This is a genomic window from Cupriavidus necator (genome assembly GCF_040578825.1).
Lineage (GTDB): Bacteria > Pseudomonadota > Gammaproteobacteria > Burkholderiales > Burkholderiaceae > Cupriavidus > Cupriavidus necator_E.
This window is the reverse complement of sequence record NZ_JBEFLI010000065.1, coordinates 1-42784: the sequence shown is the minus strand read 5'-3', so window position 1 is coordinate 42784 and position 42784 is coordinate 1. Positions and strand designations below refer to the sequence as shown.

The window sequence follows — 42784 nt, the reverse complement described above, 5'->3', positions numbered from 1 at the left end:
GCAAGGTGGTGTGTCTCGATGTTGTTGTTGTTGTTGTTGTTGTCGTGGCGGCCGGGGTCAGGCAGTCATATTAAGCGAACGTTGAAAAATTCGCAGGGGCCACTGGCAGACCGGCGGCTTGACTTCGTTGATGTACCGGCCCTCACCCCACCTCGCTCCCGCATTCCGGGGGGAACGTCCGCCAGCGGCGGCAGGCTTCCCCAGCGGCGGCAGTTTTCTCCCAACCGCGCCAGCTAGCGCTCCATCACTTCCCCGTCCACACCGGTTTGCGCTTCTCCGCAAATGCAGCCGCACCTTCACGCGCATCGGCCGAGGTGAACACCGGCGCCAGCAGCGGGCGCTGGCGCTCGAACATCTCCTCGGCGCTCCAGTCCGCGGACTCGGCCACGATCTGCTTGCTGACGCCGACCGCCAGCGGGCCGTTGGCGCCGATCTCGTCGGCCAGCGCCAGCGCGCCGGCCAGCGCCTGGCCCGGCTCCGTCAGGCGGTTGATGAGGCCGTAGGCATGGGCCTGCTCGGCGCCCAGCATATTCCCGGTCAGCGCGTATTCCATGGCGATGTGGTACGGCACCCGGCGCGGCAGTCGCATCAGGCCGCCGGCGCCGGCCACCAGCCCGCGCTTCACCTCAGGCAACCCAAACTTGGCCGCCTGCGACGCCACGATCAGGTCGCACGCCAGCGCCAGCTCGAAGCCGCCTGCCAGCGCATAGCCTTCCACCGCGGCGATGAGCACCTTGCGCGGCGGCTTCTCGGTCAGGCCGCCAAAGCCGCGGCCCGGCAGGCTGGGGCGCTTGCCTGCGAGAAAGCCCTTCAGGTCCATGCCGGAGCAGAAGGTGCCGCCCGCGCCGGTCAGGATCGCCACGCTCAGGTCGTCGCGGCTTTCGAGCTGGTCGATCGCGGCGGCCAGCGCGGTGGCGGTCTCGAAGTCCATGGCGTTTTTCGCCTGGGGCCGGTTCATGGTGATCAGCAGCGTATTGTCGCAGGTTTCAAGTTGCAGCGTGTCGCTCATTCATCGTTCCTTGTGCTCAAAGTCGGAATCGGTGCGAGTCCCGGCTCAGCGCGGCGCCATGCGGATGGCGCCGTCCAGGCGGATGGTCTCGCCATTGAGCATGGGGTTCTCCAGGATGTGCAGCGCGGTGGACGCAAACTCATCCGGCGCGCCCAGCCGCGCCGGATGCGGCACCATGGCGCCGAGCGAGGTGCGCACGTTCTCCGGCAGCCTGGCCAGCAGCGGCGTGTCGAACAGCCCCGGCGCGATGGTGCAGACGCGGATGGCGCGCTGCGCCAGGTCGCGCGCGGCCACCAGCGTCATGCCGACGATGCCGGCCTTGGCCGATGCATACGGAATCTGCCCGATCTGGCCTTCGTACGCGGCCACCGATGCGGTCAGCACGCACACGCCACGCTCGCCGTCCACCAGTTCGTTCTTGGCCATGCGCGCGGCGCCCAGCCGCAGCGCATTGAAGGTGCCGACCAGGTTGATGCGCACCACCGACTCGTACTTCTCCAGCGAGCCCGGCTGGCCGTCTTTTTCCACCACGCGCACCGGCGCGCCCAGGCCGGCGCAGTGGACCAGCGCGCGCAGCGGGGCGATGGCCTCGGCGGCGTCGTAGACGGCGTTCATCTGGTCGGTGTCGGTCACGTCGGCCTTGACGAACACGACCTTGCCGCCGAATTCATCGACGACCGCATTGCCGCGCTCCTCCGACAGGTCGGCGATCACCACGCCGACGCCGCGCTCCACCAGGCGCCGCACACAGGCCAGGCCCAGCCCGGAAGCACCGCCGGTCACGACGGCGGACATTTTGGTCAGTTTCATGTTGTGTCTCCTTGATTGGATGCGGGCGCCGCTTACAGGCGCTCGATGATGGTGGCGTTGGCCATGCCCCCGGCTTCGCACATCGACTGCAGGCCATAGCGCTGGCCGCTGTCCTCCAGCGCATGCAGCATGGTGGTCATCAGCCGTACGCCGGAGGCGCCCAGCGGATGGCCCAGCGCGATCGCACCGCCGCGCGGGTTCAGGCGTGCCGGGTCGGCGCCAAGCGCCTTCTGCCAGGCTAGCGGCACGCAGGCAAAGGCCTCGTTGATCTCGTAGTGGTCGATCTGGTCGAGGCTGAGGCCGCTCTTCCTGATGGCGCGCTGGCTGGCGGCGATCGGCGCGGTCAGCATCATCACCGGATCGTCGCCGCAGACATCGAACGCGACGAAGCGCGCGCGCGGCTTCAGGCCCAGGCGCTGCGCCGCCGATTCGCTCATCAGCAGCATCGCCGCGGCGCCGTCACTGATCTGCGAGGCGTTGCCCGCGGTCACGTTCCAGCCGATCTGCGGGAAGCGCGCGCCCAGTTCGTCGCTGCGGAACGAGGCCTGCAGCGTGCCGAGCTTTTCCACCGAGGTGCCCGGGCGGATGGTTTCGTCCTGCTCGACCACGCCATTGGGCGTGCTGATGGGCAGGATCTCGCGGCGGAAGGCGCCGCTTTCGCGCGCGGCGGCGGCCAGCTCGTGCGAGCGCGCCGAATAGCTGTCCATCTGCTGGCGCGACAGTTCATATTTCGCCGCCACCAGTTCGGCCGCCACGCCTTGCGACACCAGTCCCGGCGCGTAGCGCGCCTCCATCGACGGACCGTAGGGGTTCTGGCCGATCCGTGCCGAGCCCATCGGCACGCGGCTCATCGACTCGATGCCGCAGGCGATGACGATGTCGTAGGCCCCGGCCATGATGCCCTGCGCGGCAAAGTGCACCGCCTGCTGGCTCGAGCCGCACTTGCGGTCGATGGTGGTGGCGGGCACGTGGTCGGGAAAGCCTGCCGCCAGCCAGGCCACGCGGCCCGGGCCGGCCGACTGTTCGCCGGCCTGGGTCACGCAGCCGGTGATGACGTCGTCGACCAGGCCCGGATCGAGGTTGTTGCGCTCGACCAGGCCCTTTAGCACTTGTGCCAGCAGCTCGGTGGCATGCAGTTCGGTAAAGGCCGAACCCGGCTTGGAGCGGCCCATCGGGCTGCGGATGGCGTCGACGATGACGGCTTGTTGCATGGTTTTGTCTCCGGAAATGCCTGATTGGTGAAGCGGGTAAGTAATTATTGAGACGACGGTTCCATAAAACATCCTGCTCGACGTACTGATTCGGGATTTTGGACTCGGAATTAGACTATGTAAACCTCAAAAACCAGGTTGACGCAAGATAAATGGCGCGGCACTATGCTCGAATTCGAGACAGCCGTATCGAAAAAAGACAGCCGAGGATTAATATGACTAATGCTTCTCTTGCGACGCCTGCCGCCACTGCCGACGGCGACGGCGAGGCACGGCTGGTCAGCGCGCTGGCGCGGGGCATTTCGATCCTCAACTGCTTTTCGCCGACGGTGCAGGAGCTGAGCAGCCGCGAGCTGATGGAGCGCACCGGCCTGGCCAAGCCCACGCTGTTCCGTTTGCTCGACACGCTGTGCGAACTCGGCTTGCTGCGCTATTCCGAGCGCCTGTCGCGCTACGTGCCGGGTGTCGGCCTGGTCAACCTGGCCGCGCCGGCGCTGGCGCGGATGACCGTGCGCCAGCTTGCGCGCGCGCAGATGCAGGAGCTGGCTGACCATATGGCCGGCCAGGTAGAACTGATCGTCGGCGCCGGCAATGCGCTGACTTACGTGGAGATCGCCCAGGGCGTGGGCAGCCATGTGTTCCGGCCCGAGGTCGGCACGCGCGTGTCGGTTTCGCGCACGGCGACGGGCCGCAGCTACCTGCTTTTGATGGACATGGCCGAGCGCGAGGCCTATGTCGACCAGCTGCAGGCCGCCGACCCCCAGCGCGCAGACTGGCTGCGCGAGCGCCTGGCCGATGCCGCCCTCGACCTGGAGCAGCACGGCTTCTGCCGCGGCCACCGCGACCTGCACCGCGAGGTCGAGTCGATTGCCGTGCCCATGCGCACCCGCCGCGACGGCGAGGCGTGGATCTTTGCCGCCTCGGTGCCGGTGTTCAGCCAGCAAAGCAAGCAGATGGAGGAAGACATCGGTCCGCGGCTGGTCAGCCTGGTGCGCAATGTGGAGGGCGCGCTGGGCGTGGCCGGCTGATCAGGGCAGCGGATTGAACAAGGCCGGCATCGTTTGCAAGCCGCGTAGCAGAATTTGCCGGTTCCGCCGCGCCTGACGCCAGCCCCGGTGGCGCCGCCACGGGAATGCAATTTGCAGCAAAGGTGCTCCGACTGACCACGCCGGAGATGGCTCCGGCTTCATGTGGAGGACACCATGAAAGCAGTTGTATTCCACGGGATCGGCGATATCCGGCTCGACGACGTGCCGGAACCTGTGATCGAGCAGGATACCGATGCCATCGTGCGCCTGACCGCGAGCGCCATTTGCGGCACGGACCTGCACTTCGTGCGCGGCACCATGGAGGGCCTTGCGCCCGGGACGGTGCTGGGGCACGAGGGGGTCGGTGTTGTCGAAGCGCTCGGCAGCGGCGTGCGCAACCTCAGCGTCGGCGATCGCGTCGTGATCCCATCCACCATCGCCTGCGGCTATTGCTCCTACTGCCGCGACGGCTACTACGCGCAGTGCGACAACGCCAATCCGCACGGCAAGCAGGCCGGCACGGCCTTCTACGGCGGGCCCGAGCAGACCGGCCCGTTCCAGGGCCTGCAGGCCGAGAAAGCGCGCGTGCCGTTCGCGCACGTCAACCTGGTCAAACTGCCCGACGCCATCAGCGACGAGCAGGCCATCATGCTGTCCGACATCTTCCCCACCGGCTACTTCGGCGCGGACCTGGCCAATATTCATGCTGGCCATACCGTCGCGGTGTTCGGCTGCGGGCCGGTCGGCCAGTTCGTCATCGCCTCGGCGCGGCTGATGGGAGCGGGGCGTATCTTTGCCGTCGATGCGGTGCCTGACCGCCTCGACATGGCGCGCGCACAAGGGGCCGAGGTGGTGAACTTCGACGCCGAGGACCCGGTGCAGACCATCGTCGAGCTGACCGGCGGTATCGGCGTGGACCGCGCCATCGACGCGGTGGGCGTCGATGCGATGCACGCGCACCATGGGCCGGCGGCGCAGGACCCGTCGGTGCAGGAAGGCGAGCAACTGTCCGCGCAGCTTGCGCCGCACGCCAACCCGTCGGCACAAGGCAACTGGGTGCCGGGCGACGCGCCGGCGCAGGCGCTGGACTGGGCCATCCGCGCGCTGGCCAAGGCCGGCACGCTGTCGATCATCGGCGTGTACCCGCCCACTGACCGCAGCTTCCCGATCGGCGCGGCGATGAACAAGAACCTGACGGTGCGCATGGGCAACTGCAACCATCGCGCCTATATCCCCAAGCTGGTCGAGCTGGTGCGCGCTGGCGCGGTCGATCCGGCGGCGATCCTGACGCGGCGCGAGCCGATGACCTCTGCGATCGAGGCCTACCAGGCTTTCGACAAGCGCCAGCCGGGATGGATCAAGGTGGAGCTGATGCCCGGTACCGTGCACTGAAGCGCGGGGGCGGCCACGACGTTGGCGGCGTGAGCCGCCTTGACCGCAGGAGCGCGACGACCGTCCCGGGCCGCAGGACGGTCGGTTCCTGATAAACACCGGGCCGCGCTTCTCCGGGTAATCCCGATATGTCCAGAATCCGGCCTGTCGCCGATCATCACAACGGCCCGGCATCCCGTGCCGCACGCAGTTCAGCCAGTTCGCAGTCCTGAAAGATCCTGGCCGACCTGAAGCTCGACGGCCAGCCGCGCAAGGTCATCCTGCATGCGCCGAAGAACGGCTTTTTCTTCGTCATCGCGAGCGGCCCGAGGCGCGCGCCACCGACAAGGCCTACGACCCCATCCCGGGGCCGTACGGCGCGCATAACTGGCACCCGATGTCGTTCAACCCGCAGACCGGGCTGGTCTACCTGCCGGCGCAAAACGTACCGGTGAACCTGATGGACGACAAGAACTGGAACTTCAACGAGGGCAAGCCGGGCACGCCGCACGGCAACGTCGGCTGGAACACGGCCAAGTTCCTCAATGCCGAGCCGCCACGGAGCAAGCCGTTCGGCCGCCTGATCGCGTGGGACCCGGTGCGGCAGAAGGCCGCCTGGACGCAGGAGCATGTGTCGCCGTGGAACGGCGGCACGCTGACCACCGCGGGCAACCTGGTGTTCCAGGGCACCGCCGACGGGCGCTTCGTCGCCTATGACGCGCGCAGCGGCGACAAGCTGTGGGAATCGCCCACCGGCACCGGCGTGGTGGCCGCGCCGATCAGCTTCGAGCTCAACGGCAGGCAGTACGTGTCGGTGGCGGTGGGGTGGGGCGGCGTCTACGGCCAGGCGCAGCGCGCCACCGACCGGCAGGGGCCGGGAACGGTCTATACCTTTGCGCTGGGCGGCAAGGCGCCGCTGCCTGAGTTTGCGCAGTACCGCGCCGGCACGCTGCTGCAGGGCGTCAGGTACAACCCCGCGCTGGTCAAGGACGGCACCGCGCTCTACGTCAGCAACTGCGTACTGTGCCACGGCGTGCCGGGCGTGGACCGCGGCGGCAATATCCCGAACCTGGGCTATATCGATGCCGCCTATATCGAAAACCTCGACAAGGTGGTGTTCAAGGGCCCGGCGATGTCGCGCGGCATGCCTGACTTCACCGGCAAGCTGTCCCCGGACGATGTCGAGAAGATCAAGGCCTTTATCCAGGGCACGGCGGACGCGGTGCGGCCCAGGCCCTGACGCCAGGGCTCAGGCGGCGTGCGTGGCGTGCGCAGCATGGCGCGGCGGCGCGTATTCAGTTTCTTTTGCGGGGCGATGAATGTTGTCGTGCGGCGGGCAAAGTGCCACGGACGGGTTGCGCAATGGCTCCGGAATCCGGACAGTAGGGGCTACGCCTGCCCGCAGAGGACCTTGCCGATGATCGTCCCCGTCGCTGTCACCACAACTGACCCGGCTCGACCGCCGCCCCACATGGCCGCCGCCAGGGGGGCCGCCCGCCGGCCGCCGCCCGGCAGGCACTGAGGGCACGCCCATGGTGCTGGTGCTGCTGATCGCGCTGCCCCTCATTGCCGCGGCGCTGACGTGGATGATCGGCATGCGCGCCCCGCGGCTGGTGGCGCCGGTGATCGTGGGCTTTCCGCTGGCCGCGCTGGCGCTGCTGCTGCGGCTGCGCGGCGTGGTCTTCGACAACCCCGGCGACGCCCTGGGATGGCGCCTGGAATGGTTGCCGGCGCTGGGGCTGGAGCTGTCGCTGCGCCTCGACGGCCTTGCCTACCTGTTCGCGCTGCTGGTGATCGGCGTGGGGCTGCTGGTGATCCTGTACGCGCGCTACTACCTGGCGCGCAATGAATCGGCGGTGCGCTTCTTCTGCCTGCTGCTGCTGTTCATGACGGCCATGCTGGGCGTGGTGCTGGCCGCCAATCTGCTGTTGCTCGTGGTGTTCTGGGAACTGACCAGCATCATGTCGTTCCTGCTGATCGGCTTCTGGTCGTGGCGCGCCGATGCGCGCCAGGGCGCGCGCATGGCACTGGCGGTCACCGGCGGCGGCGGGCTGGCGCTGCTGGCCGGGGTGCTGCTGCTGGGCCATATCTGCGGCAGCTTCGAGCTGTCCGAGGTGCTGGCGCAGGCGGGCAAGGTGCAGCGCCACCCGCTCTACCTGCCGATGCTGGTGCTGATCCTGCTGGCGGTCTTTACCAAGTCCGCGCAGTTCCCGTTCAGCTTCTGGCTGCCGCATGCGATGGCCGCGCCCACGCCGGTGTCCGCCTACCTGCACTCGGCCACCATGGTCAAGGCGGGCGTCTTCCTGCTGGCGCGGCTCTATCCGGTGCTCGACGGCACCAACGGCTGGTTCTACCTGGTCAGCATGACGGGGCTGGCCACGCTGATCTTCGGCGCCGGCATGGCGCTGCTGCAGCGCGACCTGAAGGGGCTGCTGGCGTATTCGACCATCAGCCACCTGGGGCTGATCACGCTGCTGTTCGGCCTCGATACCCAGCTCAGCACGGTGGCGGCGGTCTTCCATATCATCAACCATGCGGTGTTCAAGGCGTCGCTGTTCATGGCCGCAGGCATCATCGACCATGAAACCGGCACGCGGGACCTGGACCGCCTGCACGGGCTGGCGCGCTATATGCCGCATACCGCGGTGCTGGCCATCGTGGCATCGCTGTCGATGGCGGGCGTGCCGCTGTTCAACGGCTTTCTCAGCAAGGAGATGTTCTTCGGCGAAACGCTGGCGCAGGGCCTGCTGGGCGAGTTCAACTGGGTGATTCCGGCCGCCGCGACGCTGGCCGGCGCGCTGACGATGGCGTATTCGCTGCGCTTTATCTACGGCGTGTTCTTCGGCGCCTTGCGCCCCGACGTGCCCAACTATCCGCCGCACGAGCCGCCGCGCTTCATGAAGGTGCCGGTCGAGTTCCTGGTGGTGATCTGCCTGGTGGTCGGCCTGGCGCCGGCCTATACCGTGGGGACCTTGCTGGCCGCGGCCTCTCTGGCCACGCTGCGCGCGCCGCTGCCGCCGTACAGCCTGAACCTGTGGCATGGCGTCAACCTGCCGCTGCTGATGAGCCTGATGTCGATGACGGGGGGCGCGGCGCTGTTCTTTCTGCGCCGCGATGCGCTGCGGCGCTGGCAGCAGGCGATGGAGCCCGTCAGCGCGCGCCGCACTTTCGAAAGCGGCATGCGCGCGCTGGAACGCCTGGCCCGGGTCATCACGCACCGGCTCGAAAGCGGCTCGCTGCAGGCCTATCTGGCGTGGATGCTGCTGGCGCTGCTGGGCGTGCCGGCGTACTTCCTGGCCAACCTCGAGACCCTCGCCGGCAGCGTCGGCGCCGGCGCGCTCGACCCGATGGGCGCGGCCGCGCTGGCGCTGCTCGCCCTGCTGGCCGTTGCGGTGGTGGCCACGCGTGGGCAGCGCATGCTGGCGCTGGTGCTGCTGAGCGGCTGCGGGCTGATGGTGTCGCTGGTGTTCCTGCGCTTCTCCGCGCCGGACCTGGCGCTGACGCAGATTTCGGTGGAAGTGGTGACCGTGCTGCTGTTGGTGCTGGCGCTGTTCTACCTGCCGCGCGAGACGCCCGAGCGCCCCGGGCATGCCCGCCGCGCGCGCGACCTGGTGCTGGCGGCCGGCGGCGGCACCTTGCTGGCGGTGGTGGCCTACGCTGTAATGACGCGGCCTTATGACCCGGTCTCGGCCTTCTACATCGAGCAATCGGTGCCGGGCGGCGGCGGGCACAACGTGGTCAATGTGCTGCTGGTCGATTTCCGCGGCTTCGACACCATGGGCGAGATCTGCGTGCTGCTGATCGCCGGGCTGGGGGTACAGGCGCTGCTCAGGGGCATGCGGCTGCCGACGCCATCGGCCGCGCCCGACGGCTTGCCGTGGACCAGCCAGGCGCATCCGCTGCTGCTGGCGATGCTGGCGCGGCTGATGCTGCCGCTGACGCTGCTGGTGGCGGCCTTTATCCTGCTGCGCGGGCACAACCTGCCGGGTGGCGGCTTTATCGCCGCGCTGATCACGTCGGTGGCGCTGCTGCTGCAGTACGTCGGCAACGGCGTGCGCTGGACCGAGGCACGCATCGCGCCGGACTATCGCGCCATCGCCGGCGGCGGCATCCTGCTGGCGGGCCTGACCGGGCTCGGCAGCCTGGCCTTCGGCTATCCGTTCCTGACCACCGCGTTCGGACACTTCCATGTGCCCGGCATCGGCGAGGTGGAGCTGGCCACGGCGATGATCTTCGACCTGGGCGTGTTCTGCACCGTGACCGGGACCACGCTGGTGATCGTCTCGCACCTGGGCGTGCGCAACCTGCCGCCGGCGCGCGCCGCGGAGGAAGACTGATGGCAGCCCTCTACGCCGCCACCATCGGCATCCTGACCGCGTGCGGCATCTACCTGCTGCTGCGTCCCCGCGTGTTCACCGTGGTGCTGGGGCTGACGCTGCTGTCGTATGCGGTCAGCCTGTTCCTGCTCGGGATGGGGCGTCTGACCATCGGCCGGCCGCCGGTGATCGCGCCCGGCGCAAGCTATGCCGATCCGCTGCCGCAGGCGCTGGTGCTGACCGCGATCGTGATCGCCTTCGGCATGACCGCGTTCGCGGTGGTGCTGGCGTTGCGCTCGCTGGGGCTGACCGGCAGCGACCATGTCGATGGCGCCAGCCGCCCGCCCGCCGGTCACGAGGATGGCGATGATGGCGGCGATGGCGACCGCCAGGAGCCGCGGCCATGAACCACGCCGTGCTGCTGCCGATCCTGTTGCCGATGCTCGCGGGCGCGTTGCTGACCGCGATGCCCGCCCAGCGCCTGCAGGCCCAGCGCACCGTGTGCGCCATCGCCACGCTGCTGCTGGTGCCGCTGGCCGTGCTGCTGCTGCGCCAGGCGGCCACCGGCGAGATCGCGGTCTATGCGCCCGGCAACTGGCCGGCGCCGTTCGGCATCGTGCTGCAACTGGACCGCACCGCCGCGATGATGCTGGCGCTGACCGCGGTGCTGGCGGTCGCCGCGCTGACTGCCGCGGGGGCCGGCACGGCGCGGCAGGGCCGGCATTTTCATGCGCTGTTCCAGTTCCAGCTGATGGGCCTCAATGGCGCCTTCCTGGCCGGCGACCTGTTCAACCTCTTTGTCTTTTTCGAAGTGCTGCTGATCGCGTCGTACGCGCTGCTGGTGCACGGCGCGGGCCGCGCGCGCATCGGCGCCGGACTGCATTACGTGATCCTGAACCTGGTGGCGTCGTCCTTCTTCCTGGTGGCGATCGGCGTGCTGTATGGCCTGTCCGGCACGCTCAACATGGCGCATCTTGGCCTGCGCCTGGCCGGGCTACCACCGCAGGATCTGCCGCTGGCGGTGGCCGCGGGTGCCATGCTGATGCTGGTGTTCGCGCTCAAGGCCGCGCTGTTCCCGCTGTATTTCTGGCTGCCGCGCGCCTATGCCAGCGCCACCGGGCCGGTGGCGGCGCTCTTCGCCATCATGACCAAGGTCGGCATCTACGCGATGCTGCGCTGCGACGCGCTGGTCTTCGGCGGGCCGCAGGGACTGCTGGGACCGTTCCTGCGTGACTGGGTATTCCCGCTGGCGCTGGTCACGCTGGCGATCGGCGCTGTGGGCGCGCTGGCCGCGCACGCGTTGCGGTCGATGACGGGCTATCTGGTAGTGGCCTCCGTCGGCCTGCTGTCGGCCTGCGTGGCGATGCAGACCCAGGCTGGCTGGGCCGCCGGGATGTACTACCTGCTCAGCACCACGCTGTGCACCGGTGCGCTGTTCCTGCTGGCCGATGCGCTGGAGCCGAGGCAGCGGCGCGAGGACGGCGCGCTGGTGGTTGCGTCGCGCTTCGCGGGCGTGCTGTATATGGTGGGCGTGCTGGCAGCGGTGGGCCTGCCGCCGCTGTCGGGCTTCCTGGGCAAGGCCCTGATCCTGCGCGCGACCCCGACGGCATGGATGCCGGCGCTGTGGCCCGTGGTGCTGGTGTCGGGCCTGGTGATGCTGATCGCCGTGTCGCGCACCGGCACGCGGCTGCTGTGGCGGCTGCCGCATCAGGCCGAGTTCGTGCCGGAAGGCGACGAATACCTCGATGAAGACCATCCTGCGCTGGCCCGCGCCCGCGTGCACCCGGATGCGCGCAAGCTGTCCTGCTGCGCGCTGCTGCTGGCAGGCAATGTCGCATTGACGGTGTGGGCAGGCCCGGCCAGCGATTACGTCGGCGCTGCCGCCGCACAGATGCTGGACCGCGCCGCCTATCTGCGGGCCGTGCTGCCCGGGCAGGGAGGGTAGGGCATGCTGCGCCGCCTGCTGCCGCACCCGTGGCTGAGCCTGATCCTGCTGCTGATGTGGCTGCTGCTGTCCAACAGCATCGCGCCCGGGCACTGGCTGCTGGGCGCGCTGCTGGGCTTTGCCATCGGCCGGCTGGCCGACCGCTGGCTGGTGCTGGGGGCGTTCAGGTTGTCGCGGCCTGATCTGATCCTGCGCCTCAGCGTCCATGTGCTGGTCGATATCGTGATGGCCAATATCGAAGTGGCGATCCTGGTGCTGGGCCGCACCGCGCGGCTGCGGCCGGCGTTTATCGTGGTGCCGCTGGACGTCGAGCATGAACTCGCCACCACCGCGCTGATCAGCATCGTCTCGCTGAGCCCCGGCACGCTGTGCGCGGAGCTGAGCGACGACCGCCGCGCGCTGCTGGTGCATGTGCTCGACCTGGGCGAAGAGGCCGCGCTGGTTGATCGCATCAAGTCGCGCTATGAAACCCCGCTGAAGGAGATCTTCCAATGCTTGCCGTCGTGATCCCGGTCTGCCTGGCAATCCTGGGCCTGGCCTTCATGCTGACACTGGCGCGGCTGCTGCGCGGGCCCAGCCTGCCGGACCGCATCGTAGCGCTGGATACGCTCAATATCAACGCCATCGCGCTGATCGTGGTGCTCGGCATCCGGCTGAATTCGGCACTGTTCTTCGAGGCGGCACTGCTGATCGCGGTGATGGGCTTTGTCGCCACCGTGGCGCTGTCCAAGTACTTGCAGCGCGGCGACATCATCGAATACTAAGGAGGCGCGCCATGCTGCATCCCATCGCCGAATTCGTGGTCTGTGCACTGCTGCTGGTGGGCAGCATGTTCATGCTGGTTGGCGCCATCGGCCTGTTCCGGCTGCCGGACTTCTTCATGCGGCTGCACGGGCCGACCAAGTCGACCACGCTGGGCGTGGGCGGCGTGGTGCTGGCGTCGGTGGCGTATTTCAGCTTTCGCGGCGACGGCAGCCTGCATGAGTTGCTGGTGACCGCGTTCCTGTTCCTGACCGCGCCGATCAGCGCGCATATGCTGTGCAAGGCTGCTTTGCAGCGCCAGTTGCCGGTGGATTCCCGCACCCGCGGCAGCGGCTGGCTGCCGCGGATCCGGGAGTAGGGCTACGACGCGATCCGCGCCTTCAGCCGCTTCGCGTCGAAGGGCGCCTTGACCTTCTGGTCGTTATCGAAGTAGCAGTAGATATCGCGATGCGCCGCCTTGCGCGGACGTTTCGGCGAGATCCGCTGCGCATCCGCCGGTTCATGGCCGCTGGCCCATTTCTGCAGCCGCTTCGCCCAGCGGTCCAGCGCGGCGTCGGAATACGCGCCTCCATACAGCGTTTCGGAGCCGTGCAACCGCAGGTAGAGGAAGTCGCTGGTGACATCTTCCGCGTAGGGCCACTCTGCGACCGCGTCGGAGATCACCAGCGCGACCCGGTGCCGGCGCAGCAGCGCGGGGAATTCCGGCGTGCAGAAGCTGTCATGGCGGATCTCGATCGCATGCCGGATGCGCCGCCGGCGGCTGGTCTCGTACCATGGCTCGCTGACATGGCTGTCGTGGTGGCGCGCCAGCTCGCGCGCGGCGTGGGTATCGTGCGGGATCAGCGCAAGAAAGCGCTCCAGCCGCTCGGAGTCGAAGGCAAAGTTGGGCGGGAACTGCCACAGCATCGGCCCCAGCTTCTCCTCCAGTGCCAGCACCCCGGAAGCGAGGAAATTCGCCATCGCCGGCCGCGCCGACTCGTCGCGAAAGCGCAGCATATGGGTCAGGTAGCGCGGGCCCTTGACGGCGAAGACAAAGCCCTCGGGCGCCGCCTGATACCAGGCGCGATAGCTTTTCAGCGTCTGCAGCGAATAGTGCGAGCCGTTGATCTCGATGGAATCGACCGCGCGCGAGGCAAACTCCAGCTCGCGCTTCTGCGCCAGCCCCTCGGGATAGAACACGCCACGCCAGCCCGCGTAGCGCCAGCCGGAGATGCCGATACGGATCATCGCATTGCCTCTGCCTGGTCCCTGTACTTTTTGCAAGCGCCGGCACCATACTGCAAGTCCGGCCATCCCCACCAATCCCAGGAGACGAATCCATGACATCCTCGCAAGATCCGCGCCTTGGCGCCTGTGTCTACCTGCTGCATATGCTGCTGCAGCGCACCGAGGCCACCCGTCCCGGCTTTATCGAGCAGATGATCCGCGGGGTCGCCGCCGACCGCGATGCCATGCCGGCGGACGCGCCGGGACGCGCTGAAGCGCTGCCGGTGTTCGAAGAAACCTTGCGCATCCTGACGCTGGCGAACGAACAGCTGGAGGGCACCGCGCCGCGGCCGTAATCGCGATGCCGGGGCCAGTCGGCGCCGCGTTTACATTCGCCGCAATCTGTCCTACACCCACTGAGGCGACACCGGCATCTTTCACGCCGTGGCAAGGGGAATCCCATGGGGATGCAGCAATCGGACAAGGTCTTCGCGGGCGCGATTCCGGACATCTATGAGGCCCTGATGGTGCCCATGTTCTTTGCGCCATATGCCGCCGACATGGCGCAGCGTATCGCCGCGCTGGAACCGCGCAGGGTGCTGGAGCTGGCCGCCGGCACCGGCGTGCTGACGCGGGAACTGGCGCGCCGGCTGCCGCCGGACGTGATGATCGTCGCCACCGACCTGAATCCGCCGATGCTGGAGCGTGCCCGGGCGGCCGGCACCGGCCGCCCGGTGATCTGGCGCGAAGCCGACGCGATGGCGCTGCCGTTCGCCGATGCCAGCTTCGACCTGGTGGCCTGCCAGTTCGGCGCGATGTTCTTCCCGGACAAGGCCAGGGCCTTTGCCGAGGCCCACCGCGTGCTGGTCCCGGGCGGAACGCTGGTCTTCAACGTGTGGGACCGGATCGAGTTCAACGCCTTCGCCCGCGATATCACGGCAGCACTCGCCACGTTGTTTCCCGAGTCGCTGCCGGATTTCATCGTGCGCGTGCCCCACGGATACCACCGCCAGGCAACCATCGAGCAGGATCTGCGCCAAGGCGGATTCACCGCGCCGCCGGTCTTCGAAACGGTCACTACCACCAGCCATGCGGAATCCGCCCGCATCCCCGCGGTGGCGATCTGCCAAGGTACGCCGCTGCGCAACATCCTGGAAGCACGCGGGCCGGACGCCCTGGCCCGTGCCACCGATCATTGCGAACAGGCGCTGGCCGTGGCCTATGGCACCGGGCCGCTGTCCGGGCCGATGCAGGCGCATGTGGTAGTGGTGGCCGCCTCCGAGCGCTGAAGCCCCCGCAGGCCGTGCACAAACCGCCGCCTGCGCCGATACTGGAGTCTGGTGTGAACGCCATGGGACCCCGGTATCGCGCATGGAATCAGAGATCATTTCCGCATCCGTGGCATTGGGCATCGGGCTGGCGATCGGGCTGGAGCGCGAGCGCAGCCATGCGGCCTCTGCGGCCATGGATGGCGGCAGCAGCGAGGCGCCGGCCGGCGTGCGCACCTTCGCCCTCGCCAGCCTGTCGGGCGCGGCCTGCGCGATGCTGCCGTCCGGGCTGATGCTGCCGGTGATGCTGCTGGGCGCGGCGCTGCTGGCGGCCATCAGCTACCACCGCTCGGCCGACCGCGACAGCGGCATGACCACGGAATTCGCGCTGCTGCTGACCATCCTGCTCGGGGCGCTGGCGGTGACGCACGCAGCGCTGGCGGCCGGGCTGGCCACCGCCGTGGTGCTGCTGTTGCATGGCAAGACCTTCCTGCACCATATCGCCCGCCGCGTGGTCACACGCGAAGAAATGAGCGAGGCGCTGCTGCTGGCCACTGCCGCGTTGATCGTCTGGCCGCTGCTGCCCGACCGCTACATGGGGCCGCTCGACGCCTGGAATCCGCACGCGATCTGGCTGGTGGTGCTGCTGGTGTTGCTGGCCGGCGCGGTGGGACATGTCTGCGCGCGCGTGTTCGGCGATCGGCTGGGCCTGGCGATCTCGGGCTTGTTCGGCGGTTTCGTCTCCAGCACCGCGACTATCGGCGCGATGGCGGTGCTGGCGCGCAAGGCCGAAGAGCGCGTGCACGGCCCGGTCGCGGCGGCGCTGCTGTCCACCGTGGCCACCTATGTGCAGATGATGCTGTTGCTGAGCGCAACCAGCATTTCGGCGCTGATGGCACTGGCGTTGCCGCTGGCTGCCGGACTGGCGGTCATCGCGCTGGTCGGCGGCATCTGGCTGTGGCGCTCCTGGCACGAGGCGCGCGGCGACACCGAGGGCATGCCCGGCGGCCGCATCTTCGACTGGCGCGGCGCGGCGGCCTTCGCGGTGCTGTTCGCGGTGCTGCAACTGGTTGGCGCCGCGACACAGGCATGGGCCGGCAACAAGGGGCTGCTGGCGCTGGCCGTCGGCGCGGGCTTTGCCGACGCCCATGCGGCCGCGACCTCGATCGGTTCGATGGTGGGCGCCGGCAAGCTGGAGCCGCCCGCGGCGGTATGGCCTGTGCTGGGCGCGCTCACCGCCAATACCGTCAGCAAGATCGTCGCCTCGCTGCCCGGCGGTTTGCGCTTTGTGGCGCCGGTGGCGATTGGGCTGGTGTTGTCGACCGGGGCGACATGGGCGGTGGCATGGCTGCAGCGGATCGGCATGGGCTGAAGTGATCATGTCGCTCAGCCGTTCGGTGTACTGACCGCGAACGCGTTCTTCCCTACACTGGATCAGGGCGAACCGCTGCCCGCCGCGCGCCGTTGCGCGCGGCGCAGGCGGCAGCGCCCGATAAGATACTTGGCCCACCCAATCGAAGAAAACCGCGTATGCAGCCGGAGCAGACAGGACAGAAGCTCGTGGCACTCGCCCTGCAGGGCGGCGGCATGCATGGCGCCTTCACGTGGGGCGTGCTCGACCATCTGCTGGAGGACGGCAGGCTGGCGATCGAAGGCGTCAGCGCCACCAGCGCCGGCGCCATGAATGGCGCGGTCCTGGCGTACGGGCTGCTGCAGGGCGGCAGCGACGGCGCGCGCAAGGCGCTGCATGACTTCTGGCTCGCCGTCGCGCGCTCCGCGCTGCGCTACAGCCCGTTTCGCTGGATGCCGTGGCTGAAGAGCTCCCACACGCTGGGCCTGAACCATTCGCCGATGTATGCGATGGCCGACATCGCGCTGCGCATCCTGTCGCCATACCAGTTCAATCCCAACAACCTCAATCCGCTGCGCGAAGTGCTTGGCAGCCAGGTCGATTTCGCGGCGCTGCGCGAGCATTGCCCGATCGAGCTGTATCTGTGCGCGACCAATATCGAGACGGGGCGCATACGCATCTTCCCGCCGGAAGAGCTGAGCATCGACGCCGTGCTGGCCTCGGCGTGCGTGCCGACGCTGTTCCAGGCGGTCTGCATCGACGGCCAGTACTACTGGGACGGCGGTTATGTCGGCAACCCGGCGATCTACCCGCTGATCTACCATTGCCAGACCCGCGATGTCGTGATCGTGCATATCAACCCGATCGTGCGCCCCGGCGTGCCGAGGACGGCGGCGGACATCCTGAACCGCGTCAACGAAGTCAGCTTCAACTCGTCGCTGATGCGGGAGATGCGCGCCATTGCCTTCGTCACCTCATTGATCCGGGAAGGGAAGGTCGATGGCAAAGAGATGAAGGAGATGTGGATCCACTCGATCCGCTCCGACGAGACCATGGCCCAGCTCGGTGTTTCCACCAAGTACAACGCCGACTGGGACTTCCTTTGCTCGCTGCGCGACAAGGGCAGGGCGGAGGCGGCACGGTGGCTGGCGCAGAACTACGACTGCATCGGCCAGCGCTCGAGCATCGATATCAGCGGGGAATTCCTGTGATGGCGGCATCCGCATGCGGCGGCCCCGGCTGCGCCAGCCGCCACGCCATGTTGCCGCGCGCCTGTTCTTCGTAGCGCGCGTGGAACGGCTCGGTATGGTAGATGCGGGGGCTGGCCAGCAGCGCATGCAGGAAGGCGCGCTCGGCGGCGTCATAGGCAAGGTCGTCCAGGTCGGTGCGCTCGGCCCGCAGCAGCGCGCCGTTCTCGCGGAAGCGGGCGCGGCTGCTGCCCAGTGCCGCCAGGTCGATGTCGGCGGTGAAGCGGCCCGCCAGGCTGGCCGGCACGTCGGCATGCGTGGTTTCCAGGATCAGCGCGGCGACGCGTTCGGTGGCGGCGATGGCGCCGCCTGACCAGTGCCGGATCCAGTCGGCGCTGCGTTGCTCGTTGTCCCTGGCGCCTGGCACATAGATCACGTCGTGGCACCACAGCGCCAGCTCCACCGCATCGGTATCGGGGATCTCGCTGTGCGCCCAGTCCAGGTCGCCGAGGCAGCGGCGCACGTGATCGAGCGTGTGGTAATGCCGCGTCGGCTCGCCGTAGTAGCGCGCCAGGTCGGCAAAGGCGTCCTGCGCGCGAGTGCCGCCTGATCGCGTCCACAATGCGACGAAGCGGTCTTGCAGGTGGCGGGCTTGGGTTGGCGTCATGGCATGTGGGGGTCATGCGGGTGGCGGCGCGGTGGCATCGGCAGTGTGGCCGGCCAGCGCGGCAAGCAGTGCCTCGGCCTCCAGCCAGTCAGCGGTGTCGGAGCCTTCACTGAAGCTGGCGTGGATGGGTGCCAGCGCCTGTCGTGCGGCGTCAGTCTTGCCTTGTTGCTGCCACAGCGTGGCCAGGCTCAGCGCGGCCTGCAGTTCCAGTTGCCTGGCGCCTTGTTCCTGGGCGATGGCCACGGCGCTGTGGAAACAGGCTTCGGCTTCATCCTGGTCCGCGGGTGGGACGGATCGTTCGGCCGACCGCCGCAGCAGTGTCTCTCCCTTGAGCCGGCACAACGTCGATGCATCGAGCTGCTCGCCAGTTGCCTCCACCAGTGCCTGGGCCCGGGCCAGCATGTCGAGCGCCGCCGCGGTCTGGCCCGCCTTGGCGCAGGCGTCGGCCAACAGCGCCAGCAGGTTCGGTATGCCCAGCTCTGCGCCGGTCGATTCGTAGGCGGCAAGCCCCTGGCGCATCAGCGCGACGCCTTCGTCCGGGCTGCCCAGTTCTGCCAGCGCCCAGCCTTGGAGCACGTGGCCCCATGCCAGGTAGATCGGGAAGCCCTGCTCGCCGGAAATCGCGATGGCGGCCTCGGCATACTCGCGCGCCAGTTGCGGCTCGCGCCGGCAGTGGTGCACTTCCGAGGCAAACACCAGGCACAGCGCCAGGTTGAAGACGTCCGGACGCTCCCGCGCCATCACCAGCGCCTGCTGGCAGAGCCCGCGGGCCTGGTCCGGGTAGCCCCGGTACCACTGGATCCAGGCCATCGTGCTGGTGGCGTGGACGGCGGGGTCGCGCCCGTAGCCCATCAGGAAGTCATAAGCCTGCGGTTCGGGCTGCGCCACGGCGATGACCTGCTCCATATGCGTGCGCGCGGCGTCGAGCTTGCCCAGCCGGAACAGTGTGGCGCCCAGCACGCGATGGCCTTCCGCGAGCTGCTTGGGCCGCTGCGACTTCATCGCCAGCGCATACAGCCGCTTGCCCAGCGGCAGCGACACCTGGTATTGCGCACGCAACTGGTAGAACGCCCACAGTCCGAGCTGCGCCGAAAACACGGCCGGCGTCTGCTTGCCTTGCTCGCACAGCGCCAGCGCGCGCCGGTAATTGGCTTCCACTTCGGCGGAGGCCTGGCCGCGGGCCGCCATCAGCGCCGGCCCCAGCGCCAGCAGCAGCGTCAGTTCCCGGCGCGCGCGTTCGGCGTTGTCGGGCTGGCGCTTGAGCAGTTCGATCGCCGTGCTCAGGTGCAGGATGGCCTCGGCCTGCGCGGAGCGCTGCAGCGCCTGCTGGCCGGCGCAGTGCAGGTACTCGATCGCCTTGGGGATATTGCCACTGTGGCTGTAGTGGTGCGCCAGCTCGCTGCAGTAATCCTTGAGCCGGCCGTGGAACAGCACTTCGATGGCCTGCGCGGTGCTTTCATGCAGCGCGCTGCGGCGCTCGGTCAGCAGCGAATTGCCGGCGACCTCCTGCGTCAGCGCGTGCTTGAAGGCGTATTCGACCTCGGGGAAAGCGGGGCGCTCATGGATAAAGTCCGCCGCCTGAAGATCGGCCAGCAGCGGGCGCAGCTTGTCTTCGGCCAGGCCGGTGACGCGCAGGATCAGGCTCAGCGGGAACTCCTTGCCGATCACGGCCAGCGTCTGCAGCAGCTCCTTCTGCGCCAGCGGCAGCCGGTCAATACGGGCGGCCAGCACGCCCTGCACGGTGGTGGGCATATGGAGCAGGGCGGGCGCCTTCTCGATGCGGTAGCGGCCCGGCTGGCCCAGCAGCGTCGTTTCCTCCACCAGCGTCTGCACCACCTCCTCCATGAAGAACGGGTTGCCTTCGGTCTTGTCGAGGATCAGCCGCTTCAGCGGCGCCAGGCTGGCATCGTCCCCAAGCAGCGCGGTCAGCAGCCCCTGCGCCTCGGCCGGGCCGAGCGGTTGCAGCAGCAGCTCGGAGTAATGCCCGCCGGCGTCCCAGTGGTGGGCGTACTCGGGCCGGTAATTGACCAGCAGCACGATGTGCGCGCCCGGCACATGGCCGGTCAGCATATTGAGGAAGGCCTCGGTCTCTCCGTCCAGCCATTGCAGGTCTTCAAAGATGACCTCCAGCGGCTGGTTGAGGCTCTCGCGGACCAGCAGGCTGGCGATGGCATCGAAGGTGCGCTGGCGCCGGATCGTGGGGTCCATGGTCGGCAACGGCGAGCCGGGCTCGACCGTGCCGAGCAGGTAGAGCAGGTAGGGCAGGTGCTCTTCCAGCGACCGGTCCAGTGTCAGCAGCCGGCCGGTCACCTTCTCGCGGCAGCTACGGTCGCCGTCCTGCGCGGTGATCTGGAAATAGTTTTTCAGCAGCTCGATCAGCGGCAGATAGGCAAAGGCCTTGCCGTGCGAGACCGAGAACGTCTCCAGCGCCAGGCAGCCTTGCTGCGACCTGACCTTGAACTCATGGAACAGCCGCGACTTGCCGACGCCCGCCTCGCCGACCACGGCGACGATGCGCCCGTGTCCCGCCTTGGCCTGCTCCAGCGCATCTTGCAGATGCTCCAGTTCCGGCTGGCGTCCGACGAACCGGGCCAGCCCACGGTGCGCCGCCACTTGCAGCCGCGTGCGCAAGGCACCCAGCCCAACCACCTCGTACACCGCCAGCGGCTCGCGTACGCCTTTGACATGCGTGGTGCCCAGCGCCGTGAACTCGAAATAGCCTTCGGTCAGCTTGTGCGTCGATTCGCTGACGAGAATCGAGGCCGGCGTGGCGATCCCTTCCATGCGCGAGGCGATATGGATGGTGTGCCCGACCGGGTCGTAATCCGTATGCAGGTCGTCCTTGCGGATCGATCGCACCACCACCTCGCCGGTATGGATGCCGATCCTCACCTGCAGCGGGATGCCTTGCTCCAGCCGCACGCGGTCGCTGTGCCGATGCATCGCGTCCTGCATCCGCAGTGCCGCGTACAGCGCGCGCAACGCATGGTCTTCATGGGCAATGGGCGCGCCGAACAGCGCCAGGATGCCGTCGCCGAGGAACTTGGCGACATAGCCTTCGTAGTGGTGCACCGCCTCCATCATCAGCGTCACCACCGGGTCGATCAGGCGCCGGGTTTCCTCGGGGTCGAGATCCTGCGTGAGCGCCGTCGAACCGGCCATGTCGGCAAACAGCGCGGTGATGGTCTTGCGCTCGCCGGCGGTCTCGCCGCGGGCTTCCATGGCTTCCCGCTCGGCAAGGATGCGCTCGGCCAGGTGCGGCGGCGTGTAATGGACTGGCGCGGGAGCAGCCGGCCGGTCCGGCGCAGCCGGCACGGCAGGGGAGTCGCCCAGCGCAAACCCGCAAGCCCGGCAGAATTTGGCGGCAGGAGTGGCCTCCTCGCCGCACTGCGGACAAATCCGGGCAAGCCGCGCCCCGCACTCCTCGCAGAAGTTGGCTCCCTCGAGGTTTGCGAAACCGCAACGGGTGCAGCGCATTTCGCCTCCTGGCCGCCCCGGTCACATTGACCGGTTCTTCAGACTATTAGACGCACAATCGGCTGGCGGAGCAAGGCAAGCGCGGCCCGTGGGCCGCGCACAAGACTTCGGAAGAAGCGGGTTTTGCGCCGGTAACGCTACAGCACGCTCACATCCGCCGTGCCGGCGGCTACCTCGAGCACCCTGGTGCTCTCCGTGGCGGGCAGGGCCGGGGCCACGCCGCCGGAGACCGGCTTGAGGGTGTGGAAGGTGCAACTGAGCTTGTCCGGCGTCAGCGTCACCAGCGCATAGCCCTCGGCGTTGGTCTCGACGTGGCGCAGCCAGGGATTGAAGGTGCGCAGCGTGGCGTCGAAGTTGTTCACCAGCGTGCCGCCCACATCGCTGTAGATGAGTTCGCGCAGCGCGGCGAAGGCCTGGTCGTTGTCGACGATCGTGCGGAACGAGCTGAGCAGCGTGTTGCTCGACAGCCCGGCGGTGACCAGGTCTACCATCACCGGCGCCGGCGTCGCGGCATCGTAGTCGTCCATCACCTGGCCGCCAAAGAACGAGTGGATATCGCCGCTCAGCCCCACCACGTTGCGGATGTTGTTGGCCTTCAGGAAGGCCATCAGGTTCTTGCGCTCGGCGTTGTAGCCATCCCATTGGTCGGCGTTGAGGATAAAGCGGTCGAGCAGCGAGATGGCCGGCAGGCGGCTCTCGATAAACGGCTTGATATTGGCATCGAACGACGCGGCATCGATGCCGGCCTGCGTCAGCACGTTGCGCAGCGCGGTATAGGCCAGGTTGGCGTAGGTGCCGGCAGCCTTGGCCGCGCGCAGGTCGCTGGCCAGTGCGTTGGCGATGGCCGATTGCAACGATGACAGCGCGCTGTTGGCCAGCACCAGCCCGCGCGCGATCAGGTTGGCCACCGCCTGGGTGATATCGATCTGCATGCGCAGCAGCGACAACTGGTTGCCCCACAGCGTCCACGTCGTGCCGGCGCCGCCCACGCGGTCCTGCCACCAGGCGCGCTGCGCATCGCCCAGCATCGACACCGGCGTCAGCGCACCGCCCGCGGCGGCGATCTTCGCGGCCTCGGCAGTGGCCAGTGTCGCGACCGGCACGAAGTACAGGCTGCCCACGGCACGGCCCGTGGTTTCTTCCGGGATGACGTGGTCGGCGCGGTACAGGCGCTCGTCGGTCATCAGCAGCGTGGCGAGGTTGCCGAAGGTGAAGGAGCGGTAGATCTGGATGTTCTGGAACGACGGATTGTCCGTGTCCAGGCTGACGTCCGCGGGGAGATACTCGAACCACGCCTGGTTGGCCGCGCGCCGGCGTGCGGTTTGCGGCGTCAGGTCGTCGTCCGAATCGTAGGTCTGGCGGTCCTGCCAGCAGTTGTCCGAGAACTCGTGGTCATCCCAGATCGCGATCATCGGGAATGCGGCATGCAATGCCTGCAGGCGCGGATCGCTGCGATAGCTGCGGTACAGGTAGCGGTAGTCGTCCAGCGTGGTGGCATAGACGCTGCCATCCGGCAGTACGGTGCCATTGGGAAGCTGCAGCGGCGTGTGGCGGTCCTCCACAATAGCGGCGCGCGAGCCGCCCGGCACGGCCTCGTAGATGTAATCGCCGACGTGGACGATAAAGTCCAGGTTCTGCTGCACCAGTTCTTCCATGCCGGCCCAGTGGTTGGCATTCCAGTCCTGGCAGCTGACGAAAGCGAAACGCAGCTGCGACAACGGCGTGCTGGCCGTGGCCGCCGTGCGCGTGCGGCCCACGGTGCTGGGCCGGTTGCCCAGCAGGAAGCGGTAGTAGTAACGGGTTCCGGGCGTCAGGCCGGTGATCTTGTTGCGGATCGTGTAGTCCCACTCCGGCCGGGCCATCAGAGGCTGGTTGACCAGCAGCGTGGGGGGCGGGAAATCGGGCTGCGTCGACACCTGCAACCGCACCACCACCGGCCGCTTGCCGTTGTTGCCTTCCACGCGCGTCCAGACCACCACGCTGTCGGGCTTGGGGTCGCCCGAGGCAACGCCATGGGTGAAATTGAAATTCTCGGGGTTGCCTGTGTCCGGCGGATCGTCGTCACCGCCGCCGCAGCCGGCGAGGCCGCCGGTGGCAATGGAGACGGTCAGGAAACTTCCCCACTTGAGAAACTGTCGGCGGTCCATGGCTGTTCTTCCTTTTGTGCGGGACATGGGGCGCAGCCGAGGCAGGGATGCCGTTTCCGGCACCAGGCGCGGGCGCTGGCTGCGGATTGCATCTGGATACTAGTTTCTGGCCGGAGCGCTCGCTGTCGGTGAGGCGCCGACAACGATATAGGAGGAAGTCGACTGTTGAGGGGGTAGTGGGGGACGCTTGCGCATTGCGCCTGCAGCATGACGATGGCGCGTGCATCCGTCGCTGAGGACGCGCAAGTGCAAAGCGCTGCCCGGCACGCTGTGCCGGTGCGCTAACAAGGCCTCTATCAGGCCCGCTATCAGGCCCGCTATCAGGCCCCCTGTCAGCCCGGCCGTCGGCCGTGGAACGCGTCGTCGAGCAACGCCCGGATACCCGCCGCGGCCAGCGGGCGCGGGTTAGGGTACTGCGCCTGCAGCGCCAGTTCGCAGGCGCGGTCCAGGTCTTGCTCGCGCATGCCGAGTTCGCGCAGCGCGACGGGCGCGCCCAGCGATGCGGCCAGGTCGAACACCGCCTGCGGGCCGCTGGCGCCGGCACGGCCCAGCGCGGCGGCGATCGCCGCCATGGCTTCCGGCGCGGCTGGCGCGTTGTAGGCCAGCGCATGCGGCAACACGATCGTGTGCACCTCGGCATGGGGCAGGTTGTAGCTGCCGCCGAGCGTGTGGCACAGCTTGTGATGCAGCCCCACTGAAACGCTGCCGAGCACGGCCCCGCACAGCCAGGCGCCATAGAGCGCGTCGCCACGCGCCGTGCGCACGGCCGCGCTGTCCGGCTCGCCCGGGAGGGTGGCAATGACCGGCAGCGCTCGGCCCAGCGCGGCGATGCCTTCCCGGCACATCCAGTCGCTGACCGGCGTACGGTCGGCGCCATACAACCCTTCGGCGGCATGGGCGATGGCGTTGATGCCGCTGGTCACGCTGACCGGCACCGGCAGGCCCAGCGTCAGGTCCGGGTCGTAGAGTACGGTGCGCGGCAGCACGCGCGCGTCGCGGCCCGTCCGCTTGAGGCCGCCGTCGGTCAGGCCATAGATCGGCGTCATCTCCGAGCCGGCGTAGGTGGTGGGCACGGCCAGGATCGGCAGGTCCGATTCCAGCGCGATGGCCTTGCCGAGCCCGATGGTCGACCCGCCGCCAATTGCCACTACGCCATCGGCGCCGAGTTCCGCCGCGCAGGCGCGTGCCAGCCGCGCCTGTTCCACCGGCACATGCATGACCGCGCCATCGAAGATGCCGGCGCAGCGCGCGCCCAGCACCGCGGCGGCGCGTTCGGCCAGGTCGCGTTGCGGCGCGGTGCAGAGCACCAGCAGCTTGCGGGCGCCAAGGGCAGCGGCTTCGTCGCCAAGCGACGCGAGGCCGCCGGCACGGAAGACAACACGTTGCGGATGGGTCTGGTAGATGAAGGGTCGCATGCTGTCTGGCACTTATTCCGTGGCGATGTGGCACGCCTTGATCAGCCGGCCCCAGCGCGCGGATTCTTCCTGGATCAGCTTGTTGGCCTGGGCGCTGTCGCCCGCGATGACTTCGAAGCCGCCGTCGCGCAGCGTTTTGGCAATGGCGGGATCGCGCAGCGTGGCGTTGACCTCGGCCGCGAGCTTGTTGACCACGCCGGGCGGCGTTCTGGCGGGAGCGATCATCGCGACCCAGGAGTAGGCCTCGAAGCCCTTGTAGGTTTCGGCCACGGCCGGCACGGCCGGCAGGCGCGCATCGCGTTGCCGCGCGGTCACCGCCAGCGCGCGCAGCTTGCCGGCCTGCACATACGGCATCACCAGCGGCAGGCTGGCGATCATCGAATCGACATGGCCGCCCAGCAGGTCGTTGATGGCGGGGCCGCCGCCCTTGTACGGGGTATGCGTGCCGCTGGTGCCGGCGGCTTCATGGAACAGTTCGGCCACCAGCTGGTTGGAACTGCCGGCGCCGACCGACGCGTACGACACGGTGTCCGGCTGCTTCGCCGCCGCCACGTAGTCCTGCAGGGTCTTGTAGGGCGAACTGGCGGGTACAACCAGCACCATCGGCGAGCGCACCATGTACGAGACGCCGGTCAGGTCTTTCTGTGAGGCGTACGGCAGTTTGGGATAGATATAGGACTCGGTGGCAAACGCATCGAACACCATGCCGATGGTGTAGCCGTCCGCGGCACTGCGCGCGATCTGTCCGGTGCCGATGGTGCCGCCGGCGCCGGCGCGGTTGTCGATCATCACCGGCTGCGCCAGCCGTTTGCGCAGCCCTTCCTGGATCTGGCGCGCGACCTTGTCCACGGTGCCGCCGGCGGCGTAGGGCACGATCAGCGTGACCGGCTTGGCCGGCCAGTTCTCGGCACGGGCACTGGCCGGCGCGAGCATCATTGCGCTCACCGTGACGAGCGCCGCCGCGAGGCGTTGCAGGGCGGGGCGCGTTGTCGTCATTCTGGTCTTTGCTGCGGTTGTCTCCATCGGGGTCTGCTCCGTTGTCGGTCTGGGATGCCCGGCATTCGCCGCTTTTGCTTTTTTCGCCAAGCTTGCCGGTTTGCATGGGTCAGGCGGATGTTAAACTCGCCGCCATATTGCGGGAAGCCGGTGCGCCTGCGTAACGCCTTTGCGGAGATCGCAAAAATGGAATTCACCCGATTCGCTGAAAACCTGTCGATCTTCGTCGAGGTTGCACAGTCAGGCAGCTTTTCGGCGGTGGCGCGCCAGCGTGGCCTGGTGGCGTCTTCGGTGGCGCGGCAGATCGATACGCTCGAGCGGGAGCTGGGGGTGCCGCTGTTCACCCGGTCGACCCGGGCGCTGGTCCGCACGGATGCCGGCGAACTGCTGTTCGCGCGCGCCACGCGCATCCTGCATGAACTGAGCGATACGCGCGACGCCGTGACGGCGCTGGAACAGGGCGTCAGCGGGCTGGTCCGGGTGGCGTGCCTGCCCGCCTTCGGACGGCGCCATGTGGTGCCGCACCTGGGCGCGCTGTACGCGCAGTACCCGCGCCTGACGGTCGAGCTGGCGCTGACCGAGCGCGTGGTCGATCCGGTGGTGGAGCGCTTCGATGTGGTGATCCGGGTGGGCCAGCAGGCCGACAGCTCGCTGGTGGCGCGCTGCATTGCGAGCCAGCGCTACATCGTCTGCGCCACGCCGGCCTACCTGGCCCAATACGGGCGTCCCGTGCACGCTGACGAACTCGGGCGCCACCGGCTGATCGACCGTGGCCACAGCAACAGCATGCGTGGCTGGCGCGAACTGCTGACGCCGGCGCATGCCGCCCAGGCGACGTTTGCGCTGGAGTGCGACGATTGCGATGCGCGGCGGCTGTCCGTGCTGCAGGGGCTGGGCATCGCGCTGATGCCGGACTGGTCGGTGGGCCCGGATATCGGCGCGGGCCGGCTGCTGGAACTGGCGCTCGACGGCTTGTTGCCGCAAGCGCCCGGGGGCATCTACCTGCTGCGCGCCACGCAGCATGCCAGCGCCAAGGTCAAGGCGTTCTGTACGCACCTGACCGCCAGCATCGGCAGCCCGCCGGGCTGGCAGCAGGCGATGGCGGGGGAAGTGGCGTTGGTGTAAAGGCGCTGCAGTAATGCCGGCGCGCTGCCATCGCTTCAGTAGTCGGCCAGCTTCTCGCCGTCGACTTCCACCAGCTGGTCCAGGCGCAGGGTTTCGCCGCTCTTCAGCGTCAGGTATTCGGCGCCACCCTGGCTGAACACGTCGGTAATGGCCGCGGTGCGCTGCTGTGGCGTGCCGTCGCTGTCGCGATAGCGGATCTGCGCGGGCCTGCGCACGGTGGCGAGGTCTTCGAGACGGTCGTGGAATTCGCAGCTGATCGGGTGGTATTGGGGCGTGCTGGTCATGACAGTAACTCCTGGTACTGGCTTATTCGCTGTCTTTGACTGAGTGGATCAGGTTGTTGCGCAGCGCCGCAACCGCCTTCTGCATGCGGACGAACTCATCCGGCGCCAGGCCGGTCGCGCCGGCGAGGCTGGCTTCAAGGCGCCGTTCGCGCAGCTTGCGGCCGGCCTTGGTCAGGCTCACGCGCACCTGGCGTTCGTCCTCGGGGTCGCGCTGCCGCTCCACATAACCCATCGCTTCCAGCTTTTTAAGGATCGGCGTCAGGGTATTCGACTCCAGGAACAGCTTTTCGCCCAGGCTGCCGACGGTCTGGTTGTCCTGTTCCCATAGCGCGACGATGGTGATGTATTGCGTATAGGTCAGCCCGAGCTGTTCGAGAATCGGCTTGTAGGCCTTGCCGAAGGCCAGGTTCGCGGAATAGACCGCAAAGCACAGGAAGTCCGAGAGCGTCGGGTTGGCGGCGGGCTTGTCGGTGGATTTCATGGCTACCTCTGTGGCCGTGGACGGCTGGATCGCAAGCATCGATTATAGGTCGTATGCGATTGTATCGAGGGTGCGATATTTTCTCGCCGCCGTCGAAGCGCCCCGGCGGGGGCACTTCTGACCGGCGCGAGATGTCGTGCACACCCTGATCTCCGCGGCAATGCGGTGCCTCAGGCGCGCGCCCCGTCGAGGTAAGGGTCGACCTTGCCACGCGCGCCGTCGACATACGGATTGCGCGTGCCATGCACCGAGCGGGCACCGTCCGTATAAGGGCTACGCGTGTCCTGTACAGAGCGAGCGCCGTCGGTGTAAGGATCGGCTGCGCTGGTGACTGAGCGGGCGCCATCGGTGAAGGGGTCGCGCGCAGAGCCGGCGGCTTGTGCGGTGGCAGCGGCGAGCAGGGCGGCGGCAACGAGGGCGTGGCGGGCGAGGGTGGTGATCGTGGTCATGGCGGGCATCCTTGTATCGGGTCAGTCTGGTTAGGTATCGTATGCGATTACATCGCATACGACTAATATGGGGTTAGAGAAGCTTCGCGGATTACGACGTGAACACGTTCAGCGCCACGTCGATATTGCCGCGCGTTGCCTTCGAGTAGGGGCAGATGGCGTCGGCGGCGTGAGCCAGTTCCGTGGCGACATCCTGCGGCAGGCCCGGGACCCGCACGTTCAGGCGGGCTTGCAGGAAGTATTCCGCGCCGGTCTGGCCAAGATCGACTTCGATGTCGACGGCCAGGTCCGCCGGCAGCGTCACCTTCATCTCCTTGGCGACCAGGCCAACCGCGGCGATATAGCAGGCCGACCAGGCGCCCGCGAACAGTTGTTCAGCGGTCGGGTGCGGCTGGACCGCGGGGAACACATGCGCCGGGGTGGTGCTGTTGCCCGGCGACAGCGCGATGTCCAGCGTGCCGTTATGGCCGCGCGAGGTAACGCCGGCGCTGCTGTGCGCGGTGTGGGTCTTGCCGGTGGCGAGGACTTTTTCGATCTTGCTCATGGTGATGGGTCTCTGATGGTTGGGGTTCTATGTGTATCGCATCCGTTTAGATCGCATGCGATGGAATGCATAATGGAACATGCGTCATGCCTTGTCAAGGAAAAATATCGGGCGCCCGCGGCAGGGCAGGGGAAAGCGCCCCGACGGTCGCTTGCCGCACGATGCAGAGGCTTTAGCGCGACATCCGCGCGTCAGGTCGAACCGCGTTCGACAATGCGGAGGCCGACATCGACCACTGGCTGTGCCACTGCCGCGCCGCGTCACCGCTCCAGCAGGATGCGCGCCGCCAGCTGGCCGATGTGCGCGCCCATCGACCTGCACGGTGGTCAGCGACGGTTCCATGTGCGCGGCGAAGTCCGCATCGCCGAACCCGCACACGGCCAGGTCCTGCGGGATGCGCAGGCCGCGCGCCAGCGCTTCGACGACGACGCCTTGCGCAAGCTGGTCTGAGCTGCAGTAGATCGCCTGGATCCCGGGATCTTTTGCCAGCAGCTCGGACAACGCCTGCCGGCCCAGCGCCAGGCTGCTTGGCGCCGGGACGTAAGCGGTAGGCACGTCATGGCCGATGGTGGACAGAAAGCCTTCGCGCCGCACCGCTGCCCGCTGGTCGTCACCGGTCGCGATGCCCAGTTTGGGTGTCCGCAACTTCAACCACGATGTTCAGGAACCAGTTGCCTCTCGCAGTTCAATCAGGGGGCTTGCTTAGATGCTCGACGAGCAGCGCAGCTGAGCCGGAAAGAGCGCGGGAGTCGCTCGTGGCAATGAGCAGTCTTCGCTCTGCCCAATCATCCACCAGCCGTACCGCTTTCAAGCCTAGAGGCTCCAGCTTTCGAAAGCATGCTCCGAGGGGAAGTACGCCAATCCCCAGATTCGAAGCAATCATCTCGGACATGGCATCGAAGCTTCGAACTTGAACGCGCAAGCGCAAAGGGAAGCCAATGTCATGGGCCGCAGTCGAAATGGTGTTGAGCAGTGAGCTACCGCGATTCAGACCTACGAAGTCATAAGAAAGACAGCTCCGAAAGTCGATTTCGTCGACCTCCCCCAAGGGGTGAGTCTTTGAGCAAAGGACAACCAGGCAGTCGGTGCGATAGGGAATGACGTTCAGGCCGTGCGTCGGCGCGCCTTCGACGAATATGCCTACGTCGGCCATCCCTTCCACTACCGCACGGACTATGTCACCGCTAAGTTGCTCCTCGACCTCGACACGGGTGTCGGGGTAAAGGTGCAAGAAGCTTTGCAGCGCGGAAGGCAGAAATTCGACCAGGGCGGACATGTTCGCCCAGAGCCGAACATGCCCTCGGGACCCATGCGAGTACTCGCTGAGCTCGTTGCTGAAAAGCTCGAACCCCTGGAAAAGCCGCATCGCGTGCTGAAGCGCGACATGACCTGCGGGCGTCAACCGGATACCGTGGGCAGTCCGCTCCATGAGAACGGCCTTCGAGGCAGCTTCGAAATCCGAAATCCGTCTGCTTGCGGCCGATAGCGCCAAGCTACACCGCTCCGCGCCCTTGGTGATGCTGCCCGTCTGAGCCACTGCGCAGAAAAGTCGCAGTGTGACGAAGTCAACACGCGCGGGATTGATGAGTTCCTGTGACATATCAACATCTTAGCAGCCGGGCCGGGGCGACTGCTTCGCAAAATGCGAAGACTACATGCGAAATTAGGAATTCCTGCCACGCTTTCTGTCAGCCTAAAGTCAGGCATTCGCGAAATTGCAAGAAGGAGACACCCCGGTGATTCATCATTTGGACCATCTTGTCTTGACGACCAGTAACGAGGAAGCCTGTGTGGACTTCTACGTCGGTCTGCTGGGAATGACACTCGAGACATTCGGCGAAGGCCGCAAAGCCTTCAAGTTCGGCGAGCAGAAAATCAATCTGCATGTAAAGGGCAAGGAATTCGAGCCCAAGGCCCATCTTCCCGTACCAGGCGCTCTGGACCTCTGCTTCATCGCGGCGATTCCGCTGGACGAAGTCATTGCGCGATTGAATGCCAGCGGCGCTCAAATTATCGAAGGGCCCGTCGCCCGCACCGGGGCCAACTACCGCATTCGCTCCATTTACCTGCGCGACCCCGACCTGAATCTGATTGAAATCTCCGGGAGGGCCGACGCATGAGCGTAGCAAAATCCGACCGCACCATCGTTGGCTTCGTCGGCCTCGGCCAGATGGGGAAGCCGATGGCGCTGAATCTCGTGCACGCCGATACGGACCTGCGAGTCACGTCGAAGGTGCAGAACGCCTATCCGGAATTGCAGGCGGCCGGCGCCACGACGGTCGACTCCCTGGCTGGGCTGGCCGACGCGAACATTGTGTTCCTGAGCCTGCCGGGCACCGCGGCTGTCATGGACGTGCTGTTCGGCGACGGTGGACTGACAAGCCTGCTGCGGCCTGGCTCCATCGTTGTCGATACCAGCACGATGGAGCATGGCGCCACGCTGGATATTCATTCGCGTCTGGCCACGGCCAATATCGCGTTCCTGGATGCTCCGGTGTCGGGAATGCAATCGCGCGCGGAAGCCGGCACGCTGACCGTCATGTGTGGCGGCGCGAAAGAAACGTTCGAGACGGTGAAGCCATGGCTTGAGCGCATGGGCAACAACATCCTCTTCATGGGGGACGCGGGCAGTGGACAGCTGACGAAGCTCGTGAACCAGCTGCTCTTTGACATCAACTGCGCGGCGCTTGCAGAGATTTTGCCGATGGCGCGGCGGATGGGGCTGGATGCGGAAAAGATTGCGTCGGTCATCAACAGTGGAACGGGACGCAGCTATGCGTCGGAGTTCTTCCTTCCTCGCATCCTGGCGCGCCACTTCAGCGACGGCTATCCGCTCCAGGCCGCCTACAAGGACCTGGTCAGCGCCGCCGAGCTAGGCGCTCGCCATTGCATCCCGATGCCGGTGCTTGCAGCCGCGACCGCCACTTACCAAATGAGCCTTCTGTCGGGCCACGGTACCAGCGACAAGGGCGCAATGACCCGATTCTTTGAAGACATGCTTGCCGTGCAGTTCAGCGCCGCAGCACCTCACACGGAGAAGTAACATGGCTGAACCGCTTGGCCTCGACAATGGATTGACCAACTACGGCGACCGCGACTTTGCGCGTTACCTGCGCCGCTCGATGGCGCATTCGATGGGCATTTCAAGTGAACTGCTGTCCCGGCCGGTAATCGGCATTGCTGCGTCACCCAGCGATTTCAACAACTGCCATCGCTACATGCCGCAACTCGTGGAAGCCGTTTCCCGCGGTGTGCTGGCTGCCGGCGGCCTGCCACGAATGTTTCCCACCGTTTCGCTGGGCGAAGTGTTCCTCAACCCGACCAGCATGGTGTACCGCAACCTGATGTCCATGGACGTCGAGGAGATGGTTCGCGCGCAACCGATGGATGCGGTCGTGCTCATCGGTGGCTGCGACAAGACTGTGCCGGCTCAGCTGATGGGCGCTGCCTCTGCCAATCGCCCCGCAATCCAACTGGTCACCGGCCCGATGTCGACAGGGCGGCACAAGGGTGAGCGACTGGGCGCCTGTACGGATTGCCGCCGCTTCTGGGGCAAGTTCCGCGCCGGGGAAATCGACCAGTGCGAAATCCAGACCGTAGAGACACGCCTGGCTACTACCGCCGGCACCTGTGCTGTCATGGGTACCGCCAGCACGATGGCATGCATTGCCGAGACGTTGGGCATGTCGCTGCCGGGTACGGCCGCAATTCCTGCGGTGGATTCCCAACGTCTGGTGGCCGCTGAGGAAACCGGCAAGGCAGCCGTACGGCTTGCACATTCGCCTATCCTGCCCTCACAAATCATGACGGAGCAGTCGGTCGAAAATGCCTTCCGTATCCTGATGGCGCTGGGCGGTTCGACCAACGCAATCATTCACTTGACCGCCGTTGCCGGCCGCCTCGGCATTCGCATCAGCCCGGAACGTCTCAACGAGATTTCGGATGAAACTCCGGTATTGGTCGACCTTAAACCGGTGGGTGAGGGCTACATGGAGGACTTCCATGCCGCAGGCGGGATGGGAGCGGTGCTCCGCGAACTGCGCCGCTTGCTGAACCTGGACTGCCTCACGGTTGATGGCCGCACGCTGCGCGAACGCCTTGACGAACCGGCGGGCTGGGTTGACCGGAAAGTCATCCGGTCCTTCGACGAACCGGTGAGCAATGTGGGCGGCCTGATTTCCCTACATGGAAGCCTTGCCCCCGACGGCGCAATCTTCAAGCGCGCCGCGGCAACGCCTGCTCTTTTTGAGAAGGAAGGTCGTGCCGTGGTGTTCGAGGGTCTGGAGGACCTGGCAAACCGGGTGGATTCGCCCGACCTCGACGTAACCGCCGACGACATCCTGGTGCTGAAGAACGCGGGTCCGCTGGCCGCGGGGATGCCGGAAGCCGGCTACCTTCCCATTCCCTCGAAGCTCGCAAAGGCTGGCGTAAAGGACATGGTGCGTATCTCGGATGCCCGCATGAGCGGTACCGCCTACGGAACCATCGTTCTGCACGTTTCTCCTGAGGCAGCCGCCGGCGGTCCCCTGGAAGCGGTGCGCAACGGCGACCGGATTCGCTTGTCGGTGTCTGAGAAGAGCATCGACTTGCTGGTCGAGCCTGAAGAAATCGCACGTCGTCTCGCCGAGCGCAAGCCACTGCCCCGGAAACGCGGTGGCTATCAGGAGCTCTATCAGCGCACCGTGCTGCAGGCCCCTGAAGGCTGCGACCTGGACTTCCTCGCCCAGCCCCGTAGCTGACGCATTGAGTTTCCACCTCACTGGATTGGACCATGAATTTCTATCCGCAGTTGCTCGCGCGTGCCGAGCAAGGAAAGCCCGTGCGCGTTGGCCTCATTGGCGCAGGGAAGTTTGGCTCGATGTACCTGGCGCAGGTACCTCGCACGCCTGGCGTGCACATGGTCGGGATCGCCGACCTTGTGCCGGCAAACGCCCACGCCAGTCTTGAGCGAGTGGGTTGGGAACCTGGCCGCGCTACGGCAGCATCGCTGGACGATGCGGTACGCACCGGTTCGACGCATGTCGGCGATGATTGGGAAGCGCTTGTGGCGCATCCTGGCGTCGACATCATCATTGAATGCACGGGTAACCCCATTGCTGCTGTTGACCACTGTCTGGCAGCGTTCAAGCACGGCAAGCACGTCATCAATGTCACGGTCGAAGCCGATGCATTTTGCGGCCCGCTGCTGGCCCACCGCGCCCGCGAGGCTGGCGTGGTGTACTCCCTGGCCTATGGCGACCAACCAGGCCTGGCTTGCGAACTGGTCGATTGGGCGCGCACGTGCGGGTTCCCGATCATCGCCGCGGGGCGTGGCCACAAGTGGCTGCCCAAGTTCCGCGAATCGACGCCCGATACGGTCTGGGACCACTGGGGTGTGACGGCCGAGCAGGCTCGCATCGGTGGCATGAACCCGAAGATGTTCAATGCTTTCCTCGATGGTTCCAAGCCCGCTATCGAAAGCACTGCCATTGCGAATGCCACCGGGCTTCAGGTGCAGGCGCAAGGTATCACCTTTGCACCGGCCTCCGTCGAGCAGATTCCCACGGTCATGCGGCTCAAGTCGGATGGCGGCGTGCTGTCGGAAAAGGGTATAGTCGATGTGGTGTCATCGCTGAACACCGATGGTACCTCCGTGGGCTACGACATTCGCAAGGGTGTCTGGGTCTGCGTTGAGGCACCGACCGAGTACATTCGCCGCTGCTTCAAGGAATACCAGGTCTTCACCGACCCCAATGGCCAGTGCATGGTGCAGTACAAGAAATGGCACCTGATTGGCCTGGAGCTCGGCATCTCTGTGGCGAGCGTCGGGCTCCGCGGCGAACCGACTGGCGTGGCACAGCATTTCAATGCCGACGTCGTCGCAACCGCAAAGCGGGATCTGAAGGCAGGGGAAATGCTCGATGGCGAAGGCGGCTACACGGTATTTGGCAAGCTCTTCCCCGCGAAGGAGTCGCTGCGTGTGGGCAGTCTGCCTCTGGGTCTGGCCCATCACCTCAAGCTGCGCCGCGATGTACCCAAGGACCAGTCGTTGACGTGGGAGGACGTGGTCATCGATGCAGAACAACCGGCCTACCGCGTTCGTAAAGAGATGGAAGCACTGTTCCAGAAGTGACGGACAACCAGTGACAAAGCCGGGATGGCAAGCCCGTCCCGGCCAATACATGATCAGGAGACAAAAAATGAAATGGAGCGTAAAAGCCGCTGTGACGGCGCTCATACTTGGGTCTGCATGGCCGGTGCTGGCAGCGGACGCCTACCCCAGCAAGCCTGTCACGATGATTGTGCCGAGCGCGCCTGCCGGTTCGACCGATATCGTCGCGCGGCTCATCGGCGAGCAGCTGGCCAAGGACCTGGGACAGCCTGTCGTGATTGAGAACCGGCCTGGTGCCAGCGGGAACATTGGCACAGAAGCTGTCGCACGAGCCAAGCCGGATGGGTACACGCTCCTGATGCAGTATTCCGGCTATCACGTGGGCAATCCGGCGCTGTTTCCCCAAGCGCGCTGGAAGCCCAAGGACTTCGCATCTGTAGCGCTGGTGATGCGTGCCCCGCATGTCGTCGCTGTCAGCGGCAAGATTCCAGCTCAGAACCTGCGCGACCTGATTGCCTTTGGAAAGAAGGGCAACCGGGGCTTGTTCTTTGCGTCATCGGGCAATGGCTCCATCCAGCATATCGCGGGCGTCATGTTTGGCAATCAAGCCCAGGTGCCGGTAACACACGTCCCGTACAAGGGTGCCGGCCCAGTGGTGAGCGACCTCATTGGCGGCCAGGTTGACATGTTCGTGACGACACCGCCATCGGTAATCGGTCAGGTCAAGGCCGGAAAAATCACGGCACTGGCTTATACAGGGCCTAAGCGCCATCCTTCGATGCCGGATGTCCCGACTGCTGCTGAAGCGGGCCTGCCTGGCTACAACGTGGAATCCTGGTTCGCCGTATTCGCTCCGGCAGGCACACCGCCGGACATCGTCAAGAAGCTCTCCACATCGATTCAGAAAATCGCGGAAAGTGCGGAGTATAAGAAGAAGATCGAGGAGCAGGGTGGCTTTGCTGCCTACATGGACCCTCCGGCTCTGGACAAATTCGTGACGCAAGAACTCGCCGCCTGGGCGAAGGTGATCAAGGACGGAAAAATCACCGCTGAATAACAGCGATGTCGGCAGCGCAGCATCTCCATAGCCAAAGGTATGGGTTCCACGGCAGCCAGTCGACCAGCACCGGCGGCTCGCGTGTGAAATCCGGAATGGCCTGCCGCAGCATCTGCTGGTTGCTGCAGAGCATCCGGTGCGTGGTGGGCACGGCCTTGGGCTGGCGGGTCGAGCCCGACGTGAACAGAAACTTGACCAGCGTCTCGGGGCCTACCGCGGCTTGTGCGTGGTCGACATTGGGCACCGGGGTCCGGAGCAGGGCATCGAAGCTCGTTGCCGTCCGTCCTGGCAATACGCCGTCCCGCGTCACCACCTCGATATCAGCCGGCACCACGGCATCGATGGCACGCGCGAACGCGGCGTCGGCTGCATACACCAGGCCGGGCGTCAGCACCCCGAAGACATGGCGCAGCCTGCCGAAGTCGCTCGACACCAGCGAGTAGGGCGGCGACACCGACGAGAACGGAACGCCGGCCCACATCGCACCCAGCGACAGCTGCAGGTGTTCCAGGTCATTGCCGGACAGGATCGTCAGCGGACGCTGCGCACTGAGGCCGCGATCGAGCAGCGCCTGGCCGATCGCGCGGGCGCGCGCGAGCATCTCACGATAGGTGATGTCGATCCAGTCTATCCCGCCTCGACCCGCGTGCAGTACGCCTCGATGGTTCGCTTCCATGCGGGCCGAGCCAGACACCGATCCCGATACGACGCGATGCCCGGATACGGCGCGATCAATCCCTCGTCCTTGATGCCCGAGCGCAGCACATGCGCCATCAGGATGTCGGCGACGGTGAAATCCTTTGTCGCGACGAAGTCGCGGTCAGCGAACCAGCGCTCCAGGTTCGTCAGCACCCGATTGACCCAGCCGACCAGGAACTCGCGGTGCTTGCCGCAGCTGCCATCCGCGGTCCAGTCGAGCACCATCAGGCTGAGCAGCGGCGGCTCGACCGAGTTCAACGCGGCGAAGCACCAGCGCACCACCTGCGCCTCGCCGGCGCGGTCGCCGGGGATCAGGCGGCCGGACTTCTTCGCCAGGTAGATGAGGATGGCGGCGGACTCGGACAGCACCAACCCCTCGTCGTCGATCGACGGGATCTGTTCGAAGGGGCTGAGCCGGCGATAGGCTTCGGTGTTCAGGTCGTGTGCGGGGTGGTCCATGCCGGCCAGCTCGAACGGCAGTTGCATCTCTTCAAGCGCCCACAGCACGCGCAGGTCTCGGGTGTGGCCCCGCGCGACAGCGTTGACCTTCGAAAAGCCATAGAGCTTGAGCATGGTGACGTTCCTTCGTTGGAGATGCCCTGCCGCGGCGAGTACCGACATTCTAAGCCGGCGCACCACGCCCCCGACGAGATGGCCTCGCTGCGCGCAGAGCAGAGACTCCGGCGTCGCGCCCTTGGAGCATGCGCCGTGGAGCGATCACGTCGAAACGGGTGTCACCAGCCCAATGTGACGCCCTTTACACCCGCATTGGTGCCAGTTTTACATGGAAGTTGATTAAGGCGCGCCCACTTGCTTGTTTCTAGGGGCGAGTCCCAATGGGGTGGTAACGAAATTCTCTGTAAAGATGGAATACAAAACCGGCATCACACGGAATGCCGGTGGTGGAGGAAAAATTGCGAGTGCTTTTGACGAATTTCCATCGAGGCAATGGTGGAGGGCACGACACGTATTTGCTGAACCTGCTGACCGCGCTGGCACTATCACACGAAGTGGCCGTGGCGGCGCCGCATTCCAGTCGCCTGTTTCGCCTCGCCAGCGGCCGCACGGGCGTGCGCGTGACGGCAGTCGACTTTGCGCCGCGCGGGTTGCGTTGGCTGCGAGAGTTGTGGACGCTCTGGCGGCTCGTCAGCCTGGGGCGCTTCGACATCGTCCACGTCAACGGGTCAGCGGACCACAAGCTCATCATGCTGGTGCGGCTGATGGCACTGCGCCGGCCGCGCATTGTCTACACGAAGCACAACGATCATCGCAGCCGCAGTGTCGGCAACTGGCTGCGTGCATGGTTGGGTACCGATCATGTCATCGCGGTCAGCGACTATGTCGCCGGCAAGCTGCGCGACTCGCCCTACCGCCGTTTGCCGATCACCACGGTACCACACGGCATCGATGGCAATCATTTCGCTCCACCCGCCGCGGACGAGGTAGCTGCGCTACGGACGCATCATTTCGGCGCGGAATCGGACTCCACGATTTTCGTCAGCACCGCGGGTACCCATCACGAAAAGGGCTGGATCGACCTGGTTGAAGCCGTTGCGCAACTGCCCGCGCACCTGCGTCGCCGGGCACGTGTGATCGTGGCCGGCGAGACACCATCGCCTTGCATGGTCAGCAAGGTCGAATCACTGGGACTGAGCGGGCACGTCGTCTTTACTGGCTTGCTGGACGACGTCCGGCCCACGCTCGCGGCGGGCAACGTCGCCTTTGTGCTCTCGAGGCGCGAGACGTTGTCCTTTGCGTGCCGTGAAGCGATGGCCATGGGCCTGCCGGTACTGGTTTCCGACGCCGGGGGATTGCCCGAGAACGTGACGGACGGGATTGATGGCTGGGTAGTGCCGCGTGCCGACGTCGCGGCGCTGCGCGCCCGGCTCGAGAGTATCCTGTCTGAGCCCGATCAGCTGATCGGGATGGGAAGCGCCGCTCTCGCCAAAAGTCAGGCGCACTTTGGTCTCGATGCCTTTGTTGCCGGCACCATGGCCGTATACCGGGCAACCCTCGACGCCGAAGTTACACCGGAACCTCTGCAGACCGCGCTGACCAAAAGTAACGGCCGATAACAGCGAAGTGCGCACCATGCCGATTCCGATCCTGACCTATCACCAGATTGATATCGTGCCGCCTCATGGCACGCCGTTCCGCGGCTTGACTGTCAGCCCCAGGCAGTTTCGCCTGCAAATGACGTGGATGCGTCGGCTGGGCTATCGGGGGCTGTCGATGCGAGAGTTGATGCCGTATATCCAAGGCAAGGCGGTCGGCAAAGTGTTTGGGATTACGTTCGACGATGGCTTCCGCAATGTTCACCGGCACGCGTTGCCCGTACTTGCCGAGCTGGGCTTCAGTGCTACCAACTACTTCGTGGCCGGGCAGATCGACGGCAGCAACGTCTGGGACACCGGCCAGGGCATACCGCCTGCTGCGCTGATGAATGCCGCCGAAGTCAGGGAATGGGCCCGCCTGGGCAATGAAGTCGGCGCCCATACGATCGACCACGTGCACCTGTCAGCAGTGCCGCTCGCTGAAGCCCGCCGGCAGATCGAGGGCTGCAAGGCAAAGCTTGAAGACTTGGTGTCAATGCCGATCACAGCGTTCTGTTATCCCTATGGGGAACAGCAGGCCGCGCACCGGGAACTGGTGCGCGAGGCTGGTTACGACAACGCCACGCTGACACAGCGGGGGTTGGCACGCGCCGATGACGACCCCTTCGGCCTGCCGCGCGTCAACGTGCATTGCGGTACCAATCTTCTTCGGTTTCTGCAGAAATGCCTTACGCGGCATGAAGATAAGCGACGGGCTATTGGCCTTGAGTCTTAGCTAGCAGACCCTGTGTCCTGGTAGCCGTCACCACGGTAATGTGCTGCCGTTCCCTGAATAACGTTCTGGAGCGGCGCGACAGCAATGCCGGACTCGATGAATACGAAAGCCAGCTAGCGCGCCGCCCAGAGCGGTACTGATGTCAACGAACTCTGGCAATAGCGCTGAGGATATTACTACCTCGGGTCGTAATGTTGGGACACCAATTTCCCGGCTCATAGTCTCCAAGATCTACCAGCCGTTGCTCGATGAGCGCATTAACAGTCTGGCGATCGAGATCCTTGATGTTGGGCGCTGCTTCTTCAATCAGCATGAGTGTGGCCACTTCATGAGGCGTTAGCATGGCTGTCTCCCAAGGGCTGTATTAGCGTCTGTTGAACCTACCGCTTTCGTCCTTTTGCGCGAACGTGTATTCAACGACGGTAGCGGCAAGTCGTCAAGATGAAGCAGCGCTATTTGGCATAGGGGTCTACCATAAGGCATCGACTCCAGATCTCACCATCATGCGATTCACTTTCCACCAGCCTGGTCACCCAGGGCAGCCTCTGCATGGTATCCGCTACTACGTGATGATTGGGGCGGGCCTGGTCGTGTTGGGCGCGCTGTACCTGCTCTTGTCCACGTAAATGCCGCTTGGGCGCGGACTTCACCGCTTTGCGTCATCGACGTAGACCAGCAACGTGCACGCCGGCGCCCGGTCCTCGAACCAGGCGTGGTCGCTGCCGTCGATCTGGACCAGCTCGCCCAGGCAGGCCCGGCGATTCCTTGGCTGGTACACCTTGGGCGGGCGCAGCTTCCTGGGCACCCAGAAACCGGCGTCGATCATGATCCGGCGCACGCATGCCGGCGAGATCTCGATGCCATGGCGCTCGCGCAGCTTCTCGGCGGCCAGCGTCGGGCCGAAGTCGGCATAGCTGTCGCGGATCAGGCCGCGCACGCGGGATTCCAGCCCCTGAGGCAACTGGTGATGACCGGGCTGTCCCCATTTACGGGAAACGAGGCCTCGAGGACCGTCCTGCCGGTACCGCTGCGCCAGACGCTCAACCTGGCGCGTGGAAATGCCAAGCTTCTCGGCTGCGCGCCAGACCATCAAGCCGTCTTCGACTACGGCCTGGATGACCTTGCAGCAGTCCAGTTCGCGCATGCTCATGGTGATCGTGTCGGGGCGGCCCATGATCGTGCTCCTGGCTTGGCGGCAAGGCCGCCAGCTTGGCATGATCCGGACCGAGGTACGACATTTGAATTCATCCCAACTACGACATTAGAAAAAACGGCTAACACTCAGTGTCCAGGCCAAGTTGAAATGTCCGGGCGCCAGCAAAGCTAAAATGTCCGGTCAGTCTTAAATCGCTTGGTCAGTTTTCCTGGATTTCCCGTAGGGCGGTGGTGCTGGCCTGACACGATTGGATCCAGCTCAGGGTGAAGCTGTTCATGCCGGCAGAGCGGATTTGAGTTCCAGAAGTAAGCTGGGCTCAGTTCTCGGTTCCGTTAAGCGGCCAAGGCTGCTGCTGTAGGCGTTGCAGAGCTTCCAACATATCGTTCTGGCCCAGCGACCGCTGGGACTTCTTGCCGGGCGGCCGTCCACGCTTGCGGGGTACTCCCTCTGTTCCAGGCACAGATAGTGACCGCGTATTGTCGCGCTTCTCCTGAACGTATTGCGCTATCTGCAAAACAGCTCCGAGCCGCTTGTTGTCCACAATCGCGCCTGATCGATCTTCGATAGCCGGTCGTAAACGGTATAGGGCAGGGCAGCGCCGTTCGCGCGTGGCTCGATCCTGCCGTCCGGATAGTGATAGACATCGATATAGCGACCGGCCAGCTTCCTATGCTCGGGCATATCCGTAAGCAGGTAGAGCATCTTGTCGTACTGGATCGTCAGGCTTTTGGATACGCAGCGCGGTTCGCGCCAGGTGAAGATCAGGTCCAAGTTCTCATCCGGTCGCAGCGGACGATGGGCGTTATGGCTGTTGCGCGGTGCCTTGGCGAAGCGCGCGTTGTAGTCCGCGATGAATTCGGGCATGAAGGCGTTTGCGGCTTCCATGGTGCTGATATCACGAAGGCGCAATTCCTTGACCAAGCGATCCTGCAGGGTCTGGTGGGCCCGTTCGACGCGGCCCTTGGCCTGGCTGCTGTTGGCGCAAATGCCCTCAATGTTCAGCTCGAACAAGGCCCGGGCAAACTGGGTATGGCCGTCGCCGCCGGTCGCGTTCGGCTTGTTGACGCGAAATACGCTTGCCTTGTCACTGTAAGACGCCATCGGCTTGCCGTGGCACTCCAGATAGGCCCGCGTCGCGGCAAAGTATGTGAACGTGGATTCCGAATGAGTGAAGCGCAGTTCCATGATCCGGCTGGTGGCGTCGTCGACGTAAACCAGCAGGGTGCAGGCTGGGGCGCGCTCCTCAAACCAGCGGTGATCGCTGCCGTCGATCTGGATCAGTTCGCCATAGCAGGCGCGCCGGTTACGAGGCTGGTAGACCTTTGGCGGCCGCTGTTTGCGCGGCACCCACAGTCCGGCCACCGTCATTAGCCGGCGAATCGTTTCCTTGGACAGCTTCAGCCCATGACGCTCGTGTAACTTCTCGGCGGCCAGGGTCGGCCCAAAGTCGGCGTAATGCTCGCGGATCAGGTCAAGCGCTGCGGCCTCACGATCGGCCGATAGGCGGTTGTTGGCGGGCCGGCCGCGCTTGCGGGAGACCAGCCCAGACGGTCCTTCCTGCCGATAGCGCTCCAGCAGGTCGGTGATCTGCAACCGTTCAGCGGCCACGCTCGGCCGCAACTGACCCCACGACCGCCTGGACGGTCTTGAGCCTGTCTAACTCTCGCATGCTTACTGTAATGACGTCGGATTTAGCCATCGCCGTGCGTTCTCTACTGCATTCAACCGGGCAGGCTAAATACCACGAAGAGCGCCTCAGGCGGACATTTCTGCTTTGCTAGAACCGGACATTACTGCTTTGCCGCCACACCAAGTGTCTAGGCTAAGTTCAAATGTCCGGCGCTCAGCTAAGCTGAAATGTCCGATCTAGAAGGTGTGGTGTTGAGGTTCGGTGTTTGGCTTT

The 42784-nt window shown here is 65.9% G+C and carries 37 protein-coding genes and 4 pseudogenes; 21 read left to right on the top strand and 20 right to left on the bottom strand.

Annotated features, from left to right (window positions below; genetic code table 11):
- Positions 1-244: 244 nt before the first annotated feature.
- From AB1I47_RS26025 to AB1I47_RS26015, 3 genes are read right to left on the bottom strand one after another with little or no spacing between them, the layout of a single operon-like run.
- Positions 245-1009, bottom strand: a complete 765-nt coding sequence (locus AB1I47_RS26025; RefSeq protein WP_354686585.1) for a crotonase/enoyl-CoA hydratase family protein — start codon at positions 1007-1009, stop codon at positions 245-247.
- Positions 1010-1054: 45 nt separating this feature from the next.
- Positions 1055-1819 (bottom strand): SDR family NAD(P)-dependent oxidoreductase, encoded by a 765-nt coding sequence (locus AB1I47_RS26020; RefSeq protein WP_354686584.1) that lies wholly within the window; start codon positions 1817-1819, stop codon positions 1055-1057.
- 32 nt (positions 1820-1851) lie between these two features.
- Positions 1852-3030: a thiolase family protein gene (locus AB1I47_RS26015; RefSeq protein WP_354686583.1), complete on the bottom strand. Its 1179-nt coding sequence runs from the start codon at positions 3028-3030 to the stop codon at positions 1852-1854.
- A 215-nt stretch (positions 3031-3245) separates the two neighbouring features.
- Here AB1I47_RS26015 and AB1I47_RS26010 point away from each other — a divergent pair, with 215 nt between their 5' ends.
- The 9 genes and pseudogenes from AB1I47_RS26010 (at position 3246) to AB1I47_RS25970 (ending at position 12810) form a co-directional block, all read left to right on the top strand.
- Positions 3246-4058: an IclR family transcriptional regulator gene (locus AB1I47_RS26010; protein ID WP_354686582.1), complete on the top strand. Its 813-nt coding sequence runs from the start codon at positions 3246-3248 to the stop codon at positions 4056-4058.
- A gap of 174 nt (positions 4059-4232) precedes the next feature.
- Positions 4233-5450 (top strand): zinc-dependent alcohol dehydrogenase, encoded by a 1218-nt coding sequence (locus tag AB1I47_RS26005; protein WP_354686581.1) that lies wholly within the window; start codon positions 4233-4235, stop codon positions 5448-5450.
- Between the two features lie 215 nt (positions 5451-5665).
- Positions 5666-6669: pseudogene (locus AB1I47_RS26000) on the top strand (c-type cytochrome); the annotation flags it as partial.
- A gap of 292 nt (positions 6670-6961) precedes the next feature.
- Positions 6962-9766, top strand: a complete 2805-nt coding sequence (locus AB1I47_RS25995; protein WP_354686580.1) for a monovalent cation/H+ antiporter subunit A — start codon at positions 6962-6964, stop codon at positions 9764-9766.
- On the top strand, positions 9766-10152 hold the full coding sequence (locus AB1I47_RS25990) for a Na+/H+ antiporter subunit C (protein WP_354686579.1): 387 nt from the start codon (positions 9766-9768) through the stop codon (positions 10150-10152). Before AB1I47_RS25995 ends, AB1I47_RS25990 begins: the two co-directional genes overlap by 1 nt.
- Positions 10149-11690 carry a monovalent cation/H+ antiporter subunit D gene (locus AB1I47_RS25985; RefSeq protein WP_354686578.1) on the top strand — a complete coding sequence of 514 codons (1542 nt, stop codon included), beginning with the start codon at positions 10149-10151 and terminating at the stop codon, positions 11688-11690. The genes AB1I47_RS25990 and AB1I47_RS25985 overlap by 4 nt, the downstream gene beginning before the upstream one ends.
- Before the next feature lie 3 nt (positions 11691-11693).
- A complete protein-coding gene (locus tag AB1I47_RS25980) occupies positions 11694-12197 on the top strand; it encodes a Na+/H+ antiporter subunit E (protein WP_354686577.1) in 504 nt (167 codons plus the stop codon).
- On the top strand, positions 12182-12454 hold the full coding sequence (locus AB1I47_RS25975; RefSeq protein WP_354686576.1) for a K+/H+ antiporter subunit F: 273 nt from the start codon (positions 12182-12184) through the stop codon (positions 12452-12454). Before AB1I47_RS25980 ends, AB1I47_RS25975 begins: the two co-directional genes overlap by 16 nt.
- Positions 12455-12465: 11 nt before the next feature.
- Positions 12466-12810: a Na+/H+ antiporter subunit G gene (locus AB1I47_RS25970; RefSeq protein WP_354686575.1), complete on the top strand. Its 345-nt coding sequence runs from the start codon at positions 12466-12468 to the stop codon at positions 12808-12810.
- Positions 12811-12812: 2 nt separating this feature from the next.
- Here AB1I47_RS25970 and AB1I47_RS25965 read toward each other — a convergent pair whose 3' ends face one another.
- A complete protein-coding gene (locus AB1I47_RS25965) occupies positions 12813-13679 on the bottom strand; it encodes a DUF72 domain-containing protein (protein WP_354686574.1) in 867 nt (288 codons plus the stop codon).
- A gap of 92 nt (positions 13680-13771) precedes the next feature.
- Here AB1I47_RS25965 and AB1I47_RS25960 point away from each other — a divergent pair, with 92 nt between their 5' ends.
- From AB1I47_RS25960 to AB1I47_RS25945, 4 genes are all read left to right on the top strand, one after another.
- Complete coding sequence (locus tag AB1I47_RS25960; RefSeq protein ID WP_354686573.1) at positions 13772-14014, top strand: hypothetical protein; 243 nt, start codon at positions 13772-13774, stop codon at positions 14012-14014.
- 105 nt (positions 14015-14119) lie between these two features.
- Complete coding sequence (locus tag AB1I47_RS25955; protein ID WP_354686572.1) at positions 14120-14947, top strand: class I SAM-dependent methyltransferase; 828 nt, start codon at positions 14120-14122, stop codon at positions 14945-14947.
- An 82-nt stretch (positions 14948-15029) separates the two neighbouring features.
- A complete protein-coding gene (locus AB1I47_RS25950) occupies positions 15030-16298 on the top strand; it encodes an MgtC/SapB family protein (RefSeq protein WP_354686571.1) in 1269 nt (422 codons plus the stop codon).
- A gap of 158 nt (positions 16299-16456) precedes the next feature.
- Entirely contained in the window at positions 16457-17488 is a 1032-nt protein-coding gene (locus tag AB1I47_RS25945; RefSeq protein ID WP_354686570.1) for a patatin-like phospholipase family protein, read from the top strand.
- On the opposite strand, the gene AB1I47_RS25940 is transcribed toward AB1I47_RS25945, so the two are convergent.
- From AB1I47_RS25940 to AB1I47_RS25920, 5 genes are all read right to left on the bottom strand, one after another.
- Entirely contained in the window at positions 17469-18131 is a 663-nt protein-coding gene (locus tag AB1I47_RS25940; protein ID WP_354686569.1) for an HD domain-containing protein, read from the bottom strand. The genes AB1I47_RS25945 and AB1I47_RS25940 overlap by 20 nt on opposite strands.
- A 12-nt stretch (positions 18132-18143) precedes the next feature.
- Positions 18144-21608 (bottom strand): adenylate/guanylate cyclase domain-containing protein, encoded by a 3465-nt coding sequence (locus tag AB1I47_RS25935; RefSeq protein ID WP_354686568.1) that lies wholly within the window; start codon positions 21606-21608, stop codon positions 18144-18146.
- Positions 21609-21745: 137 nt separating this feature from the next.
- Positions 21746-23755 carry an alkaline phosphatase D family protein gene (locus tag AB1I47_RS25930; protein WP_354686567.1) on the bottom strand — a complete coding sequence of 670 codons (2010 nt, stop codon included), beginning with the start codon at positions 23753-23755 and terminating at the stop codon, positions 21746-21748.
- 332 nt (positions 23756-24087) lie between these two features.
- Positions 24088-25170, bottom strand: coding sequence for a maleylacetate reductase (locus tag AB1I47_RS25925; RefSeq protein WP_354686566.1), 1083 nt, complete (start codon positions 25168-25170; stop codon positions 24088-24090).
- Positions 25171-25182: 12 nt separating this feature from the next.
- Complete coding sequence (locus AB1I47_RS25920; protein WP_407935913.1) at positions 25183-26193, bottom strand: tripartite tricarboxylate transporter substrate binding protein; 1011 nt, start codon at positions 26191-26193, stop codon at positions 25183-25185.
- Between the two features lie 159 nt (positions 26194-26352).
- Between AB1I47_RS25920 and AB1I47_RS25915 the strand changes: the two genes are divergently transcribed.
- Positions 26353-27291 (top strand): LysR family transcriptional regulator, encoded by a 939-nt coding sequence (locus AB1I47_RS25915; RefSeq protein WP_354686564.1) that lies wholly within the window; start codon positions 26353-26355, stop codon positions 27289-27291.
- A gap of 35 nt (positions 27292-27326) precedes the next feature.
- Here the strand turns inward: AB1I47_RS25915 and AB1I47_RS25910 are convergent, their stop codons facing one another.
- From AB1I47_RS25910 to AB1I47_RS25885, 6 genes are all read right to left on the bottom strand, one after another.
- Positions 27327-27575: a hypothetical protein gene (locus tag AB1I47_RS25910; RefSeq protein WP_354686563.1), complete on the bottom strand. Its 249-nt coding sequence runs from the start codon at positions 27573-27575 to the stop codon at positions 27327-27329.
- 22 nt (positions 27576-27597) lie between these two features.
- A complete protein-coding gene (locus AB1I47_RS25905) occupies positions 27598-28056 on the bottom strand; it encodes a MarR family winged helix-turn-helix transcriptional regulator (protein ID WP_354686562.1) in 459 nt (152 codons plus the stop codon).
- A gap of 170 nt (positions 28057-28226) precedes the next feature.
- Complete coding sequence (locus tag AB1I47_RS25900; RefSeq protein WP_354686561.1) at positions 28227-28505, bottom strand: hypothetical protein; 279 nt, start codon at positions 28503-28505, stop codon at positions 28227-28229.
- Positions 28506-28596: 91 nt separating this feature from the next.
- Positions 28597-29049, bottom strand: a complete 453-nt coding sequence (locus AB1I47_RS25895; RefSeq protein ID WP_354686560.1) for an Ohr family peroxiredoxin — start codon at positions 29047-29049, stop codon at positions 28597-28599.
- 84 nt (positions 29050-29133) lie between these two features.
- Positions 29134-29700 carry a substrate-binding domain-containing protein gene (locus tag AB1I47_RS25890; protein WP_354686559.1) on the bottom strand — a complete coding sequence of 189 codons (567 nt, stop codon included), beginning with the start codon at positions 29698-29700 and terminating at the stop codon, positions 29134-29136.
- Positions 29701-29734: 34 nt separating this feature from the next.
- On the bottom strand, positions 29735-30649 hold the full coding sequence (locus AB1I47_RS25885; protein ID WP_354686558.1) for a LysR family transcriptional regulator: 915 nt from the start codon (positions 30647-30649) through the stop codon (positions 29735-29737).
- A 136-nt stretch (positions 30650-30785) separates the two neighbouring features.
- Between AB1I47_RS25885 and AB1I47_RS25880 the strand changes: the two genes are divergently transcribed.
- From AB1I47_RS25880 to AB1I47_RS25860, 5 genes are all read left to right on the top strand, one after another.
- Positions 30786-31169 carry a VOC family protein gene (locus AB1I47_RS25880; RefSeq protein ID WP_354686557.1) on the top strand — a complete coding sequence of 128 codons (384 nt, stop codon included), beginning with the start codon at positions 30786-30788 and terminating at the stop codon, positions 31167-31169.
- On the top strand, positions 31166-32092 hold the full coding sequence (locus tag AB1I47_RS25875; protein ID WP_354686556.1) for an NAD(P)-dependent oxidoreductase: 927 nt from the start codon (positions 31166-31168) through the stop codon (positions 32090-32092). The genes AB1I47_RS25880 and AB1I47_RS25875 overlap by 4 nt, the downstream gene beginning before the upstream one ends.
- Position 32093: 1 nt before the next feature.
- Positions 32094-33788, top strand: coding sequence for an IlvD/Edd family dehydratase (locus tag AB1I47_RS25870; protein WP_354686555.1), 1695 nt, complete (start codon positions 32094-32096; stop codon positions 33786-33788).
- 32 nt (positions 33789-33820) lie between these two features.
- Positions 33821-35161: an NAD(P)H-dependent oxidoreductase gene (locus tag AB1I47_RS25865; protein WP_354686554.1), complete on the top strand. Its 1341-nt coding sequence runs from the start codon at positions 33821-33823 to the stop codon at positions 35159-35161.
- A gap of 67 nt (positions 35162-35228) precedes the next feature.
- On the top strand, positions 35229-36197 hold the full coding sequence (locus AB1I47_RS25860; protein WP_354686553.1) for a Bug family tripartite tricarboxylate transporter substrate binding protein: 969 nt from the start codon (positions 35229-35231) through the stop codon (positions 36195-36197).
- Positions 36198-36223: 26 nt separating this feature from the next.
- On the opposite strand, the pseudogene AB1I47_RS25855 reads toward AB1I47_RS25860, so the two are convergent.
- Both AB1I47_RS25855 and AB1I47_RS25850 read right to left on the bottom strand, forming a co-directional pair.
- Positions 36224-36852, bottom strand: a pseudogene (locus AB1I47_RS25855) (AMP-binding protein); the annotation flags it as partial.
- Positions 36825-37469: a glutathione S-transferase family protein gene (locus AB1I47_RS25850; protein WP_354686552.1), complete on the bottom strand. Its 645-nt coding sequence runs from the start codon at positions 37467-37469 to the stop codon at positions 36825-36827. The gene AB1I47_RS25850 and the pseudogene AB1I47_RS25855, both read right to left, overlap by 28 nt.
- 341 nt (positions 37470-37810) lie before the next feature.
- Between AB1I47_RS25850 and AB1I47_RS25845 the strand changes: the two genes are divergently transcribed.
- Both AB1I47_RS25845 and AB1I47_RS25840 read left to right on the top strand, forming a co-directional pair.
- Positions 37811-38971 carry a glycosyltransferase family 4 protein gene (locus AB1I47_RS25845; RefSeq protein WP_354686586.1) on the top strand — a complete coding sequence of 387 codons (1161 nt, stop codon included), beginning with the start codon at positions 37811-37813 and terminating at the stop codon, positions 38969-38971.
- 16 nt (positions 38972-38987) lie between these two features.
- On the top strand, positions 38988-39725 hold the full coding sequence (locus AB1I47_RS25840) for a polysaccharide deacetylase family protein (protein WP_354686551.1): 738 nt from the start codon (positions 38988-38990) through the stop codon (positions 39723-39725).
- Positions 39726-39867: 142 nt separating this feature from the next.
- Here the strand turns inward: AB1I47_RS25840 and AB1I47_RS25835 are convergent, their stop codons facing one another.
- The 3 genes and pseudogenes from AB1I47_RS25835 to AB1I47_RS25825 form a co-directional block, all read right to left on the bottom strand.
- Positions 39868-40068 (bottom strand): hypothetical protein, encoded by a 201-nt coding sequence (locus AB1I47_RS25835; protein WP_354686550.1) that lies wholly within the window; start codon positions 40066-40068, stop codon positions 39868-39870.
- Between the two features lie 312 nt (positions 40069-40380).
- Positions 40381-40899 (bottom strand): annotated as a pseudogene (locus AB1I47_RS25830) (helix-turn-helix domain-containing protein); the annotation flags it as partial.
- 298 nt (positions 40900-41197) lie between these two features.
- Positions 41198-42580: pseudogene (locus AB1I47_RS25825) on the bottom strand (ISNCY family transposase).
- Positions 42581-42784: the final 204 nt, after the last annotated feature.

Excerpts from the sequence above, each read along its gene's own strand:
- AB1I47_RS26025 (WP_354686585.1), bottom strand. The coding sequence starts at position 1,009 with ATGAGCGACACGCTGCAACTTGAAACCTGCGACAATACGCTGCTGATC.
- AB1I47_RS26020 (WP_354686584.1), bottom strand. The coding sequence starts at position 1,819 with ATGAAACTGACCAAAATGTCCGCCGTCGTGACCGGCGGTGCTTCCGGG.
- AB1I47_RS26015 (WP_354686583.1), bottom strand. The coding sequence starts at position 3,030 with ATGCAACAAGCCGTCATCGTCGACGCCATCCGCAGCCCGATGGGCCGC.
- AB1I47_RS26010 (WP_354686582.1), top strand. The coding sequence starts at position 3,246 with ATGACTAATGCTTCTCTTGCGACGCCTGCCGCCACTGCCGACGGCGAC.
- AB1I47_RS26005 (WP_354686581.1), top strand. The coding sequence starts at position 4,233 with ATGAAAGCAGTTGTATTCCACGGGATCGGCGATATCCGGCTCGACGAC.
- AB1I47_RS25995 (WP_354686580.1), top strand. The coding sequence starts at position 6,962 with ATGGTGCTGGTGCTGCTGATCGCGCTGCCCCTCATTGCCGCGGCGCTG.
- AB1I47_RS25990 (WP_354686579.1), top strand. The coding sequence starts at position 9,766 with ATGGCAGCCCTCTACGCCGCCACCATCGGCATCCTGACCGCGTGCGGC.
- AB1I47_RS25985 (WP_354686578.1), top strand. The coding sequence starts at position 10,149 with ATGAACCACGCCGTGCTGCTGCCGATCCTGTTGCCGATGCTCGCGGGC.
- AB1I47_RS25980 (WP_354686577.1), top strand. The coding sequence starts at position 11,694 with ATGCTGCGCCGCCTGCTGCCGCACCCGTGGCTGAGCCTGATCCTGCTG.
- AB1I47_RS25975 (WP_354686576.1), top strand. The coding sequence starts at position 12,182 with ATGCTTGCCGTCGTGATCCCGGTCTGCCTGGCAATCCTGGGCCTGGCC.
- AB1I47_RS25970 (WP_354686575.1), top strand. The coding sequence starts at position 12,466 with ATGCTGCATCCCATCGCCGAATTCGTGGTCTGTGCACTGCTGCTGGTG.
- AB1I47_RS25965 (WP_354686574.1), bottom strand. The coding sequence starts at position 13,679 with ATGATCCGTATCGGCATCTCCGGCTGGCGCTACGCGGGCTGGCGTGGC.
- AB1I47_RS25960 (WP_354686573.1), top strand. The coding sequence starts at position 13,772 with ATGACATCCTCGCAAGATCCGCGCCTTGGCGCCTGTGTCTACCTGCTG.
- AB1I47_RS25955 (WP_354686572.1), top strand. The coding sequence starts at position 14,120 with ATGGGGATGCAGCAATCGGACAAGGTCTTCGCGGGCGCGATTCCGGAC.
- AB1I47_RS25950 (WP_354686571.1), top strand. The coding sequence starts at position 15,030 with ATGGAATCAGAGATCATTTCCGCATCCGTGGCATTGGGCATCGGGCTG.
- AB1I47_RS25945 (WP_354686570.1), top strand. The coding sequence starts at position 16,457 with ATGCAGCCGGAGCAGACAGGACAGAAGCTCGTGGCACTCGCCCTGCAG.
- AB1I47_RS25940 (WP_354686569.1), bottom strand. The coding sequence starts at position 18,131 with ATGACGCCAACCCAAGCCCGCCACCTGCAAGACCGCTTCGTCGCATTG.
- AB1I47_RS25935 (WP_354686568.1), bottom strand. The coding sequence starts at position 21,608 with ATGCGCTGCACCCGTTGCGGTTTCGCAAACCTCGAGGGAGCCAACTTC.
- AB1I47_RS25930 (WP_354686567.1), bottom strand. The coding sequence starts at position 23,755 with ATGGACCGCCGACAGTTTCTCAAGTGGGGAAGTTTCCTGACCGTCTCC.
- AB1I47_RS25925 (WP_354686566.1), bottom strand. The coding sequence starts at position 25,170 with ATGCGACCCTTCATCTACCAGACCCATCCGCAACGTGTTGTCTTCCGT.
- AB1I47_RS25920 (WP_407935913.1), bottom strand. The coding sequence starts at position 26,193 with ATGGAGACAACCGCAGCAAAGACCAGAATGACGACAACGCGCCCCGCC.
- AB1I47_RS25915 (WP_354686564.1), top strand. The coding sequence starts at position 26,353 with ATGGAATTCACCCGATTCGCTGAAAACCTGTCGATCTTCGTCGAGGTT.
- AB1I47_RS25910 (WP_354686563.1), bottom strand. The coding sequence starts at position 27,575 with ATGACCAGCACGCCCCAATACCACCCGATCAGCTGCGAATTCCACGAC.
- AB1I47_RS25905 (WP_354686562.1), bottom strand. The coding sequence starts at position 28,056 with ATGAAATCCACCGACAAGCCCGCCGCCAACCCGACGCTCTCGGACTTC.
- AB1I47_RS25900 (WP_354686561.1), bottom strand. The coding sequence starts at position 28,505 with ATGACCACGATCACCACCCTCGCCCGCCACGCCCTCGTTGCCGCCGCC.
- AB1I47_RS25895 (WP_354686560.1), bottom strand. The coding sequence starts at position 29,049 with ATGAGCAAGATCGAAAAAGTCCTCGCCACCGGCAAGACCCACACCGCG.
- AB1I47_RS25885 (WP_354686558.1), bottom strand. The coding sequence starts at position 30,649 with ATGTCACAGGAACTCATCAATCCCGCGCGTGTTGACTTCGTCACACTG.
- AB1I47_RS25875 (WP_354686556.1), top strand. The coding sequence starts at position 31,166 with ATGAGCGTAGCAAAATCCGACCGCACCATCGTTGGCTTCGTCGGCCTC.
- AB1I47_RS25870 (WP_354686555.1), top strand. The coding sequence starts at position 32,094 with ATGGCTGAACCGCTTGGCCTCGACAATGGATTGACCAACTACGGCGAC.
- AB1I47_RS25865 (WP_354686554.1), top strand. The coding sequence starts at position 33,821 with ATGAATTTCTATCCGCAGTTGCTCGCGCGTGCCGAGCAAGGAAAGCCC.
- AB1I47_RS25860 (WP_354686553.1), top strand. The coding sequence starts at position 35,229 with ATGAAATGGAGCGTAAAAGCCGCTGTGACGGCGCTCATACTTGGGTCT.
- AB1I47_RS25850 (WP_354686552.1), bottom strand. The coding sequence starts at position 37,469 with ATGCTCAAGCTCTATGGCTTTTCGAAGGTCAACGCTGTCGCGCGGGGC.
- AB1I47_RS25840 (WP_354686551.1), top strand. The coding sequence starts at position 38,988 with ATGCCGATTCCGATCCTGACCTATCACCAGATTGATATCGTGCCGCCT.
- AB1I47_RS25835 (WP_354686550.1), bottom strand. The coding sequence starts at position 40,068 with ATGCTAACGCCTCATGAAGTGGCCACACTCATGCTGATTGAAGAAGCA.